Annotated in this window: 51 protein-coding genes and 1 rRNA gene (1 of these 52 only partly in view); 19 read left to right on the forward strand and 33 right to left on the reverse strand. The window is 72.1% G+C overall.

Annotated elements, in window-relative coordinates:
- Nucleotides 1-10: 10 nt before the first annotated feature.
- The 10 genes from ACFUJY_RS00005 to ACFUJY_RS00050 all read right to left on the reverse strand — a co-directional run bounded on the left by ACFUJY_RS00005 (nucleotide 11) and on the right by ACFUJY_RS00050 (nucleotide 10744).
- A 16S ribosomal RNA gene (locus ACFUJY_RS00005) occupies nucleotides 11-1536 on the reverse strand.
- 710 nt (nucleotides 1537-2246) lie between these two features.
- A complete protein-coding gene (proC, locus tag ACFUJY_RS00010; RefSeq protein ID WP_383292144.1) occupies nucleotides 2247-3056 on the reverse strand; it encodes a pyrroline-5-carboxylate reductase in 810 nt (269 codons plus the stop codon).
- 74 nt (nucleotides 3057-3130) lie between these two features.
- Entirely contained in the window at nucleotides 3131-3889 is a 759-nt protein-coding gene (locus ACFUJY_RS00015) for an ABC transporter permease (RefSeq protein ID WP_383292147.1), read from the reverse strand.
- Entirely contained in the window at nucleotides 3886-4653 is a 768-nt protein-coding gene (locus tag ACFUJY_RS00020; protein ID WP_383292150.1) for an ABC transporter ATP-binding protein, read from the reverse strand. Before ACFUJY_RS00020 ends, ACFUJY_RS00015 begins: the two co-directional genes overlap by 4 nt.
- A gap of 55 nt (nucleotides 4654-4708) precedes the next feature.
- A complete protein-coding gene (locus ACFUJY_RS00025) occupies nucleotides 4709-5491 on the reverse strand; it encodes a class I SAM-dependent methyltransferase (protein WP_383292152.1) in 783 nt (260 codons plus the stop codon).
- Nucleotides 5492-5523: 32 nt separating this feature from the next.
- Nucleotides 5524-6060, reverse strand: coding sequence for a hypothetical protein (locus tag ACFUJY_RS00030; protein ID WP_383292154.1), 537 nt, complete (start codon nucleotides 6058-6060; stop codon nucleotides 5524-5526).
- 70 nt (nucleotides 6061-6130) lie between these two features.
- A complete protein-coding gene (gene ilvD / locus ACFUJY_RS00035; RefSeq protein WP_383292156.1) occupies nucleotides 6131-7984 on the reverse strand; it encodes a dihydroxy-acid dehydratase in 1854 nt (617 codons plus the stop codon).
- A 177-nt stretch (nucleotides 7985-8161) separates the two neighbouring features.
- Complete coding sequence (locus tag ACFUJY_RS00040; protein ID WP_383292158.1) at nucleotides 8162-8806, reverse strand: TetR family transcriptional regulator; 645 nt, start codon at nucleotides 8804-8806, stop codon at nucleotides 8162-8164.
- Entirely contained in the window at nucleotides 8803-9615 is an 813-nt protein-coding gene (locus tag ACFUJY_RS00045; RefSeq protein ID WP_383293813.1) for a sugar phosphate isomerase/epimerase family protein, read from the reverse strand. The genes ACFUJY_RS00040 and ACFUJY_RS00045 overlap by 4 nt, the downstream gene beginning before the upstream one ends.
- Nucleotides 9616-9793: 178 nt before the next feature.
- Nucleotides 9794-10744: a Ppx/GppA family phosphatase gene (locus ACFUJY_RS00050; protein ID WP_383292161.1), complete on the reverse strand. Its 951-nt coding sequence runs from the start codon at nucleotides 10742-10744 to the stop codon at nucleotides 9794-9796.
- Nucleotides 10745-10887: 143 nt separating this feature from the next.
- Here ACFUJY_RS00050 and ACFUJY_RS00055 point away from each other — a divergent pair, with 143 nt between their 5' ends.
- Nucleotides 10888-11661: a hypothetical protein gene (locus ACFUJY_RS00055; protein ID WP_383293815.1), complete on the forward strand. Its 774-nt coding sequence runs from the start codon at nucleotides 10888-10890 to the stop codon at nucleotides 11659-11661.
- 37 nt (nucleotides 11662-11698) lie between these two features.
- Here ACFUJY_RS00055 and ACFUJY_RS00060 read toward each other — a convergent pair whose 3' ends face one another.
- Nucleotides 11699-13579: a hypothetical protein gene (locus ACFUJY_RS00060; protein ID WP_383292163.1), complete on the reverse strand. Its 1881-nt coding sequence runs from the start codon at nucleotides 13577-13579 to the stop codon at nucleotides 11699-11701.
- 134 nt (nucleotides 13580-13713) lie between these two features.
- On the opposite strand from ACFUJY_RS00060, the gene radA reads away from it, so the two are divergent.
- Together radA and disA are read left to right on the forward strand one after the other, a co-directional pair.
- On the forward strand, nucleotides 13714-15126 hold the full coding sequence (gene radA, locus ACFUJY_RS00065; RefSeq protein ID WP_383292166.1) for a DNA repair protein RadA: 1413 nt from the start codon (nucleotides 13714-13716) through the stop codon (nucleotides 15124-15126).
- Between the two features lie 142 nt (nucleotides 15127-15268).
- The gene (gene disA / locus ACFUJY_RS00070; RefSeq protein ID WP_026171409.1) at nucleotides 15269-16393 is read left to right on the forward strand and encodes a DNA integrity scanning diadenylate cyclase DisA; all 1125 of its coding nucleotides are present in this window, start codon (nucleotides 15269-15271) and stop codon (nucleotides 16391-16393) included.
- A 58-nt stretch (nucleotides 16394-16451) separates the two neighbouring features.
- Here disA and ACFUJY_RS00075 read toward each other — a convergent pair whose 3' ends face one another.
- Nucleotides 16452-17210: a hypothetical protein gene (locus ACFUJY_RS00075; RefSeq protein WP_383293818.1), complete on the reverse strand. Its 759-nt coding sequence runs from the start codon at nucleotides 17208-17210 to the stop codon at nucleotides 16452-16454.
- Nucleotides 17211-17543: 333 nt separating this feature from the next.
- Between ACFUJY_RS00075 and ACFUJY_RS00080 the strand changes: the two genes are divergently transcribed.
- The 5 genes from ACFUJY_RS00080 to cseC all read left to right on the forward strand — a co-directional run bounded on the left by ACFUJY_RS00080 (nucleotide 17544) and on the right by cseC (nucleotide 22080).
- Nucleotides 17544-18446, forward strand: coding sequence for an A/G-specific adenine glycosylase (locus ACFUJY_RS00080; protein WP_383292169.1), 903 nt, complete (start codon nucleotides 17544-17546; stop codon nucleotides 18444-18446).
- A 305-nt stretch (nucleotides 18447-18751) separates the two neighbouring features.
- Nucleotides 18752-19300 carry a SigE family RNA polymerase sigma factor gene (locus ACFUJY_RS00085; RefSeq protein ID WP_111330130.1) on the forward strand — a complete coding sequence of 183 codons (549 nt, stop codon included), beginning with the start codon at nucleotides 18752-18754 and terminating at the stop codon, nucleotides 19298-19300.
- Entirely contained in the window at nucleotides 19288-20013 is a 726-nt protein-coding gene (locus ACFUJY_RS00090; RefSeq protein WP_383292172.1) for a hypothetical protein, read from the forward strand. The genes ACFUJY_RS00085 and ACFUJY_RS00090 overlap by 13 nt, the downstream gene beginning before the upstream one ends.
- A 10-nt stretch (nucleotides 20014-20023) precedes the next feature.
- Complete coding sequence (gene cseB, locus ACFUJY_RS00095) at nucleotides 20024-20728, forward strand: two-component system response regulator CseB (protein WP_383292175.1); 705 nt, start codon at nucleotides 20024-20026, stop codon at nucleotides 20726-20728.
- Nucleotides 20725-22080, forward strand: coding sequence for a two-component system sensor histidine kinase CseC (cseC, locus tag ACFUJY_RS00100; RefSeq protein ID WP_383292178.1), 1356 nt, complete (start codon nucleotides 20725-20727; stop codon nucleotides 22078-22080). Before cseB ends, cseC begins: the two co-directional genes overlap by 4 nt.
- Before the next feature lie 87 nt (nucleotides 22081-22167).
- On the opposite strand, the gene ACFUJY_RS00105 is transcribed toward cseC, so the two are convergent.
- Nucleotides 22168-23751 carry an MDR family MFS transporter gene (locus tag ACFUJY_RS00105; protein WP_383292181.1) on the reverse strand — a complete coding sequence of 528 codons (1584 nt, stop codon included), beginning with the start codon at nucleotides 23749-23751 and terminating at the stop codon, nucleotides 22168-22170.
- Nucleotides 23752-23876: 125 nt separating this feature from the next.
- On the opposite strand from ACFUJY_RS00105, the gene ACFUJY_RS00110 reads away from it, so the two are divergent.
- Nucleotides 23877-24461, forward strand: a complete 585-nt coding sequence (locus tag ACFUJY_RS00110; protein WP_383292184.1) for a TetR/AcrR family transcriptional regulator — start codon at nucleotides 23877-23879, stop codon at nucleotides 24459-24461.
- A gap of 45 nt (nucleotides 24462-24506) precedes the next feature.
- Here ACFUJY_RS00110 and ACFUJY_RS00115 read toward each other — a convergent pair whose 3' ends face one another.
- From ACFUJY_RS00115 to ACFUJY_RS00125, 3 genes are all read right to left on the reverse strand, one after another.
- Nucleotides 24507-25232, reverse strand: a complete 726-nt coding sequence (locus tag ACFUJY_RS00115; protein WP_383292187.1) for a M23 family metallopeptidase — start codon at nucleotides 25230-25232, stop codon at nucleotides 24507-24509.
- A 416-nt stretch (nucleotides 25233-25648) separates the two neighbouring features.
- Nucleotides 25649-26872 (reverse strand): PQQ-binding-like beta-propeller repeat protein, encoded by a 1224-nt coding sequence (locus ACFUJY_RS00120; RefSeq protein WP_383292190.1) that lies wholly within the window; start codon nucleotides 26870-26872, stop codon nucleotides 25649-25651.
- Nucleotides 26873-27140: 268 nt separating this feature from the next.
- Nucleotides 27141-29666 (reverse strand): ATP-dependent Clp protease ATP-binding subunit, encoded by a 2526-nt coding sequence (locus tag ACFUJY_RS00125; protein ID WP_018102274.1) that lies wholly within the window; start codon nucleotides 29664-29666, stop codon nucleotides 27141-27143.
- Nucleotides 29667-30107: 441 nt separating this feature from the next.
- On the opposite strand from ACFUJY_RS00125, the gene ACFUJY_RS00130 reads away from it, so the two are divergent.
- Nucleotides 30108-30728 carry an SCO3374 family protein gene (locus ACFUJY_RS00130; protein WP_383292193.1) on the forward strand — a complete coding sequence of 207 codons (621 nt, stop codon included), beginning with the start codon at nucleotides 30108-30110 and terminating at the stop codon, nucleotides 30726-30728.
- Here ACFUJY_RS00130 and ACFUJY_RS00135 read toward each other — a convergent pair.
- The 10 genes from ACFUJY_RS00135 to ACFUJY_RS00180 all read right to left on the reverse strand — a co-directional run bounded on the left by ACFUJY_RS00135 (nucleotide 30707) and on the right by ACFUJY_RS00180 (nucleotide 39002).
- Nucleotides 30707-31042, reverse strand: coding sequence for an Lsr2 family protein (locus tag ACFUJY_RS00135; RefSeq protein WP_018102272.1), 336 nt, complete (start codon nucleotides 31040-31042; stop codon nucleotides 30707-30709). The genes ACFUJY_RS00130 and ACFUJY_RS00135 overlap by 22 nt on opposite strands.
- A gap of 156 nt (nucleotides 31043-31198) precedes the next feature.
- Nucleotides 31199-31756, reverse strand: a complete 558-nt coding sequence (locus tag ACFUJY_RS00140; protein WP_383292197.1) for an amino-acid N-acetyltransferase — start codon at nucleotides 31754-31756, stop codon at nucleotides 31199-31201.
- A gap of 9 nt (nucleotides 31757-31765) precedes the next feature.
- The gene (locus ACFUJY_RS00145; RefSeq protein WP_383292199.1) at nucleotides 31766-32218 is read right to left on the reverse strand and encodes a BlaI/MecI/CopY family transcriptional regulator; all 453 of its coding nucleotides are present in this window, start codon (nucleotides 32216-32218) and stop codon (nucleotides 31766-31768) included.
- 122 nt (nucleotides 32219-32340) lie between these two features.
- Nucleotides 32341-32520 carry a hypothetical protein gene (locus ACFUJY_RS00150; RefSeq protein ID WP_383292202.1) on the reverse strand — a complete coding sequence of 60 codons (180 nt, stop codon included), beginning with the start codon at nucleotides 32518-32520 and terminating at the stop codon, nucleotides 32341-32343.
- Between the two features lie 43 nt (nucleotides 32521-32563).
- On the reverse strand, nucleotides 32564-33136 hold the full coding sequence (locus tag ACFUJY_RS00155) for a hypothetical protein (protein ID WP_383293821.1): 573 nt from the start codon (nucleotides 33134-33136) through the stop codon (nucleotides 32564-32566).
- A 302-nt stretch (nucleotides 33137-33438) separates the two neighbouring features.
- Nucleotides 33439-34236, reverse strand: a complete 798-nt coding sequence (locus ACFUJY_RS00160) for a type III pantothenate kinase (RefSeq protein ID WP_383292204.1) — start codon at nucleotides 34234-34236, stop codon at nucleotides 33439-33441.
- Entirely contained in the window at nucleotides 34236-35267 is a 1032-nt protein-coding gene (nadC, locus tag ACFUJY_RS00165) for a carboxylating nicotinate-nucleotide diphosphorylase (protein WP_383292207.1), read from the reverse strand. The genes ACFUJY_RS00160 and nadC overlap by 1 nt, the downstream gene beginning before the upstream one ends.
- A 2-nt stretch (nucleotides 35268-35269) precedes the next feature.
- Nucleotides 35270-37000 (reverse strand): L-aspartate oxidase, encoded by a 1731-nt coding sequence (locus ACFUJY_RS00170; protein ID WP_383292210.1) that lies wholly within the window; start codon nucleotides 36998-37000, stop codon nucleotides 35270-35272.
- A complete protein-coding gene (gene panC, locus ACFUJY_RS00175; RefSeq protein WP_383292213.1) occupies nucleotides 36997-38013 on the reverse strand; it encodes a pantoate--beta-alanine ligase in 1017 nt (338 codons plus the stop codon). Before panC ends, ACFUJY_RS00170 begins: the two co-directional genes overlap by 4 nt.
- Nucleotides 38013-39002: a Rossmann-like and DUF2520 domain-containing protein gene (locus ACFUJY_RS00180; RefSeq protein WP_383292216.1), complete on the reverse strand. Its 990-nt coding sequence runs from the start codon at nucleotides 39000-39002 to the stop codon at nucleotides 38013-38015. Before ACFUJY_RS00180 ends, panC begins: the two co-directional genes overlap by 1 nt.
- 166 nt (nucleotides 39003-39168) lie before the next feature.
- Here ACFUJY_RS00180 and ACFUJY_RS00185 point away from each other — a divergent pair, with 166 nt between their 5' ends.
- Both ACFUJY_RS00185 and ACFUJY_RS00190 read left to right on the forward strand, forming a co-directional pair.
- Complete coding sequence (locus tag ACFUJY_RS00185) at nucleotides 39169-40359, forward strand: threonine aldolase family protein (RefSeq protein ID WP_383292218.1); 1191 nt, start codon at nucleotides 39169-39171, stop codon at nucleotides 40357-40359.
- An 82-nt stretch (nucleotides 40360-40441) separates the two neighbouring features.
- Nucleotides 40442-41569, forward strand: a complete 1128-nt coding sequence (locus ACFUJY_RS00190; protein ID WP_383292221.1) for a DUF5937 family protein — start codon at nucleotides 40442-40444, stop codon at nucleotides 41567-41569.
- Between the two features lie 19 nt (nucleotides 41570-41588).
- Here the strand turns inward: ACFUJY_RS00190 and ACFUJY_RS00195 are convergent, their stop codons facing one another.
- Both ACFUJY_RS00195 and ACFUJY_RS00200 read right to left on the reverse strand, forming a co-directional pair.
- Complete coding sequence (locus ACFUJY_RS00195; RefSeq protein ID WP_383292224.1) at nucleotides 41589-42263, reverse strand: response regulator; 675 nt, start codon at nucleotides 42261-42263, stop codon at nucleotides 41589-41591.
- Nucleotides 42264-42288: 25 nt separating this feature from the next.
- Nucleotides 42289-43506: a sensor histidine kinase gene (locus ACFUJY_RS00200; protein WP_383292227.1), complete on the reverse strand. Its 1218-nt coding sequence runs from the start codon at nucleotides 43504-43506 to the stop codon at nucleotides 42289-42291.
- A 94-nt stretch (nucleotides 43507-43600) separates the two neighbouring features.
- Between ACFUJY_RS00200 and ACFUJY_RS00205 the strand changes: the two genes are divergently transcribed.
- Both ACFUJY_RS00205 and ACFUJY_RS00210 read left to right on the forward strand, forming a co-directional pair.
- Nucleotides 43601-44572, forward strand: coding sequence for an SAM-dependent methyltransferase (locus ACFUJY_RS00205; RefSeq protein WP_383292230.1), 972 nt, complete (start codon nucleotides 43601-43603; stop codon nucleotides 44570-44572).
- A gap of 73 nt (nucleotides 44573-44645) precedes the next feature.
- Nucleotides 44646-45788 carry an NADH-quinone oxidoreductase subunit D gene (locus tag ACFUJY_RS00210; protein ID WP_383292232.1) on the forward strand — a complete coding sequence of 381 codons (1143 nt, stop codon included), beginning with the start codon at nucleotides 44646-44648 and terminating at the stop codon, nucleotides 45786-45788.
- Nucleotides 45789-45809: 21 nt separating this feature from the next.
- On the opposite strand, the gene ACFUJY_RS00215 is transcribed toward ACFUJY_RS00210, so the two are convergent.
- The 4 genes from ACFUJY_RS00215 to ACFUJY_RS00230 all read right to left on the reverse strand — a co-directional run bounded on the left by ACFUJY_RS00215 (nucleotide 45810) and on the right by ACFUJY_RS00230 (nucleotide 49341).
- Nucleotides 45810-46790: a hypothetical protein gene (locus ACFUJY_RS00215; protein WP_383292235.1), complete on the reverse strand. Its 981-nt coding sequence runs from the start codon at nucleotides 46788-46790 to the stop codon at nucleotides 45810-45812.
- Nucleotides 46791-46895: 105 nt separating this feature from the next.
- Nucleotides 46896-47876, reverse strand: coding sequence for an ABC transporter substrate-binding protein (locus tag ACFUJY_RS00220; protein WP_383292237.1), 981 nt, complete (start codon nucleotides 47874-47876; stop codon nucleotides 46896-46898).
- Between the two features lie 84 nt (nucleotides 47877-47960).
- The gene (locus tag ACFUJY_RS00225) at nucleotides 47961-48635 is read right to left on the reverse strand and encodes an ABC transporter permease (protein ID WP_383292240.1); all 675 of its coding nucleotides are present in this window, start codon (nucleotides 48633-48635) and stop codon (nucleotides 47961-47963) included.
- 1 nt (nucleotide 48636) lies between these two features.
- Nucleotides 48637-49341 (reverse strand): ABC transporter permease, encoded by a 705-nt coding sequence (locus ACFUJY_RS00230; RefSeq protein ID WP_383292243.1) that lies wholly within the window; start codon nucleotides 49339-49341, stop codon nucleotides 48637-48639.
- A 131-nt stretch (nucleotides 49342-49472) separates the two neighbouring features.
- Here ACFUJY_RS00230 and ACFUJY_RS00235 point away from each other — a divergent pair, with 131 nt between their 5' ends.
- Nucleotides 49473-50660, forward strand: coding sequence for a betaine/proline/choline family ABC transporter ATP-binding protein (locus ACFUJY_RS00235; protein ID WP_383292245.1), 1188 nt, complete (start codon nucleotides 49473-49475; stop codon nucleotides 50658-50660).
- 9 nt (nucleotides 50661-50669) lie between these two features.
- Here ACFUJY_RS00235 and ACFUJY_RS00240 read toward each other — a convergent pair whose 3' ends face one another.
- Entirely contained in the window at nucleotides 50670-51791 is a 1122-nt protein-coding gene (locus ACFUJY_RS00240) for an alpha/beta hydrolase (protein ID WP_383292248.1), read from the reverse strand.
- 140 nt (nucleotides 51792-51931) lie between these two features.
- On the opposite strand from ACFUJY_RS00240, the gene ACFUJY_RS00245 reads away from it, so the two are divergent.
- The 4 genes from ACFUJY_RS00245 to folB all read left to right on the forward strand — a co-directional run.
- Nucleotides 51932-53761 carry a phosphatidylglycerol lysyltransferase domain-containing protein gene (locus ACFUJY_RS00245; protein ID WP_383292250.1) on the forward strand — a complete coding sequence of 610 codons (1830 nt, stop codon included), beginning with the start codon at nucleotides 51932-51934 and terminating at the stop codon, nucleotides 53759-53761.
- A 262-nt stretch (nucleotides 53762-54023) separates the two neighbouring features.
- Nucleotides 54024-54821 (forward strand): dihydropteroate synthase, encoded by a 798-nt coding sequence (folP, locus tag ACFUJY_RS00250; RefSeq protein ID WP_383293824.1) that lies wholly within the window; start codon nucleotides 54024-54026, stop codon nucleotides 54819-54821.
- Entirely contained in the window at nucleotides 54818-55321 is a 504-nt protein-coding gene (locus ACFUJY_RS00255) for a nuclear transport factor 2 family protein (protein WP_383292253.1), read from the forward strand. The genes folP and ACFUJY_RS00255 overlap by 4 nt, the downstream gene beginning before the upstream one ends.
- A gap of 211 nt (nucleotides 55322-55532) precedes the next feature.
- Nucleotides 55533-55857, forward strand: the 5' portion of a protein-coding gene (gene folB, locus ACFUJY_RS00260) for a dihydroneopterin aldolase (protein WP_073966343.1). Its footprint extends 35 nt past the window's final position; the window shows 325 of its 360 coding nt (coding positions 1-325); its start codon is at nucleotides 55533-55535; its stop codon lies off the right edge, out of view.

Here is a 55857-nt window from a genome sequence, read left to right on the forward strand (position 1 = left end):
TGCTCCTTAGAAAGGAGGTGATCCAGCCGCACCTTCCGGTACGGCTACCTTGTTACGACTTCGTCCCAATCGCCAGTCCCACCTTCGACAGCTCCCTCCCACAAGGGGTTGGGCCACCGGCTTCGGGTGTTACCGACTTTCGTGACGTGACGGGCGGTGTGTACAAGGCCCGGGAACGTATTCACCGCAGCAATGCTGATCTGCGATTACTAGCAACTCCGACTTCATGGGGTCGAGTTGCAGACCCCAATCCGAACTGAGACCGGCTTTTTGAGATTCGCTCCGCCTCGCGGCATCGCAGCTCATTGTACCGGCCATTGTAGCACGTGTGCAGCCCAAGACATAAGGGGCATGATGACTTGACGTCGTCCCCACCTTCCTCCGAGTTGACCCCGGCAGTCTCCTGTGAGTCCCCATCACCCCGAAGGGCATGCTGGCAACACAGAACAAGGGTTGCGCTCGTTGCGGGACTTAACCCAACATCTCACGACACGAGCTGACGACAGCCATGCACCACCTGTACACCGACCACAAGGGGGGCACCATCTCTGATGCTTTCCGGTGTATGTCAAGCCTTGGTAAGGTTCTTCGCGTTGCGTCGAATTAAGCCACATGCTCCGCTGCTTGTGCGGGCCCCCGTCAATTCCTTTGAGTTTTAGCCTTGCGGCCGTACTCCCCAGGCGGGGAACTTAATGCGTTAGCTGCGGCACCGACGACGTGGAATGTCGCCAACACCTAGTTCCCAACGTTTACGGCGTGGACTACCAGGGTATCTAATCCTGTTCGCTCCCCACGCTTTCGCTCCTCAGCGTCAGTAATGGCCCAGAGATCCGCCTTCGCCACCGGTGTTCCTCCTGATATCTGCGCATTTCACCGCTACACCAGGAATTCCGATCTCCCCTACCACACTCTAGCCTGCCCGTATCGACTGCAGACCCGGGGTTAAGCCCCGGGCTTTCACAACCGACGTGACAAGCCGCCTACGAGCTCTTTACGCCCAATAATTCCGGACAACGCTTGCGCCCTACGTATTACCGCGGCTGCTGGCACGTAGTTAGCCGGCGCTTCTTCTGCAGGTACCGTCACTTTCGCTTCTTCCCTGCTGAAAGAGGTTTACAACCCGAAGGCCGTCATCCCTCACGCGGCGTCGCTGCATCAGGCTTTCGCCCATTGTGCAATATTCCCCACTGCTGCCTCCCGTAGGAGTCTGGGCCGTGTCTCAGTCCCAGTGTGGCCGGTCGCCCTCTCAGGCCGGCTACCCGTCGTCGCCTTGGTAGGCCATTACCCCACCAACTAGCTGATAGGCCGCGGGCTCATCCTTCACCGCCGGAGCTTTCAACCCTCTCCCAGGAGGCAGAGAGTGTTATCCGGTATTAGACCCCGTTTCCAGGGCTTGTCCCAGAGTGAAGGGCAGATTGCCCACGTGTTACTCACCCGTTCGCCACTAATCCACCCCGAAGGGCTTCATCGTTCGACTTGCATGTGTTAAGCACGCCGCCAGCGTTCGTCCTGAGCCAGGATCAAACTCTCCGTGAATGTTTTCCCGTAATCGGGAGACACATCACGAGAGCGGAACGATCAAGTCGGAATATGACCCGTCGTCCACTGCGTCCTCGCTGTGTTTTGCCTACCAAGTCAGTGACCTGGCAGGACTTTCAAAGGAACCTCCAACCTGCCGAAGCAGGCCGGGGTATCAACATATCTGGCGTTGACTTTTGGCACGCTGTTGAGTTCTCAAGGAACGGACGCTTCCTTTGTACTCACCCGCAGAACATTTTCTGGGGCTTTCCTCCGGGCGCTTCCCTTCGGTCTTGCGTTTCCGACTCTATCAGACTCTTTCGTGTCCGATTCCCGGTCGAAGCGGGTCAAGCAGTTTTCGCTTTCCAGTTCTTCGCTTTCGCGTTTCCCTTTCCGGCGAGTCCGACTCTATCAGATCCTTTCGGGCCTGATTCCCAGTCAGCGGGGCTTGTCCTCCGGGCTGTTGGGCCCTTCCGACGAGTGAGACATTAGCGGAATCCTGGGCCCCGACGCTAATCGGGGTCGCGCTCCTTCGAACGCGGATTCCTCATTTCGCATAAGCGCACGGCGAGACATGCGACAACCGTCGCGTGCTCGTTGTGGTTACTGCGGAATGGCTGTCCGGGGACCAACCGGAGTCGGCGCTCACGTCGGACAACTCGGAGCACACTACGGATCGGGAGAGGCCGTGTCAACCCCCGGCCCGGCCGGGGGTGACGGGGCGCTGGTCAGCCGTTGCCGGAGGCCAGCTCGCGGCTGCGGTCGCGGGCCGCTTCGAGTGCCGCGATGAGAGCCGCGCGTACGCCGTGGTTCTCCAGTTCGCGGATGGCGCTGATGGTGGTGCCGGCCGGGCTGGTGACGGCCTCGCGGAGCTTGACCGGGTGCTCGCCGCTGTCCCGGAGCATCACGGCGGCGCCGATCGCGGCCTGGACGATGAGGTCGTGGGCCTGGGCGCGCGGCAGGCCGAGCAGGATGCCGGCGTCCGTCATCGCCTCCACCAGGAAGTAGAAGTACGCCGGGCCCGAGCCGGAGAGGGCGGTGGCCGCGTCCTGCTGGGACTCCGGGACGCGCAGGGTCTTGCCGACCCCCTTGAAGATGGCGTCCGTCGAGGCGAGGTGCTCCCCCGTCGCGTGGCTGCCCCCCGAGATGACGGACATGCCCTCGTCCACCAGGACGGGCGTGTTCGGCATGACGCGGACGACCGGGGTGCCGGCGCTGAGGCGGTCCTCGATGTACGCGGTCGTGATGCCGGCCGCCGCGCTGATGACCAGACGGTCCGCGGCGAGGTGCGGGGCCAGCTCGTCCAGGAGGCGGCCCATGTCCTGCGGCTTGACCGCGAGGATCAGGATGTCCGCCCGCTTCGCGGCCTCCGCGTTGGTGACCGCGTCCACGCCGTACCGGTCGCGCAGTTCGGCGGCCCGGTCCGAGCGGCGGGTGGTGACCAGCAGGTTCGACGGGCGCCAGCCGGCCCGGATCATGCCGCTGAGCAGGGCCTCGCCGATCTTGCCGGTGCCGAGGACTGCAACTGTCTGGGTCATGCCGTTCACCCTCCGGGCGGTGCTCGATGTGCGCGGTGCTCAGTGCTCGTCGGCGCCATCTTCGCACCGCCCCGTCAGGCGGTGCGGCGGCGGAGGGTGGCCGCACCGAGGGCCAGGACCAGCAGCGCGCAGCCCGCCACGACGAGGACGTCCCGCACGAAGTCCCCGGTGACCTCGGAGTGGTGGAGGACCTCGTTCATCCCGTCCACGGCGTACGACATCGGCAGCACGTCCGAGACGGCTTCGAGGAACGGCGCCATGCGGTCACGGGGGACGAAGAGACCGCAGAGGAGCAGCTGCGGGAAGATCACCGCGGGCATGAACTGCACCGCCTGGAACTCGGAGGCCGCGAACGCCGAGACGAACAGCCCGAGTGCCGTGCCGAGCAGCGCGTCGAGCACGGCGACCAGGAGCAGCAGCCACGGCGACCCCAGGACGTCCAGGCCGAGGGCCCACACCGACAGGCCGGTGGCCAGGAGCGACTGGAGGACGGCGACGGCACCGAAGGCGAGCGCGTAACCCGCGATGAGGTCGCCCTTGCCGAGCGGCATCGAGAGCAGGCGCTCCAGGGTGCCGGAGGTGCGTTCGCGCAGGGTGGCGATCGAGGTCACCAGGAACATCGTGATCAGCGGGAAGATTCCCAGCAGCGAGGCGCCGATCGAGTCGAAGGTCCGCGGGCTGCCGTCGAAGACGTACCGCAGCAGCGTGATCAGGAGGACCGGGACCAGCAGGAGCAGCGCGACCGTACGGGGGTCGTGGGCGAGCTGGCGCAGGACGCGGGCGGCGGTGGCGAGGGTGCGGGCCGGGCTCAGGGGGGCGGTCGTGCTGCTCATCGGGGGTTCTCCTTGCGCTGGGCGGCCGCGTCGACCAGGTGGAGGAAGGCCGCCTCGACGGTGTCGGTGCCGGCGGCCGTCCGCAGGGCGTCCGGGGTGTCGTCGGCGAGGATCTCGCCCTCGCGCATGAGGAGGAGGCGGTGGCAGCGCTCGGCCTCGTCCATGACGTGGGAGGAGATGAGGAGCGCGGTGCCGCGTTCGGCGGCGAGGGTGTGGAAGAGCTGCCACAGGTCGCGGCGCAGAACCGGGTCGAGGCCGACGGTCGGTTCGTCCAGGACGAGCAGGTCGGGGGTGCCGAGGAGGGCGACGGCGAGCGAGACGCGGGTGCGCTGGCCGCCGGAGAGGTTGCCGGCCAGGGCGTCCTCGTGGCTGGTCAGGTCGACCTCGGTGAGCGCCCGGGTGACCGTTTCGTGGCGGGCGTCGCGGTGGGCGCGGCCCGGTCGGAGGACCGCGGCGAAGTAGTCCAGGTTCTGGCGGACGGTCAGGTCGGTGTAGACGGAGGGCGCCTGGGTGACGTACCCGACGCGGGGGCGGAGGGAGGGGTGGCCGGCGGGGCTGCCGAGGACCTGGAGGGTGCCGGTGACCTTGGCCTGGGTGCCGACGACGGCGCGCATGAGGGTGGACTTGCCGCAGCCGGAGGGACCGAGGAGGCCGGTGATCCTGCCGGGTCCGACGGTGAAGTCGAGGCCCTTGAGGACCGTGCGGCTGCCTCGTCGGACGGTGAGGCCACGGGCCTCGACGGCGACGCCCGAAGAATTCATCATGTGATGAATATTGGCTCCGCGGGGGCGCCGCCGTCAAGGGACGGGGCCGGCCGGCTCAGCGCACGGCCGCGTGCAGTTCCACGACGTACGCCTCTTCCACCGTCCCGTCGGGGAACTCCGTCCGGAGCCGGGCCCGCTCCTCGGCGAGGAAGGTCCGGGCCGCGTCGTCGTCGGCGATCAGGAACACGGAGTGGCTGCCGAGGTTGTCGAGGTGGGTGGCGAGGGAGACGCGCCGGGTCCACGGGACGCGGCGGTACGTGAAGACGAGGTCCGGGGGCAGGTCGCGGTCCTGGACGGCCGAGCGCCGGGGACCCAGTTCCTCCGGACCGACGCCGAAGAACCGGACGAGCCGCTCCTCCTGGGCGGCGAGCCACGGGACGGAGCTGTCGGTGACGTTCCACCAGAGGGCCAGCGTGCCGCCCGGCCGCAGGACGCGCCGGACCTCGGCGGCGGAGCGGGCGTGATCGGTCCAGTGCCACGACTGGGCGTACGTGATCAGGTCGGCCGAGCCGGCCGCGAACGGGAGCCGGTTGCCGTCGCCCCGCACGAGCGGGACGTCCGGGAGGGCCCGGCGCAGCTCGGCGGCCATGCCGGGCCCGGGCTCGACGGCGACGACGCGGGCGCCGCGGTCGAGGAGGCGGCGGGTCGAGATGCCGGTGCCCGCGCCCACGTCCAGGGTGCGGGCTCCGCGCAGGAGGCGGCCGGCGATGTCCTCGACGGCGTCGAACAGCGTGTCCGGGTAGCTGGGGCGGGCGGCCGCGTACTGGGCGGCGGCGCGGTCGAAGGACAGGGCGCGCGAGGGACCCCGGGCCGGATGCGGTAAGTGTGTCGTGGCCATGCGGTCATCGTGCCCGCGCCCGGCCGGGGGCGTCAGCCTCGGCGGCCCTTCTTCTTCCGGGCGGCCGGGTTGCCGGTGCGGGAGGCGCGGCGCTTCGCGTACCGGGCGACGGCCTCCTCGTACTCCGTACGCCTCAGCTTCTCGCCGGGCGCCTCGGTGAACGTACGGAAGAAGTACGCGAGCAGCGAGCCGACGAAGCCGATGGCCTTCAGGCCGCGCAGGCTCTCCTCGCGGGCCGGGTCGGCCGGGCGGCGGCCGAAGCCCTCCCAGGTCTTGCGGAAGGCGATCGCGCTGCAGATGGCGAACATCGCGATCACCAGCACGCCGACGAAGCCGCCGACGTCGGCGATCTCCAGTCCCTGGTAGGCGAAACGGAGGACGAGGCAGGCCGCGGCCGTCGCGAGGAGCGAGCCGACGGCGGCTCCGACGCGGCGCAGACCGTAGTGGCCGTCGTGGGCGACCCACGTGGTCCCGAAGAAGCGGAGGGGCTCGGGCTGCGGGCCCTGCGGGGTCGCGGGCTCGGACGGGCCGGGGGCCGCGCCTTCGGGGGTCTCGCTGTTCTCGCTCACGGAGTCGATTATCCCGCAGGTGCGGGGGCGGCCGGGGGGCCGTGTGTGCGGCCCCCCGGCACGGCCGGGATCAGCCCAGCTTCGAGACGTCGCGGACGGCGCCCCGGTCGGCGCTCGTCGCCATGGCGGCATAGGCGCGCAGCGCGGCCGAGACCTTGCGGTCGCGGTTCTTCGGGGCGTAGACGCCGTTCAGGGCCTCGCGCCGGGCGGCCAGTTCGGCCTCGGGGACCAGGAGGTCGATCGAGCGGTTCGGGATGTCGATCCGGATGCGGTCGCCGTCCTCGACCAGCGCGATCGCACCGCCGGAGGCCGCCTCGGGCGAGGCGTGGCCGATGGACAGGCCCGACGTGCCGCCGGAGAAGCGGCCGTCCGTGATCAGGGCGCAGGTCTTGCCGAGGCCGCGGCCCTTCAGGTACGAGGTCGGGTACAGCATCTCCTGCATGCCCGGGCCGCCCTTGGGGCCCTCGTAGCGGATGACGACGACATCGCCCTCGTTGACCTGCTGGGTGAGGATCTTCTGGACGGCCTCCTCCTGCGACTCGCAGACGACCGCCGGGCCCTCGAAGGTCCAGATGGACTCGTCGACGCCCGCCGTCTTCACGACGCAGCCGTCCACGGCCAGGTTGCCGCGCAGGACCGCGAGGCCGCCGTCCTCGGAGTAGGCGTGCTCCACGGAGCGGATGCAGCCGCCCTCGGCGTCCTGGTCCAGGCTGTCCCAGCGCTCGGACTGGGAGAACGCCTCCGCCGAGCGCACGCAGCCGGGAGCGGCGTGCCACAGCTCGACCGCCTCCGGCGCCGGGGAGCCGCCGCGCACGTCCCAGGTCTTCAGCCAGTCGTCCAGCGACGGGCTGTGCACGGAGTGCACGTCCTCGTTGAGGAGGCCCGCGCGGTGCAGTTCGCCGAGGAGGGCGGGGATGCCGCCGGCGCGGTGCACGTCCTCCATGTAGTACGTGCGGTCCTTGGCGACGTTCGGGGCGACCTTGGCCAGGCACGGGACGCGGCGCGACAGGGCGTCCATCTCGGTCAGGCCGTAGGCGACGCCCGCCTCCTGGGCGGCGGCCAGGAGGTGCAGGATCGTGTTGGTGGAGCCGCCCATCGCGATGTCGAGCGCCATGGCGTTGCCGAAGGCGGCGGCCGTGGCGATGTTGCGGGGCAGGACCGAGTCGTCGTCCTGCTCGTAGTAGCGACGGGTCAGGTCCAGCACCGTGCGGGCGGCGTTCTCGTAGAGCGCCTTGCGGGCGGTGTGGGTGGCCAGGACCGATCCGTTGCCGGGGAGGGAGAGGCCGATGGCCTCGGTCAGGCAGTTCATCGAGTTGGCGGTGAACATCCCGGAACAGGAACCGCAGGTGGGACAGGCGTTCTCCTCGATGCGGAGGATGTCCTCGTCGGAGATCTTGTCGTTGACGGCCTCCGACATCGCGTCGACCAGGTCGAGCGTGCGCACCGTGCCGTCGACCAGCGTGGCGCGGCCGGACTCCATCGGGCCGCCGGAGACGAAGACGGTCGGGATGTTCAGGCGCAGGGCCGCGTTGAGCATGCCCGGGGTGATCTTGTCGCAGTTGGAGATGCAGATCAGGGCGTCGGCGCAGTGCGCCTCGACCATGTACTCCACGCTGTCCGCGATGAGGTCGCGGGAGGGGAGGCTGTAGAGCATGCCGCCGTGGCCCATGGCGATGCCGTCGTCCACGGCGATCGTGTTGAACTCGCGCGGGATGCCTCCGGCGGCGGTGACCGCCTCGCTGACGATCCGGCCGACGGGGGCCAGGTGCGTGTGGCCCGGCACGAACTCCGTGAAGCTGTTGGCGACGGCGATGATCGGCTTCCGGCCGATGTCCGCGCCGGGTACCCCGGAGGCGCGCATAAGGGCGCGGGCGCCCGCCATGTTGCGGCCGTGGGTGACTGTGCGGGACCTCAGCGTGGGCATCGTCTTTTCGCTCCTTCTGCGTTGAAGACTGTTCTTGAGCGTACGCCGTCGGTGCCAGGATGTGGACCGGGTGTCCGCTATGCGGAAGGGTTGGGGGCGGGGCGGGGGCGCCTGCGGCGGGCCTGTTCCCCTACCCGCCCCTTCCCGGAACCGGGGCTCCGCCCCGGACCCCGCTGCTCAATCGCCGCAGGGGCTTGATTGCGGGGCTGGCTCCGCCAGATACCGCTGGAGCGTCGGGGCCACCATCGCCACGATCTTCTCCGGCGGCGCGGACGCCAACGGCTCGGCCTGCAGCACGTACCGCAGTATCGCGATCCCCACCATGTGCGACGCCGCCAGCTCCGCCCGGAACGTCGCGTCCGGGATGTCCAGGCCCGCCGCCACGCGTTCCAGCAGGCGGCGCAGTACGAAGCCGCGGAGGACCTTCGCCGCGGCCTCGTGGGTGAGGGCGGAGCGGAGGACCGCGAGGAGGGGGGCCCGGGTCGCCGGGTTCTCCCAGATCGCGATGAAGGCGCGGGCCAGACGTTCGCCCACGTCCTCGGTGTCCCCTTCCAGGACGGCCGGGACGAGCAGCGCGGGCTCGAAGGACAGCTCGATCGCGGCGGCGAAGACCTCGTCCTTCGTACCGAAGTAGTGGTGGACCAGCGCGGAGTCGACGCCGGCCGCACGGGCGATGCCCCGCACTGAGGTCTTGTCGTACCCGCGCTCGGCGAACTCCGTGCGGGCGGCCTCCAGGATGCGGGTGCGCGCGTCCGGGCCGGTGTCCTTCGCGGCGCGGGCGGGGCGGCCCCGGCGCCGGGGGCCGGGCGCGTCCGGGGTCATGGGCGGGGGGCGCGCTCGGTGGACGCGGCGAGGTGGAGCCGGGTGAAGGCGAGCGCCTCGGCGAGGTCGGCCTCGCGTTCGGCGGTGGACATCGCGCGCCGGGTGTTGACCTCGATGACCACGTGCCCGTCGAAGCCGGAACCGGCCAGCCGCTCCAGCAGCTCCGCGCAGGGCTGGTCGCCCCGGCCGGGCACCAGGTGCTCGTCCTTGTTGGAACCCTTGCCGTCGGCCAGGTGGACGTGGGCCAGCCGGTCGCCCATCCGGTCCACCATGGCCAGGCCGTCCGTGCGGGCGGTGGCGGTGTGCGACAGGTCCACCGTGAAGTGGCGGTAGTCGTCGTTGGTGACGTCCCAGTCGGGGGCGTACGCGAGCATCTCGCGGTCCCGGTAGCGCCACGGGTACATGTTCTCGACGGCGAACCGGACGTCCGTCTCGTCGGCCATCCGCCAGATCCCGGTGACGAAGTCACGGGCGTAGTTGCGCTGCCACCGGAACGGGGGGTGGACGACGACCGTTGACGCACCCAGCTTCTCGGCGGCGGCGCGGGCCCGCTGGAGCTTGACCCACGGATCGGTCGACCAGACCCGCTGGGTGATCAGCAGGCAGGGCGCGTGCACGGCGAGTATCGGCACCTGGTGGTAGTCGGAGAGCCGGCGCAGCGCCTCGATGTCCTGGCTGACCGGGTCGGTCCAGACCATGACCTCGACGCCGTCGTAGCCGAGGCGCGCGGCGATCTCGAAGGCCGTCGCCGTCGACTCCGGATAGACCGAGGCCGTCGACAGGGCGACCTTCGCATCCGGGACGCGCACCGCTGGTTCTGCCACGCAGACAGCGTACGGGCAGTGCCGCGCCCCGCCGAGGGAGAGCGGCGGAAAGTGAGAAGGGCCGCACCACCGGCCCGCACCGCCCCGCGCCACCCGCCCGCGTCACCCCCTCGCCACCGGCCGCACGCCGCCGCGCCGGGCCGCCGCGCCGGTCACCGCCCGCTCAGTCCGGCGCAGCCTCTTCCTTCGACGGCAGGTGGTCCAGGCGGCGCAGGATCACGCCCTCGCGCAGCGCCCACGGGCAGATCTCCAGCTCCTCCACGTCGAGCAGGTCCATCGCGCCCTCCGCGACCAGCGCCCCGGCCAGCAGCTGGGCGGCCCGGCCCTCGGACACGCCCGGCAGGGTCCCGCGCTCCTCGGCGGTCATCGCGGCCAGCTTCGGCACCCACTCCTCCAGCGCCTTGCGGCTGAGGGTGCGCGGCACGTACTGGCCCTCGGCGGAGCGGGCCGCACCCGCGATCCTGGCCAGCTGCTTGAACGTCTTGGAGGTGGCTACCACGTGGTCCGGGCGGCCGATGCGGGTGAAGTCGCCGACGCTGCGGGCGATGCGCGCCCGGACGTGTCGGCGCAGCGCCTTGACCTCCGCCGGGTCCGGCGGGTCGCACGGCAGCCAGCCCGCGGTGATGCGCCCGGCGCCCAGCGGCAGCGAGACCGCGGCGGCCGGTTCCTCGTCCATGCCGTACGCGATCTCCAGCGAGCCGCCGCCGATGTCGAGGACCAGCAGCTTGCCCGCCGACCAGCCGTACCAGCGGCGGGCGGCCAGGAAGGTGAGCCGGGCCTCCTCCGTACCGCTGAGGACCGTGAGGCCGACGCCCGTCTCGTCGCGCACCCGCTCCAGGACCTGGTCGGCGTTGCTCGCGTCGCGCACCGCCGAGGTGGCGAAGGCGAGGACGTCCTCGCAGCCCTTGTCCTCGGCGGCTTCGAGCGCGCCCGCGATCGTCCCGACCAGCCGCTCCACGCCGAGCGGGCCGATCGCGCCATCCTCGTCGAGGAGTTCGGCGAGGCGCAGCTCGGCCTTGTGCGAGTGCGCGGGCAGCGGGCGGGCACCGGGGTGGGCGTCCACCACCAGCAGATGAACCGTGTTCGACCCCACGTCGAGGACTCCGAGTCTCATACGGGGCACGCTACTGCGGGCGGCACACATACTCTGGGCGCGTGCCAAAGACGAAAAAGGCGAAGCCGGGCAAAGCCACGAAGAAGCAGCGCGCCATCGAGGCGGAGACCCCGCAGGACATCAAGCACGTCGAGAAGGTGGAGATGCACACGCCGGTGGCGGAGCCCGACCCCTCCGACGAGACGGAGCTCGACTTCGCGCGGGCCTGGGTGGAGTTCCCCGACCCCGCCGACGACGAGCAGGTCTTCCGCTGCGACCTGACCTGGCTGACGTCCAGGTGGACGTGCATCTTCGGCAGTGGCTGCCAGGGCATCCAGGCGGGCCGCGCGGACGACGGCTGCTGCACGCTGGGCGCCCATTTCTCGGACGAGGACGACGAGAAGCGGGTGGCCGGTCATGTCGCGCGCCTCACTCCGGAGCTGTGGCAGTTCCACGACGTGGGCACGGAGACGGGCTGGACCCAGACCGACGAGGACGGGGACCGCCAGACGCGCCGCTGGCAGGGCTCGTGCATCTTCCAGAACCGGCCGGGCTTCCCCGCCGGGGCGGGCTGCTCGCTGCACATCCTGGCGCTGCGGGAGGGCCGGGAGCCGCTGGAGACCAAGCCGGACGTGTGCTGGCAGCTGCCGGTACGGCGTACGTACGAGTGGATCGACCGGCCGGACGACACGCGGGTGCTCCAGGTGTCGATCGGTGAGTACGACCGGCGCGGCTGGGGCCCGGGCGGCCACGACCTGCACTGGTGGTGCACGTCGGCGACCTCGGCGCACGGAGGCGGCGAGCCGGTGTACGTGTCGTACCGGCCGGAGCTCATCGAGCTGATGGGCAAGGAGGCGTACGACACGCTGACGGAGCTCTGCGAGCAGCGGCTCGCCTCGCTGCTGCCGATGGCCCCGCACCCGGCGGACCCGGCGTAGGGCCTGTCCGACCATCCCCGTCGTCCGCCCGGCACCGTCAGTCCGCGCGGGGCGGGGTGCTCGGGCCCTTCGGCGGGGCGGGCGGTCCGGAGGAGCCGGTCGGGTCCGGGGTCGGGCTCGGTGCCGGGTCCGTCGGTGTGGGCGTGGGGTCGGTCGGGTCCGGCGTCGGGGTGGCGGGGTCCGGAGTGGGGTCCGGGGTGGTGGACGCCGGCGGGGCCGGACGGGGGTGGAGTCCGCGCGGTACGGCGCCGGGGCTGGACGTTTTCGCCCCGTAGCCGTGCAGGGCGACGACCGCGCCCGTGGGGGCGACGGTGAGGTGGGCGGTCCAGGGGCCGGCGGGCTGCCGGGCGTGGTCCACCAGGGCGCGGATCGTGACACTGCCGCCGGCCGGGAGCCTGCCGGAGGTGCGGCTCAGGCGCACCCAGGACCGGTCGGTGGCGGCGGACCAGGAGACCGGGCCGGCCTTCGACGCGGTGAGGGTGATCAGGGTGGCGGAGCCGGCGGTGCGGGTCCGGACGGTGAGCCGGTCCTCGCCGTGCGCGGCGGGGTCGTGCGAGGGGCCGGCGCCCTTGCTGATGATCTCGGCGGAGACCTCCGGCAGGGCGTCCTTGCCGGTGAAACGGGAGCCGCCGTCCGGGCGGGCGTTGCCGGCGTTCTCGTAGGGGGCGTAGGGGGCCTCGGCGCCACCGGTCTCGTTGTCGGCGGCGCTGACGGCCGAGCCGTCGCGGCCCTCGCCGGTCAGCGGCGCCCCCCGGTACGCGGACCACAGGGCGATGACCGGGGCGGCGACGACGGTGGCGACGACGGTCGTCGTCATGACCCGCGAGCGCAGCCGGTCGCGGCGCGCCGCGTGGTCCTTGGGGTCCATGGGGAAGCCGGTGCGGTCGAAGCGTGGAGTGGCGGACCGATTCTTCTGGTGCTTCTGCGCGTGCAGCATGGCCACGTACGCGGAGGGGCGCGGCGCCTCCACCACCGGCAGCACGGCGGCCGGGGTCACCGTCTTGCCGGGCCACGGCCCCTCGGCCCCGGCGCGCTCGGCGGCGCGGCGGCAGCGCGGGCAGTCGTCCACGTGCCGGACGAGCTCGCGGCGGAGCGTGGGCGAGAGGAGGGCGCGGTGGTCGCCGGTGAGCCGGCCGGCCGTGGGGCAGTTGCCCGTCTTCACGACGGCGAGGGCGGCCCGGGTGCGCTCGACCTCGCAGGCGGCGCCGGCCAGCAGTTCGCGGGCGGCCGTGGGGGCGAGGCCGAGGACGGCGGCGACGGCGTGCGGGGTCAGCCCGTGCCGGACGGCCAGCTCCAGCGCCTCGCGCTGCTCCGGCGTGGTGCCCGCGGCCTCGGGCCAGGCCAGCCGGGCCAGCTCCCGGCGGTGCGCCTCGGCGGCGGGGGCGCTCTCCGGCGCGACGGCGGGGGTCTCCGGGGAGGCGGGGGTCTCGGGCGGTCTCGGGCTCTGCGGCGGGGCGGGTGCGGGCGCGGCGGTGTGCGCGGGCGGCGGCGGGGCCGTGCGCGCCGCGCGGCGGGCGGGGCGGGGGGCCGGGGTGTGGCGGTCCTCGTCGGCGGCCCTGCGGTGCGGGGGGCGGGCCGGGTCGGAGCGGCGGTGGGCGCGGCGGCCCTGCTTCTGCTCGGTGAGCCGGCGCAGACAGGTCCACCGGGCCAGGGCGTACAGCCAGGTTTTACGTTCCTCCTCGTCGGCCGGGCAGCGGGAGCCCTGCCGTTCGGCCAGGGCGAGGACGCCGCCCAGCGCCTCGGTGGCGGCGTCGTGGTCGCAGAGCACGGAGAGGCAGTAGGTGAAGAGGCCGTCGAGATGCGGCTCGTAACGGGCGGGCGGCTTCTTCGGCGCGGCGGGCGAGGAGTGGGGCGCGCGATGCTGCCCCCGGTGCGCGCCGGGAGTGTTCGTCGGAGTCTCCAGCCTGCTGCTCGTCACCTTGCGACCGTAGGCGCGGCCGGCTCGCCCCTCGTACTCCTTGAGCAGATTTAACCCTTACGGGTGAACGTATCGCGCGATAAGGGACAGGCGTTCCCGGCCGCGTTGTCAGACCCCACCGATACGGTGGCGCCATGGCTGCCCGTACGAAATCCGCGAAGGACCGGCCGTCCTACCGCTGCACCGAATGCGGCTGGACCACCGCGAAGTGGCTCGGCCGTTGCCCCGAGTGCCAGGCGTGGGGGACGGTCGAGGAGTTCGGCGGCGCGCCCGCCGTCCGGACCACGGCGGCGGGGCGGGTCTCCACCGCCGCGCTGCCCATCGGCCAGGTGGACAGCCGGCAGGCCACCGCCCGGCCGACCGGGGTCGGCGAGCTGGACCGGGTGCTGGGCGGCGGTCTGGTGCCCGGGGCCGTCGTGCTGCTCGCGGGCGAGCCGGGCGTGGGCAAGTCCACGCTGCTGCTCGACGTGGCGGCCAAGGCGGCGACGGACGAGCACCGGACTTTGTATGTGACGGGCGAGGAGTCCGCGTCGCAGGTGCGGATGCGGGCCGACCGCATCCATGCGATCAGCGACCATCTGTATCTGGCGGCGGAGACCGATCTGTCCGCGGTGCTCGCCCATCTCGACGCGGTCAAGCCGTCGCTGCTGATCCTGGACTCGGTGCAGACCGTGGCCTCGCCGGAGATCGAGGGCGCGCCGGGCGGGATGGCGCAGGTCCGCGAGGTGGCCGGGGCGCTGATCCGGGCCTCCAAGGAGCGCGGGATGTCGACGCTGCTCGTGGGCCACGTCACCAAGGAGGGCGCGATCGCCGGGCCCAGGCTGCTGGAACACCTGGTGGACGTGGTGCTGTCGTTCGAGGGCGACCGCCATGCCCGGCTGCGTCTGGTGCGCGGCGTCAAGAACCGGTACGGGGCGACCGACGAGGTCGGCTGCTTCGAGCTGCACGACGAGGGGATCACGGGTCTCGCCGATCCGTCCGGCCTCTTCCTGACCCGGCGCGACGAGCCGGTGCCGGGCACCTGCCTGACCGTGACGCTGGAGGGTAAGCGGCCGCTGGTCGCGGAGGTGCAGGCGCTGACGGTGGATTCGCAGATCCCGTCCCCCCGGCGAACCACTTCGGGTCTGGAGACCTCCCGGGTGTCCATGATGCTCGCGGTCCTGGAGCAGCGCGGCCGGATCAGCTCGCTGGGCAAGCGGGACATCTACAGCGCGACGGTGGGCGGCGTGAAGCTGTCCGAGCCGGCCGCCGACCTGGCGATCGCGCTGGCGCTGGCGAGCGCGGCGAGCGACACACCGCTGCCGAAGAACCTGGTGGCGATCGGCGAGGTGGGGCTCGCGGGCGAGGTCAGGCGGGTGACGGGGGTGCAGCGCAGGCTGGCCGAGGCGCACCGCCTGGGGTTCACGCACGCCCTGGTTCCGACCGATCCGGGCAAGGTCCCGGCCGGTATGAAGGTGACGGAGGTGGCCGACATGGGCGACGCGCTCAGGGCGCTCCCGCGCCGGACCCGCGCACAGGCCCCCCGGGAGGACGACGCACGCCGGTAGACTTTGCCCTGGTCTCGCCCGTCCGTACGAACGGCATGAGGGACACGGGGTGCGTCAGACACCCCCTGGGTCCTTCGATCGGACGGCCTGTTCCGACCGACAGGCCACGAGGGCACCGCAAACCTGTGACCGGAGGAGTGCAGTGGCAGCCAGCGACCGGGCAGCATCGCCCGGAAAGTCCGGCCAAACCACGGGCAACGAGGCGCTGATGCGCGCCTCGCTGAGCGCCGTAGCGCCCGGAATGGCCCTGCGGGACGGCCTGGAGCGCATTCTCCGCGGCAACACCGGTGGTCTGATCGTGCTCGGCATGGACAAGACCGTCGAGTCGATGTGCACGGGCGGCTTCGTGCTGGACGTGGAGTTCACCGCGACCCGGCTGCGGGAGCTGGCCAAGCTGGACGGCGCGCTGATCCTCGACAAAGACATGACCAAGATCCTGCGCGCCGGAGTGCAGCTGGTCCCGGACGCGTCGATCCCCACCGAGGAGACCGGCACCCGGCACCGCACGGCGGACCGGGTCTCCAAGCAGTGCAATTTCCCGGTCGTCTCGGTCTCCCAGTCGATGCGCCTGATCGCGCTGTACGTGAACGGGGAGCGGCGGGTCCTGGAGGAGTCGGCGGCGATCCTGTCCCGCGCCAACCAGGCCCTGGCCACGCTGGAGCGGTACAAGCTGCGGCTGGACGAGGTCGCCGGGACGCTCTCCGCGCTGGAGATCGAGGACCTGGTGACCGTCCGGGACGTGACGGCGGTGGCCCAGCGCCTGGAGATGGTCCGCCGGATCGCGACGGAGATCGCGGAGTACGTGGTGGAGCTCGGCACCGACGGCCGGCTGCTCTCGCTCCAGCTGGACGAGCTGATCGCGGGCGTGGAGCCGGAGCGCGAGCTGGTCGTGCGGGACTACGTGCCGGAGCCGACGGCGAAGCGTTCGCGCACGGTGGCGGAGGCGCTGACCGAGCTGGACTCGCTGACCCACACGGAGCTGCTCGAACTCCCGGTCGTGGCGCGGGCGCTGGGCTACAGCGGCTCGCCCGAGACGCTGGACTCGGCGGTGTCGCCGCGCGGTTTCCGGCTGCTGGCGAAGGTGCCGCGGCTGCCGGGCGCGATCATCGACCGGCTCGTGGAGCACTTCGGCGGTCTGCAGAAGCTGCTCGCGGCGAGCGTGGACGACCTCCAGACGGTGGACGGGGTCGGCGAGGCCCGGGCGCGCAGCGTGCGCGAGGGCCTGTCCCGGCTGGCCGAGTCGTCCATCCTCGAACGGTACGTGTAGGGCGGTACGCGCAGGGCCCCGGCGCTCCCCCGGAAGACCGCCCGGAACGCCCCGCCGCTCAGTCCTTCGCGAGGACGAACGAGGCGCGCTGCACGGGCTCGCCCGGCGCCTTGGCCTCCACGAGGTACGTGCCCGGCTCGGCCTTGCCCGCGGGCGGCGTCGCGCACTTGGGGGCGCTCTTCGCCCGGTTCCACTCCACGGTGTGCACGACGGTCTTCCCGGCGGGCACCTCGATCAGGACGGCCTTCGGGTCGCGCGGGCAGTCCTTGGACGACCACACCTCGTCGTCGTCCCCGCCCGCCTCGGTGATGGTGAGCACCGCGCTCTTCGGTCCGAAGTCGGCCTTGCAGGCGGTGGACGAGGTGTTCGTGACGAACAGCCGGAACTCGGGCTTCTCGTCCGGGGCGTAGCTGAGTTCGGTCTTGAGGGCGATCCGGATCGCGCCCGCGGTGCAGTCGGGGAGCGAGGAGCCGGCCGGGACCGGACGCGCTGCCTCCGCCCCGTCCGCTCCACCGGCGCCGACGGAACCGGAAGCGGAACCCGAACCGGTCTCCTGGCCACCGCCGTTGGCGTCCGAGCCGCCGCCCGAACCGGCGGAACCGCCGCCCGAACCGCCGCCCGTGCCACCGCTGCTGCCGCCGGAGCCGTTCGACTCGCCGCCACCGCCGGGCTGTTCGGTGATCGCGGGGCCGGAACCGGAGGGGCCGGGTGTGATCGAGCCCGCGGGGCTGGAGCCGGGCGCCTTGGCGTCGTCGTGGTGATCCCCGTCGCCGCCGCGGGAGGTGACGGCCCATGCGATCAGCAGCGCGAGCAGCACGACCAGGGCCGCCGCGACCGCCCTCCGTCGCCAGTAGATGCTGGAGGGTAGCGGACCGATCGGATTGCGCAGAGATCCCACGGCCCAAACTGTACGAGAGATCCGGCCCAACTCCCGCCCCACCCGCCGCCTTGATCCCCAAGTTTTCCGGATCATCATCCTGCGAGGGCCAGTTCGAGCACCGGGAGCAGCCGATGTGACCGTCTGCGAGGAAACGTTTACGCAGGGCGAGTGCGCCGAGGCGGGCGGAGAACGGCCCATGGGCCAGTTGCCGCAACGGCTCGCGGGGCGTGGGGCCTCTTACCGGAACGCCGTGTCAGGATCGATGGTGCGATGACTGCCACGACTGCGACACAGACGCCCCCCGCCTCCCTCCACGCCCCCGTGATCGGGTGGTTCGACCAGCACGCCCGCGATCTGCCCTGGCGCCGCCCCGAAGCGGGGGCCTGGGGCGTGATGGTGAGCGAGTTCATGCTGCAGCAGACCCCCGTCAACCGGGTCCTCCCGGTGTACGAGCAGTGGCTCGCCCGCTGGCCGCGCCCCGCCGACCTCGCGGCCGAGCCGCCCGGCGAGGCGGTCCGCGCCTGGGGCCGGCTCGGCTACCCGCGCCGGGCGCTGCGCCTCCACGGGGCCGCCCAGGCGATAACGGAACGCCATGGCGGTGACGTACCGAGTGAGCACGCCCAGCTCCTCGCCCTGCCCGGCATCGGCGAGTACACGGCGGCGGCCGTGGCCTCGTTCGCGTACCGGCAGCGTCACGCCGTCCTCGACACCAACGTCCGCCGGGTCTTCGCACGGGCCGCGAACGGCATCCAGTACCCGCCGAACGCGACGACCGCCGCCGAGCGCAGGCTCGCCCGGGAGCTGCTGCCCGACGAGGACGAGCAGGCGGCTCGCTGGGCGGCGGCCACGATGGAGCTGGGCGCCCTCGTCTGCACCGCGAAGAACGAGGACTGCTCGCGCTGTCCGATCGCGGAGCAGTGCGCCTGGCGGCTGGCCGGGAAGCCCGCGCACCAGGGGCCGCCGCGCCGGGGCCAGACCTACGCCGGCACGGACCGGCAGGTGCGCGGCAGGCTCCTCGCCGTGCTGCGCGAGGCGGTCGGCCCGGTCCCGCAGGCGGCGCTCGACGCGGTGTGGGACGAGCCGGTGCAGCGGGCCCGCGCCCTGGACGGGCTGGTCGCCGACGGGCTGGTCGAGCCGTTGGCCGACCGGCGGTACCGGCTGCCGCTGACCTGACCGGCCCGGTCGTCCCACCCGCGTAACAGCGTCCGCCCGCCTTCGTAACAAAGGCCCTGAGGCCCGCCCGCTCCGTGACAATGACGGGGCGGACGGGCCCTTCGCGCGTCCGGCGCGGGGTCGTTTGTCCGGTCTCCTCCCCGCGCTGTTACACAACCGATGGACAGCCGTGCGTCCGCGTACGGCTGCCCCGCACAGCCTCGTGACAACCGCTCCGTAGCGTCTGCGACGTCAGCCGGAACCGACCACCGGCGGGCAGCGGTACGAGCGGTTCACGGGGACCCACGGGGATGGAGGCGGTTGTGATGGCGCAGGGCGAGGTGCTCGGCTTCGAGGAGTACGTACGGACCCGGCAGGAGGCGCTGCTGCGCAGTGCGCGCCGGCTCGTCCCGGACCCCGTGGATGCCCAGGACCTGCTCCAGACCGCGCTGGCCCGCACGTACGGCCGCTGGGACCGCATCGAGGACAAGTCCCTCGCCGACGCCTATCTGCGCCGCGTCATGATCAACACCCGCACCGAGTGGTGGCGGGCGCGCAAGCTGGACGAGGTGCCCACCGAACAGCTGCCCGACGCCAGCATCGAGGACGGCACCGAGCAGCGCGCCGACCGGGCCCTGCTGATGGACATCCTGGGCGTGCTGGCTCCCAAGCAGCGCAGTGTCGTCGTCCTGCGACACTGGGAGCAGATGAGCACGGAGGAGACCGCGGCGGCGCTCGGCATGTCGGCCGGTACGGTGAAGAGCACGCTGCACCGTGCGCTGGCGCGGCTGCGCCAGGAGCTGGAGAACAGGGAAGCGGCGAGCCGGGAGACCCGGCTCGCCGAGGAGCGGGGGCGGGAGCGGTGCGCGGCCTGACAGGCAGCGGTGACGACGGCACGGTCACCGGCACAACGGGCGGGGGAACGGCCGGCGCCGACAGGCGCCCGCTGACCGGCTGGGCGGCGAGCAGCGCGGCCCTGGCCGGCCTCGCCGTCTTCGGGCTGTTCGCCGTCAGCTGCTCGACCGGCGGCACCGGCACCCGGGACGAGGGCCCGGCGGGCGCCGAACCGGTCGTCCAGGTCACCCCGAGCACGACGGCCGCCGCCACGGCGAAGCCCGCGCCCCGGGTGGACGCCGTGGCGCTGCTCAAGGCGGACCCGAAGGTGAGCGGGCGGGTCCGGATGGACCTGAAGGCGTGCAGCGGCGACGAGTATCCGGTGGACACCTCGTACGGCAGGATCACCGGCGGCCCGTCCGCCGACGTCGTGGTGAACGTGATGACCTGCGGCGACTCCGTGGGGGTCGGCACCTACGTCTACCGGCCGCGCGCCGACGGCACGTACGACAACGTCTTCACCGTCGAGCAGCCCGCCGTCTACGGCACCATCGACCGCGGGGACCTGGTGGTGACGACCCAGGTGTACGAGAAGAAGGACTCGGTCGCCTACCCCTCGGGCGACGAGGTGATCACGTACCACTGGGCGAACGGCCGGTTCACCGAGCAGGACCGGGTGCGCAACGACTTCAACCGTGCCGTGGGCGCGGGCGACGGAAACCTTCCCGAGCCCACGGAACCGCCGAGGAACTGAGAGCTTTCCGATGGCCGAGACCCATGTGCTGTTCGTCGAGGACGACGACGTCATCCGAGAGGCCACCCAGCTCGCGCTGGAACGGGTGGGCTTCGCGGTCACCGCGGTGCCCGACGGGCTGACCGGCCTGGAGGCGTTCCGGGCGGACCGGCCCGACATCGCGCTGCTCGACGTCATGGTCCCCGGCCTGGACGGGGTCAGCCTGTGCCGCCGCATCCGGGACGAGTCGACGGTCCCCGTGATCATGCTGTCGGCGCGGGCCGACTCGATCGACGTGGTCCTCGGTCTGGAGGCCGGCGCGGACGACTACGTCACCAAGCCGTTCGACGGGGCGGTGCTGGTGGCCCGGATCAGGGCGGTGCTGCGCCGCTTCGGCCACGCGTCCGGCGACCGGGCCGGTGGCGGGCAGCCGGAGCCCGAGGCCGTGGGCGGGGTGCTGGTCTTCGGGGACCTGGAGGTCGACACCGAGGGCATGGAGGTCCGCAGGGGCGGTGCCCAGGTGGCGCTGACCCCGACCGAGATGCGGCTGCTCCTGGAATTCTCCTCGGCGCCCGGCACCGTGCTCTCCCGCGACAAGCTGCTCGAACGGGTCTGGGACTACGGCTGGGGCGGGGACACCCGGGTCGTGGACGTCCATGTGCAGCGGCTGCGCACGAAGATCGGCCAGGACCGGATCGAGACGGTCCGCGGCTTCGGCTACAAGCTCCGGGCATGAGGCGGCCGTCCCTGCGGACGGGCGTCCGCTGGAAGATCAGCATCGCGATCGCGGCGGTCGGCGCGCTGATCGCCGTCGCGCTGAGCCTGGTGGTGCACAACGCGGCCCGTGTCTCGATGCTGGAGAACGCCCGCGAGGTCCAGCTGGAGCGGCTGACCTACGCGCAGCTGCTGTACGAGGCGAAGAAGACCAAGAAGGCCGATCCCCGGTTCGGGGCGAAGCTCAACGATCCGACGATGCCGCAGAGCCTGCGCGAGGAGGTCCGGCGCAACCGCCGCGCCACGCATGTGGACGACTCCGGCGGGGTGCCCGACGTCTGGGCGGCGGTCCCGGTGGGCAACGGGAACGTGCTGTCGCTGCACACCCGGTTCGCGGACCGCTCGACCACGATCATGGGCGACCTGGACCGGGCGCTGATCATCGGTTCGGTCTCGGTGGTCCTCGGCGGCTCCGCGCTGGGGGTGCTGATCGGCGGCCAGCTCTCGCGCCGGCTGCGCAAGGCGGCCGCGGCCGCCGGGAAGGTGGCCCAGGGCAACACGGACGTCCGAGTGAGGGACGCGGTCGGCGGTGTGGTGCGCGACGAGACGGACGAGCTGGCCGGTGCGGTGGACGCGCTGACCGACGCGCTGAACGCGCGGATCGAGGCGGAGCGCCGGGTCACCGCGGACATCGCGCACGAGCTGCGGACGCCGGTGACCGGGCTGCTCACGGCGGCCGAGCTGCTGCCGCCGGGCCGCCCCACGGAGCTGGTGCGCGACCGGGCCCAGGCGATGCGCACGCTGGTCGAGGACGTGCTGGAGGTGGCCCGGCTGGACAGCGCGTCGGAGCGGGCCGAGCTCCAGGAGATCGCGCTCGGCGAGTTCGTCAGCCGGCGGGTGGCCCTGCTGGACCCGGAGGTCCGGGTGCAGGTGGTCCACGACTCCTGGGTCAACACGGACCCGCGCCGCCTGGAGCGCATCCTCGGCAACCTGCTGGGCAACGCGGCCAAGCACGGGGCGACCCCGGTGGAGGTCACGGTCGAGGGCCGGGTGGTCCGGGTCCGCGACCACGGGCCCGGGTTCCCGGCGGCGCTGCTGCGGGAGGGGCCGAGCCGGTTCCGTACCGGGTCGGCCGACCGGGCCGGGCGCGGGCACGGACTGGGGCTGACGATCGCGGCGGGCCAGGCCCGGGTGCTCGGGGCCCGGCTGACCTTCCGGAACGCGGCGCCGGAGGGTGCGGCGGAGGGCAGCGGCGGGGCGGTCGCGGTGCTGTGGCTGCCCGAGCACGCGCCGACGGCCACGGGCAGTTATCCGATGCTGCAGTTCGCGGAGCAGCGGGGCCCGGCGGAGACGGAGGCCGGGCAGGGGCGTTGACGGCCGGGGCGTGCCGGGGCCGTCGGGACAACGGGCGAGGGCCCCGGGACGGGTGTCCCGGGGCCCTGCGCGTACGTCCGTGTCCGGTCAGATCTCCGCGACCGCCGGGGCGGGCTTGGTCTCGGGGCCGGCGCCCCGCAGCGGGACCTCCTTGACGAACAGGGAGGCGACGACCGCGACCAGGCCGACGGACGCGCCGACCAGGAACGCGATGTGGGTGCCCGACGACACCGCGAACTCGTACGCCTCGCGTGCCCGCACCGGCAGCTTGGCCAGGCTCGCCGCGTCCAGCTGGGCGGAGTGCGCGGTGGCCGCGCCGCCGCCTCGCGAGGCCATCTCGTCCTGGACCCGGCCGGTGAACAGCGCGCCCATGATGGCGACGCCGAAGGAGCTGCCGAGCGTGCGGAAGAGGGTGGTCGAGGAGGACGCGACGCCCATGTCCTTCAGCTCGACGCTGTTCTGCGCGACGAGCATCGTGATCTGCATCAGGAAGCCCATGCCGGCGCCGAGCACCGCCATGTACAGCCCGGAGGTGAGGCGGCTGGTGCCGGTGTCCATCTGGGCGAGCAGGAAGAGGCCGACGACCATGAGGATCGAGCCCACGACGGGGAAGACCTTGTACTTGCCGGTGCTGGTGGTGACCCGGCCCGCGATGAGCGAGACGACCATCATGGACAGCAGCATCGGCAGGAGCAGCAGCCCCGAGTTGGTGGCGGAGGCGTGCTGCACGGACTGCTGGTAGAGCGGCAGGAACAGCACCGCGCCGAACATCACGAACCCGGCCATGAAGCCGACCACGGACATGAGCGTGAAGTTGCGGTTGCGGAATATGTGGAGCGGGATGATCGGCTCGGCGGCCTTCGTCTCGACGAAGAGGAAGCCGGCCAGCGAGGCGACGCCGATCGCGATGAGCTCCATGATGACCGCGGAGTTCCAGTCGTACTCGGAACCGCCCCAGGTGGTGACCAGCACGATCGCGGTGATGCCGACGGTGAGCAGCGCGGCGCCCAGGTAGTCGACGTTCCGCTTGGTCCGCTCCCGCTTGGGCAGGTGCAGGACCGCGGTGATCATGACCAGCGCGACGGCACCGAGCGGCAGGTTGATGTAGAAGCTCCAGCGCCAGCCGAGGTGGTCGGTGATGGTGCCGCCGACCAGGGGCCCGCCGATCATGGCGATGGCCATCACGCCGGCCATCATGCCCTGGTACTTGCCGCGCTCGCGGGGCGGCACGAGGTCGCCGATGATCGCCATGACGCCGACCATCAGACCGCCGGCGCCGAGCCCCTGGACGGCCCGGAAGCCGATCAGCTGGCCCATGTCCTGGGCCATGCCGCTGAGGACCGAGCCGATCAGGAAGATCACGATGGACGTGAGGAAGATGCCCTTGCGCCCGTACATGTCGCCGAGCTTGCCCCAGATGGGCGTGGACGCGGCGGTGGCCAGGGTGTAGGCCGTGACGACCCACGAGAGGTGTTCGAGGCCGCCGAGGTCACCGACGATGGTCGGCATCGCGGTGCCGACGATCAGGTTGTCGAGCATCGCCAGCAGCATGGCGATCATCAGGGCGAGCACCACCACCCGGACGCTGCGCTGCGGCGGAGCCGATGGCTCCGCCTTCGTGGCCGGTGGGCCGCCCGCCTTCCCGTCCGCCGTCTTGATCAGGTCCGCCATCTTCCCCAACTCCCCAGTCAACCGTGCCACCGGACCCTTACTTGCCGCCCGGCTAGTTGCTTACACTGGAGGAAGGTAGACCCGTAACTAGCCGGGCGTCAAGTAAGTTGATTTGGGAGAGCACCATGGGCAGCACGCCGCAGCCGCGCCGGAGCAACACTCGCCAGCGCATCCAGGACGTCGCCCTGGAGCTCTTCGCCGAGCAGGGGTACGAGAAGACCTCGCTCCGGGAGATCGCCGAGAAGCTGGACGTCACCAAGGCGGCGCTCTACTACCACTTCAAGACGAAGGAAGACATCCTCGTCAGCATCTTCGAGGACCTGAACCGCCCGGTGGAGGAGCTGATCACCTGGGGCGAGACCCAGCCGCGCACCCTGGAGACCAAGAAGGAGCTGCTCCGCCGCTACAGCGACGCGCTGGCCCACGCGGCCCCGCTCTTCCGCTTCATGCAGGAGAACCAGGCGACGGTCCGCGACCTGAGCATCGGCGAGACGATCAAGACCCGGGTCCTGGGCCTGATGGACCTGATCAAGGAACCGGGCGCACCGCTCACCGACCAGGTGCGGTGCTTCAGCGCGCTCATCACCCTGCACGCCGGGATGATCGCCCTGAAGGACGTCGAAGGCGACCCCGAGGAGAAGCGCAAGGCCGCTCTCGAAGTCGCCGTCGAACTGGTCACCCGGGCCCACGACCCGGAAACCCCCCGGTGACCCTGCTCGGGAGCAGGGGCCGGGGGGCCGGGAGCACGGGCCGGATCAGACGTTGATGCCGTGCTTGTGCAGGAAGTTGACCGGGTTGACCGCCGAACCGTAGTTCGGGGTGGTCCGGATCTCGAAGTGCAGGTGCGGGCCGCTGGAGTTGCCGGTGTTGCCGGACAGGGCGATCTTCTCGCCCTTCTTCACGTGCTCGCCGATGTGCACGTCGATCTTGGACAGGTGCGCGTACTGCGAGTACGTGCCGTTGCCGTGCGAGATCACGATGGCGTTGCCGTACGCGGGACCGTCGCCGCCGCCGTTCGGGCCGGCCTTGACGATCGTGCCGCTGTGGGCGGCCTCGACCTTGGTGCCGATCGGCACGGCGAAGTCCTGGCCGGAGTGCTTGTGGGCCCAGCGGCTGCCGTCGTTGCCGAAGCTTGCGCTCAGCTCGTAGTGGTCGACCGGGGCCTCCCACGGAAGCTTGGCGATGGCCTTCTTCTTGGCGGCGGCCTTCTTCTTCGCGGCCGCCTTCTTCTTCGCCGCGTCGGCCTTCTTCTCGGCCTCGTGCTTGGCCGCGGCCTTGCCCTGCGCGGTCGCCTGCTTGGCGACCGAGTCGGCGGTGGCCGAGGAGACCAGGGCGGGGGCCTGGGGGGCGTCCGCAGTGCCGGCCGCGAACGCAGCACCCGCACCGAGAACCATCGACGTCCCCAGACCGGCTGCCACCACGGCGCCACGCATACGGGACACGGACGGGCGGCGGGACTGGAACGTAACGCGCTTCGACATAAGCGGAAATCCTCCGGAGATGACTGGACCCGGCGGTGTGCCGGGCTGGCCATACCTTGGTAACCCGCACCCCCGCCGGTGCTCAAACACCCCATCTACGATCAAAAGCCGTAGAAAGCACCCCGGGAATTCGAACCGATGACCCCGCCCGACGCCCTCCGGAAGGCCCGCGAAAGTCCTCTCCGGAACAGGTTTAGGCCCAGTTCTAAACCGCCCCGACCGGACATACGCCCCCCGAGCGGGCATCCGGCCCCGAGTGGGCGGAGGGCCCGTCCGCCGCAGGGCCGAAAGGCCCCCGACGGATCGGGCCCGTTGCTCCTAAGGCGGCTAGTAGGGCCGAAACGGCCTGTGCGCCTTGTCACCGGCGGTGGGACCGAAGGCCGTCCGTTTCGGGACCTTCGGCCCGCGGTCGCGCGCTATCCCACGGGCAGCCCGGTCACCTTCTCGGCGTGCAGCGCGACCAGCTGCTTGCCGCCCGAGGCCAGGTACCAGCGGTCGATGTCGCCGGAGCCGTCGTTGTACGTCCACAGCAGCTTGCCGTCGGCCGGGTCGAAGGCGTGGATGCCGCCGTTCTTGTCGAACTGGGTGGCCCCGTAGAGGACGTCGCCCACCTTGGCGAACTGCCAGGGGGCCGCGATCTCCAGGCTCTCCTCGTTGTGCCAGTGGCGCTTCCCGGTCGCCGGATCGACCGCCCACAGGGCGTGGACGGTGTCCGAGACGTAGAGGACGCCGTCCAGAACGGCCGGGTCGTTGAACCGGCTGTACTTCTCGGTCGCGAAGGACCAGCGCTCGGCGCCCGTCTCCAGGTCGAAGGCGCGCATCTTCTCGCGGGTCGCGATGATGACCAGTCCCCCGTGGACCTCGAAGCCGCGGTTGCTGGTGCGGCCGATCTTCTTCGTCCAGACCTGGTGACCGGTCGCGGTGTCGCGGACCGTGAGGTTCTCGCGGAAGTCCGTGTAGACGAGGCGCTTGCCGGAGACCCGCGCGGTGAGACCGTTCGCCTCGGTGCCGTGGTCGCGCTGCTCGCGCCAGACGACCTTGCCCGAGGAGGTGTCGATGGCGGCGATCACGTTGTCGGGGGTCCGGAAGTTCTTGTCCAGAATCCCGGCGACGACGTACACGTGGTCGGCGTCGGCGGCGATGACCCGGGGCTGGGAGTACTCCTTGTCCCCGAGCCGGCTGCGCCAGGTGTCCTTGCCGGTCCTGGGGTCGATCCCGATGACGTTGCCGTCGTACCGGGCGCTGGCCAGGTAGAGGGTGCCGTCGCCGATGAGCATGTTCGCGCCCGGGGTGGTCACCTCGGCGCGGGACCAGAGCTCCTTGCCGGTGGACAGGTCGCGGGCCACCAGCGGGTCGCCGGAGACGAGCACCACGTCGTCGACCACGGCGACCGCGGATATCCAGGCCAGACCGTCGTACGTGGTGGCGTGCTGCCAGGCCGGCTTCGGCTTCCCGCCCGGCTCGGGGGCGGCGCCCCCGGACTCCCCGGACCCGCCCGGCTTCCCCGGACCGGAGCCGCCGCCCTCGACCGGCTCCTCGACCGGGCCGCAGGCCGCGGTCCCGGCGCCCAGCAGGGCCAGCCCCGCCCCGACTCCGGCCAGCCTGATCATCCGCCTGCGCGACACATCGCCTCTGCCCATGGCGTGCCCGTCCCCCTCGTTCGTTACGTGATTCCGGGCTCCCGTTTGCAAACGAGAAGCCCTCTCGGGCAGGCCGCCCGAAGCGGGGCCAGACTAACCAGCGATTTTCGGTCGATGCGCGGAGCGAACGCGACCGGAACGTTCCTGTGACGCCGCTGTCACCGTGTCCGCGACGCGGAAAAAGGGGCGGCCCCGGCCGGTCGAAACCGGTCCGGGGCCGCCCCTACGACGCTCGGGCGCTACTGCCGGGAGAGGCAGCAGGCGCCTGTCACGCCTCCTTCGTCATGTTCGGGCCGCCGCCCGCCGCCTGCTCGATCGGGGGGACGTCGGGCAGCGCCGACTTCTCCTCGCCGCGGAAGGTGAACTTCTCGTCGTCGCCCTCGCCCTCGCTGCCGACGACCACGATGTGGCCGGGGCGCAGCTCGCCGAAGAGGATCTTCTCCGAGAGGACGTCCTCGATCTCGCGCTGGATCGTCCGGCGCAGCGGCCGGGCGCCCATCACGGGGTCGTAGCCCTTCTTGGCGAGCAGCTTCTTGGCTTCCGTGCTGAGCTCGATGCCCATGTCACGGTCCTTGAGCCGCTCGTCCACCTTCGCGATCATCAGGTCGACGATCTCGATGATGTCTTCCTGGCTGAGCTGGTGGAAGACGACCGTGTCGTCCACACGGTTGAGGAACTCGGGCCGGAAGTGCTGCTTGAGCTCTTCGTTGACCTTGACCTTCATCCGCTCGTAGTTCGTCTTGACGTCGCCCTGGGCGGCGAAGCCCAGGTTGAAGCCCTTGGAGATGTCCCGGGTCCCGAGGTTGGTCGTCATGATGATGACCGTGTTCTTGAAGTCCACGACCCGGCCCTGCGAGTCGGTCAGGCGACCGTCCTCCAGGATCTGGAGCAGGGAGTTGAAGATGTCGGGGTGGGCCTTCTCGACCTCGTCGAACAGGACGACGGAGAACGGCTTGCGGCGCACCTTCTCGGTGAGCTGGCCGCCCTCCTCGTAGCCCACGTAGCCGGGGGGCGAACCGAAGAGGCGCGAGACCGTGTGCTTCTCGCTGAACTCCGACATGTCGAGGGAGATCAGCGCGTCCTCGTCGCCGAACAGGAACTCGGCGAGCGTCTTGGACAGCTCGGTCTTACCGACGCCGGACGGGCCGGCGAAGATGAACGAGCCACCGGGGCGCTTCGGGTCCTTCAGGCCGGCCCGCGTACGGCGGATCGCCTGCGAGAGCGCCTTGATGGCGTCCTTCTGCCCGATGACGCGCTTGTGCAGCTCGTCCTCCATGCGCAGCAGCCGGGAGGACTCCTCCTCGGTCAGCTTGAAGACCGGGATGCCGGTGGCGGTGGCCAGGACCTCGGCGATGAGCTCGCCGTCGACCTCGGCCACGACGTCCATGTCGCCGGCCTTCCACTCCTTCTCGCGCTTGGCCTTCGCCGCCAGCAGCTGCTTCTCCTTGTCGCGGAGGGAAGCCGCCTTCTCGAAGTCCTGGGAGTCGATGGCCGACTCCTTGTCGCGGCGGACGCCCGCGATCTTCTCGTCGAACTCGCGGAGGTCCGGCGGCGCGGTCATCCGGCGGATGCGCATCCGGGAACCGGCCTCGTCGATCAGGTCGATCGCCTTGTCCGGCAGGAAGCGGTCCGAGATGTACCGGTCGGCCAGCGTCGCGGCCTGGACCAGCGCCTCGTCCGTGATGGACACGCGGTGGTGGGCCTCGTAGCGGTCGCGCAGACCCTTGAGGATCTCGATCGTGTGCGGCAGCGACGGCTCCGCGACCTGGATCGGCTGGAAGCGGCGCTCCAGCGCGGCGTCCTTCTCCAGGTGCTTGCGGTACTCGTCCAGCGTGGTCGCACCGATGGTCTGCAGCTCGCCTCGCGCCAGCATGGGCTTGAGGATGCTCGCGGCGTCGATCGCGCCCTCGGCGGCGCCCGCACCCACCAGGGTGTGGAGCTCGTCGATGAACAGGATGATGTCGCCGCGGGTGCGGATCTCCTTGAGGACCTTCTTCAGGCGCTCCTCGAAGTCACCGCGGTAGCGGGAGCCGGCGACCAGGGCGCCGAGGTCGAGGGTGTAGAGGTGCTTGTCCTTCAGGGTCTCGGGCACCTCGCCCTTGACGATGGCCTGGGCCAGGCCCTCGACGACCGCCGTCTTGCCGACGCCGGGCTCGCCGATGAGCACCGGGTTGTTCTTCGTACGGCGGGAGAGCACCTGCATGACCCGCTCGATCTCCTTCTCGCGCCCGATGACCGGGTCGAGCTTGGATTCGCGGGCGGCCTGCGTGAGGTTGCGGCCGAACTGGTCGAGCACCAGCGAGGTGGAGGGCGTGCCCTCCGCGGGGCCACCGGCGGTGGCCGCCTCCTTGCCGCCGGAGTACCCGGACAGCAGCTGGATGACCTGCTGGCGCACCCGGTTCAGGTCGGCGCCGAGCTTCACGAGGACCTGGGCGGCGACGCCCTCGCCCTCGCGGATCAGGCCGAGCAGGATGTGCTCCGTGCCGATGTAGTTGTGGCCGAGCTGGAGGGCCTCGCGGAGCGACAGCTCCAGGACCTTCTTGGCTCGGGGCGTGAAGGGGATGTGGCCGGACGGGGCCTGCTGGCCCTGGCCGATGATCTCCTCCACCTGCTGGCGGACCGCCTCGAGCGAAATCCCGAGGCTCTCCAGGGCCTTAGCGGCGACACCCTCACCCTCGTGGATCAGGCCCAGGAGGATGTGCTCGGTGCCGATGTAGTTGTGGTTGAGCATCCGGGCTTCTTCCTGAGCCAGGACGACAACCCGCCGCGCGCGGTCGGTGAACCTCTCGAACATCGTTAATCGCTCCTCAGAGCGGTCAGGCAGTAAGGGGTCGGTCCCCTCCCTGTCCTTCCGCAGCTTAGTCCCGCAAGCGGGGACCGCTCATTTCAACTGCCGACACACGGCCTTGCTTCCTGGCGGATGCCCCGCCCCGAACGCCGACAACTGCTCCAACCCGATGGTGCGAGACGATGTTCCCGCAGGCCAGGCCAATACCCCAGTCACCAGTACGCCGATGGCGAACGTGAGACGTGCATGGCTTGCGTGTCGCCCCTCCCCACTAGGGATGTCTTACCCGCAATTACAGACAGTCCATGCGGCGTACGCGGGTTCCCTCCGCTACGGGCGAACATCTTCGTACTCCTGAATGCGCCCGTACGCCCCCAACCCGGACACCCTATGCGTTCGCGCGTGCGCGATCCGTAACCTGGGGGGCCGGTCGGGGGTTGTTCCGTCATGACCCTCACCGTGCCGCCGCCCCGCGTCCCGCCCTCCGTCGAACTGGGCGGTGCACCCCGGGGCGAGCCGCAGGACGCCTGGGCCGGGTGGTACGAGCGGGAGATGGGCTGGACCACGGCGGGCGGTTCGCCGGTGCGGCTGCTGACCGGGCTGCGGTTCGACGTGCTCGTCGTGCCCGCCGTCGCCGGGCACGCGGCGCTGCGCCGGGTGGGCCCTACGGGGCCGGTGGCGCTCATGGGGCTGCGGATGAGCCTGCTGGTGGCGCCGGGGAGCGCGGAGGAGCTGCCGGGGCTGCTCGACTGGCTGGAGTGGGGCGGGGTCGCGCTGGCGCTGACCGGTCTGGGCGCGGGCGGCCGGATCACCGCTCCGCCGCCGCCGGGACGTCCGGTGGAGCCGGGGGCCGCCTCCTGGCTGCGGCCCCCCAGGCCGTCACGGGAACAGGACGAAGCGCCGGTTCTCCCGGCTTTCTCCGGCTTCGGGAGCAGGCGTGACGACGCTCCCGACCTCGTCCGGCTCGTGGACGCCGTGGCGACGGAATGCCACCGGGCCCGGCTGGCGCGTGCCCGGGCCGGCTTGTTCCACGATGAGCCCGTGGCTCAGCCGTTGGCCTTCTCGTAAGCCTCACGGATCTCGGCGGGGACACGGCCGCGGTCATTCACATTGTGGCCGTTCTCGCGGGCCCACTTACGGATCTCGGCGGTGTCCTTGTTGCCACCGGAGACGGCGCGGCCCTTGCCACGTCCCGACGCCGCACGGCCACCGGTACGCCGGCCGTTCTTCGCGTAGGGCTCGAGAAGGGAACGCAGCTTGTCCGCGTTGCTGGTGGTGAGGTCGATCTCGTACGTCTTGCCATCCAGCGCGAACGTCACCGTCTCGTCCGCCTCGCCACCGTCGAGGTCGTCAACAAGAAGGACCTGAACCTTCTGTGCCACCGGATTTCCTTTCATCGAAAATGGAGTACGCGGAAAGGAAACCGCTTTTCCCCGGAAAACACAAACCCCCCGGAGAGGTTCAGCAGCTCAAGGAGACGGGAAACATGCGCGATTCGGACATAGGGGCGTGCCCTCCTCTTCCCGCTCTTCGCGCGGTCACAGGTGCAGAAGCATCCGGCTGTTGCCCAAGGTGTTCGGCTTCACTCGTTCGAGACCGAGGAACTCCGCGACTCCCTCGTCATAGGAACGCAGCAGCTCGCTGTAGACATCTCCGTCGACGGGCGTCTCCCCGATCTCCACGAAGCCGTGCTTCGCGAAGAAGTCGACTTCGAAGGTGAGACAGAAAACCCGGCGGACGCCCAGCCAGCGGGCGGTCCGCAGCAGCTTGTCGAGGACCTGGTGGCCCACTCCGGCGCCCTTGAGGCCGTGGTCGACGGCGAGCGTGCGGACTTCGGCGAGGTCTTCCCACATGACGTGCAGCGCGCCGCAGCCGACGACCGAGGCGTCCTCGTCCCGTTCGGCGATCCAGAACTCCTGGATGTCCTCGTAAAGCGTCACCGTGGCTTTGTCGAGGAGGATGCCTTCCCGCACGTAGCCGTCGAGGAGACGGCGGACGGCGGGTACATCGCTCGTCCGTGCGCGCCGGACGGTGATGGCCACGTTTATAACCGACGGTTCGGTCCGGGAATCGGTTTGCGGAAGCTCTGAGGACATACGCAGACGCTATCGCCCGGCCTGCGGCTCCGCGCCATCGGCCGCTTCACCGGCTTCGCCGTCCCCCGCGTCGCCCTCGGTGGCCGCGGCGTCCTCGGGAAGAGCGGGCAGAACGATCCGCATCGCGTCCCGCAGAGCCTCGCGCTGCTCGGCCGACATCATCCCGAAGAACGCGACCAGCGCGGCGGCCGGGTTGTCGCTGAGCGACCAGGCTTCGTTCATCAGGGCGGCGGCGTATGCGGCGCGGGTGGAGACGGCCGTATATCGATATGCGCGGCCCTCCACTTCGCGGCGGACCCAGCCCTTCTGATGGAGATTGTCCATTACCGTCATGACGGTGGTGTAGGCGATGGACCGCTCCTGCTGAAGGTCCTCCAGGACTTCCCGCACAGTGACCGGACGGTTCCATTCCCAGACCCGTGTCATCACGGCGTCTTCGAGCTCTCCCAATTGACGGGGCACAGCGTCACCTTAGTGCCAGATGTCTGGAATGCGTAGCTATTTGCACGGCAAAAGGGCGTACGACTCCTCGGGAGTCGTACGCCCTTTCGCATACGGAAGCGCCGGGCGCGGGCCCGGAGGGGTCAGGCCCCTTCGGTGCGCGGGGTCTGCTGAACCGACTCGGCGCGGCTGACCGCCGCGTCCACGGCCGCGTCCTCCTTGGCCTTGTTGGGGCCGCCCTGGCTCTTGACGATCGTCACGACCAGGCCGATGAAGAAGGCGGCCATCACCACGGGGGGCACGAGCGCGGAAACGTAGTCCATGCCCTCCAGAGTAGCGAGCCGCCTCCGGCCGCCCGGAGAGGCCCTACCCCGCGCGGCGCTCCGGCGGCCGGGGTACCGGACGGCGCGGCGGGAACACCTCGGAGGGCTTCGGCGCCGGGCGCTCCGACGGCGGCACGGGGCGGGCCGGGACAGGAGGGGCCTTCGGCTCGTCCGGCCCGGCGGCGCGCCCGCCCGGCAGCGCGAGCAGCCGGCTGCGGGGAGCCGGGGCGGTCGCGGGGACGGCCCGTCCGGCGAGCCGGGCGCGTACGGAGCGTTCCGCGATCATCTGGCAGCGCTCCAGGAGGGCGGCGGCGAGCGGTCCGCCGCGCAGGGCGCGCAGCGCGGCCAGGTCCTCCGGGAGCGGGTCGTATCCGGCGGCCAGGGCGTCCTGGAGAAGTTCCAGATAGCCGGTGAGGGAGCCGGGGAGGGCGTCGCGGTAGCGGGAGAGGTCGGCGAGGAGGAAGGCGCGCAGCCGTCCGGCCTCGGCGACGGCCTCGTCCACGCTGCCCGCCAGCCGCAGGCAGTCCTGGACATCCTCGTCGGGCAGGGGCGCGGGGTGCAGCGCGAAGGCGAGGGCGCGTCGGAGCACTCGCAGCTCGTCCGCGCTGAAGGCCATACCGCCGCGTGATCCGTAGGGCGTGGGCATGACGCGACAATACGTGCTAAAGGGACAAAATCGGCTTAACTGGTCGTCGGTGGCGCGGCGGCTCCGCAGTGCCGTCGCACCCGGAGCCGCCGGTCAGGCGCCTGTTGCCAGGGGGTGTCTCGTCGATCAGGGTCGGTCAGGCCGCAGCGTCCGGTGCGGTGCATCGCAAGGCGCTGGAACGTCCTCATGGCGGAGCCATTCGGGCGTTTCGGCAACGCGGCGAGGTGCCGTGCCGGGCGTCGCGGACCCGGCCCTGATCGGCAAGACACCCCCTAGAGCCGCGACACGTTGCGCTCGTACACCAGGCGGAGCCCGATGAGGGTCAGCCAGGGCTCGTGCTCGTCGATGACGGAGGACTCGCCCAGCACCATCGGAGCAAGGCCGCCCGTCGCGATCACGGTGACGTCGTCCGGGTCGGCCGCCAGCTCCTTCTTCATCCGCTCCACGACCCCGTCGACCTGGCCGGCGAAACCGTAGATGATGCCCGCCTGCATGGCCTCGACGGTGTTCTTGCCGATGACGCTGCGCGGCCGGGCCAGCTCGATCTTGCGGAGCTGCGCGCCCTTGACGCCCAGCGCCTCGACGGAGATCTCGATGCCGGGCGCGATGACACCGCCGGTGTACTCGCCCCGGGCCGAGACCGCGTCGAAGGTGGTGGCCGTGCCGAAGTCGACCACGATCGCCGGACCGCCGTACAGGTCGACGGCGGCGACCGCGTTGATGATGCGGTCCGCGCCGACCTCCTTGGGGTTGTCCATCAGGATCGGCACCCCGGTCTTGATGCCCGGCTCCACGAGCACGGCGGGGACGTCGCCGTAGTAGCGGCGGGTCACCTCGCGCAGCTCGTGCAGCACGGCCGGGACCGTGGAGCAGATCGCGATGCCCTCGATACCGTCGCCCAGCTCCATGCCGAGCAGCGGGTGCATGCCCATGAGCCCCTGGAGCAGCACGGCGAGCTCGTCGGCGGTGCGGCGGGAGTCCGTGGAGATCCGCCAGTGCTCGACGATCTCCTCGCCGTCGAACAGGCCGAGGACGGTGTGGGTGTTCCCGACGTCGATGGTGAGCAGCATCAGACGCCGGCCCCGTCGGTGTCGCGGAAGTCCAGGCCGATGTCCAGGATCGGCGAGGAGTGGGTCAGCGCGCCCACGGCCAGGTAGTCGACCCCGGCCTCCGCGTAGGCGCGGGCCGAGTCGAGGGTGAGCCGGCCGGAGGACTCCAGGAAGGCGCGCCCGCCGGTCAGGGCGACCGCGTCGGCGGTCTCGGCCGGGGTGAAGTTGTCCAGCAGGATCAGGTCGGCGCCCGCGTCCAGCACCTCGGCGAGCTGGGCCGGCGTGTCCACCTCGACCTCGATCGGGAGGTCCGGGAACTCCTCCCTGACCCGCTTGAACGCCTCGGCGATCCCGCCCGCCGCGACGACGTGGTTGTCCTTGACGAGCGCGGCGTCGGACAGCGAGAACCGGTGGTTGACGCCGCCGCCGCAGCGCACGGCGTACTTCTCCAGGGCGCGCAGCCCCGGCGTCGTCTTGCGGGTGTCGCGGACCTCGGCCTTCGTGCCCTCCAGCACGTCGGCCCAGGCGCGGGTGGCGGTGGCGATGCCGGAGAGCCGGCAGAGCAGGTTGAGGGCGCTGCGCTCGCCGGTGAGGAGGTCGCGGGTGCGGGTGGTGACGGTCAGCAGCTTCTGGCCGGGGGCGACGCGGTCGCCGTCCTCGACGTGCCGCTCGACCTCGAACTCGGAGGTGCAGACGATCGACAGGACCGCCTCCGCCACGCGCAGCCCGGCCACCACACCGGCCTCGCGGGCGGTGAAGTCACCGGTGGCCATGGCGTCCTCGGCGACGGTGGCGACGGTCGTGACGTCCACCCCGCCGTCCAGGTCCTCGGCGATGGCGAGGTGCGCGACGTCCTCGACCTGGATCGGGTCCAGGCCGGAGTCGGCGAGGAGCCGGGCGAGCGCGGGGTCGAGCCCGCACTCCTCGTACTCCTCGCCGCCGCCGCAGCCGCAGCCGTCCCCGCAGCCGCCCGCGGCGGGGGCGGGCGCGCCGACCCGGATCAGCGGTACGTCCACGGGAGTGGGGCGCGGATTCTCTTCGGGCGTGCTCACGGTTACGGCTCCTCGGGAGTGGGGTGGGTGGTGCTCGTCGCTGCGCAGTCTGCTGCCCCGGACGCGTCCACGGGCCCGAACGCCTCGGTATCCGTCCGACGGAGGACGAGTCCGTCCTCGGGGTCGAGCCGTACGACGAGGTGGCGGCGCCACTCGGCGTCGTCGCGCTCGGGCCGGTCCTCGCGCCAGTGGCAGCCCCGGGTCTCCTCGCGGGCGCGGGCTGCGGCGACCAGGACCCGGGCGACGAGCAGCAGGTTGGTGGCCTCCCACGCCTCGACGCCGGGCACCGCGGGCTTGGTCTCCGCCGCCCCGGTCCCGCGGGTGGCGCGGCGCAGCTCCTCCAGCGCGTCCGCCGCGGCGGCCAGGCTCTCGGCGGAGCGCAGCACCCCGGCGCCCCGGGTCATGGCCCGCTGGACCGTGAGCCGGGTCTCGGGGGCCTGGAGCGGGACGGGCGTCCCCGCGGGCCCGACCGCCGCACCGGAACGGGGGCGGTCGGCGACGATGTCGGCGGCGATGCGCTCGGCGAAGACGAGTCCTTCGAGCAGCGAGTTCGACGCCAGCCGGTTCGCGCCGTGCACCCCGGTGCAGGCGACCTCGCCGCAGGCGTACAGGCCGGGGACGGTCGTACGGCCCCGCAGGTCGGTGCGGACGCCGCCGGACGCGTAGTGCGCGGCGGGGGCCACGGGGATGGGCTCGGTGACCGGGTCGATGCCGTGGGACCGGCAGGCGGCCAGGATGGTCGGGAAGCGCCGCTCCCACATCTCGGCGCCGAAGTGGCGGCCGTCGAGGTACATGTGGTCGGTGCCCTTGAGCTGCATCTGGCGCGTGATGCCCTTGGCGACGACGTCGCGCGGGGCCAGCTCCGCCAGTTCGTGCTGCCCGAGCATGAAGCGCGTACCGGAGGCGTCCACGAGGTGGGCGCCCTCGCCGCGTACCGCTTCGGAGACCAGCGGCTGCTGGCCCTCGGAACCGGCGCCGAGGAACAGGACGGTGGGGTGGAACTGGACGAACTCCAGGTCCGAGACCTCCGCGCCGGCCCGCAGCGCGAGCGCCACGCCGTCGGCGGTGGAGACCGAGGGGTTGGTGGTGGCGGAGAAGACCTGGCCCATGCCGCCGGTGGCCAGGACCACGGCCGGGGCGTTGACCGCGCCGACGCCGTCGTGCTGGCCCTCGCCCATCACGTGCAGGGTGACCCCGGCGGTACGGCCCTCGGCGTCGGTGAGGAGGTCGAGCACGAGGGCGTTCTCGACGGTGTGCAGGGCGGCCGCGCGGACCGCCTCCACCAGGGCGCGGGAGACCTCGGCGCCGGTCGCGTCGCCGCCCGCGTGGACGATGCGGCGGCGGTGGTGACCGCCCTCGCGGGTGAGGGCCACGGAGCCGTCGTCGGCGGTGTCGAAGCGGGCGCCGGTCTCCATCAGCCGGCGCACCGCCCCCGGGCCGTCGGTGACCAGGGCCCGCACCGCGGACTCGTCGCAGAGGCCGACGCCCGCGACCAGGGTGTCGTCCAGGTGCTGTTCGGGGGTGTCGCCCTCGCCGAGGGCCGCGGCGATGCCGCCCTGGGCCCAGCGGGTGGAGCCGGCGTCGAGACGGGCCTTGGTCACCACGACGGTGGCGAGGCCCGCCGCGGCGCAGCGCAGGGCGGTGGTGAGCCCGGCGACGCCGGAGCCGACGACCACGACGTCGGCGTCGATGGACCAGCCGGGTGCGGGGGCGGTCAGCCGTATTCCGGTCACGGGGTCGCTCCGAAGGTGAGGGGGATGTTGTCGATGAGGCGGGTGGCGCCGACCCGGGCGGCGACGGCGAGAACCGCCTCACCGGCCGCGCGGTCGTCGGGGATCTCGGTGAAGTCGGCCGGGTCCACGAGCGCCACGTAATCCAGGGCGAGCGGCGGGCTCGCGGCCTCCGCCTCCTCCAGGACCGTGCGGGCGGCGGCGCGCACGGCGGCCGGTCCGGCGTCCGGGCGGGCCCGGGCGACCGCCTGGGCGTCGGCCGCGAGGCGGGCCTCGCCGAGCCGGTTGAGCCCCGCGGCCCGGTCCTCGGTGGCGCCGGTGGCCTGCGCGCGGGCGTGCAGGGCGGTTTGCGCGGCGAGGCGGTCGCGGGCCGCGAAGAGGGCGCGGGACAGGGCGAGCGCGGTGCGGCGCTCGTGCGTGTCGAGGAAGCGGTTGCGGCTGGACAGCGCGAGGCCGTCCGGCTCCCGGACCGTCTCCACACCGGTGATCTCCACCGGGAAGTTCAGGTCGCGGACCATGCGCCGGATCAGCGCCAGCTGCTGGGCGTCCTTCTGCCCGAAGAACGCGGTGTCCGGCCGGGTGAGGTGGAGCAGCTTGGCGACGACGGTGAGCATGCCGTCGAAGTGGCCGGGGCGGGACGCCCCCTCCAGGCGCTCGCCCATCGGGCCCGCCGAGATCCGGACCTGGGGCTCGCCGCCCGGGTAGACCTCGTCCACGGAGGGCGCGAAGACCACGTCGGCGCCGGCCGCGCCGGCCACCGCGAGGTCGGCGTCGAGCGTGCGCGGGTAGCGGTCGAGGTCGGCGGCCTCGCCGAACTGGAGCGGGTTGACGAAGACGGTGACGACGACCTGCCCGGCGGGGCCCGCGTGGGCGCGGGCGGCGCGGATGAGCGAGGCGTGGCCCTCGTGCAGGGCGCCCATGGTCATGACGACGGCCCGCCGCCCCCCGGGGGCGTACGCGTGCAGCTCGGCGGCCGTGTTCAGCAGGACCGGGGCGGTGGACGTGGTGGCGGTCATCAGGACTCCTCCGGTCCGGTGCCGGTGTCGTCGGAAGGGGGCGGGCCGCCGTCCGGGCCGGGGCGCCGCGCGCCCGCGCCGCCGTCCGCCAGCGCGTCCAGCAGGTCCTCGGCCAGCTCCGGCTTGAGCAGGCCGTGGGCGAGGGCGCGGTCCGCCGTGGCGCGGGCCATCGCCACGTAACCGGCGACCGTCTGCGGGGCGTGGGCGCGCAGCTCGCCGAGGTGCGCGGCGACCGTGCCGGCGTCGCCGCGGGCGACCGGGCCGGTGAGCGCCGCGTCGCCGGAGCGCAGGGCGTTGTCCAGGGCGGCGCCGAGCAGGGGGCCGAGCATCCGGTCGGGGGCGGTGACCCCGGCGGTGCGCAGCAGCTCCATCGACTGGGCGACCAGGGTGACCAGGTGGTTCGCGCCGAGGGCGAGGGCCGCGTGGTAGAGCGGACGGGACTCCTCCGCGATCCATTCCGGCTCGCCGCCCATCTCGATGACCAGCGCCTCCGCGGCGAGCCGCAGCTCGTCGGGCGCGGTGGCCCCGAAGGAGCAGCCGGCCAGCCGCTGGACGTCCACGGAGGTGCCGGTGAACGTCATCGCGGGGTGCAGGGCGAGCGGCAGGGCGCCGGCCCGGCGCGCGGGGTCCAGCACCTTCGTCCCGTACCGGCCCGAGGTGTGGACGAGGAGCTGCCCCGGGCGGACCGCACCGGTCTCGGCCAGGCCCTCGACGAGCCCCGGGAGGGCGTCGTCGGGGACGGTCAGCAGGACGAGCTCGGCGCGCGCGAGGACGTCGCCGGGTGTCACGAGGGGCACGCCCGGGAGGAGGTCGGCGGCGCGCCGCCGGGAGGCGTCGGAGACCCCGGAGACGGCGACCGGGCGGTGTCCGGCGAGGGCGAGGGACGCGGCCAGGGCGGGGCCGACACGGCCCGCCCCCACCACGCCGACGGTGAGCCGGGCGGGGCGGTCCCTCGCGTCGAGGGGGTCCTTGGGAGCTGTTGCGTTCACACTGCGGGCCTTCCGTTCCAGTCCGCGGGGGGTACCGGACGATTCCCTTGCATGCTACGCCAGCGACCGCCCCGCCCTCCCGGCTGTCCACAGGCTGTGGATACCGCTCCGGGAGGGCCCCGGAAACGCGGTGGGCAGGTCCGGCGTTCTGCGTGATGATCGTCCCATGGCAGACATGAACACGCAGGTGACGGACGAGACGGCGGAGCCGGGGAGCGAGGAGGCGTGGCGGCTGCGCCGGATCGCCGCGTGGCGGCGGGCCGACCGGGCGCTGTCCCGCGCCCCGCAGGACCGCACGCTCGGCGAGCAGCTTGCCGCCCTGGCGGCGGACGCCGGGACGGTCACCGACCTGGGGCTCCCGGCGGACATCTACGGGGACGGTGTCGTCGGCGAGCTGGAGCAGCGGGTCGCCGCCCTGCTGGGCACGGAGGCCGCCGTGTTCTTCCCGACCGGGACGATGGCGCAGCAGGTCGCGCTGCGCTGCTGGGCCGCCCGCACCGGCAACCCGGTGGTCGCCCTGCACCCGCTCGCCCACCCGGAGGTGCACGAGAACGGCGCCTTCGGGGCGGTGAGCGGGCTGCGCACCGTCCACCCGACGACCGCTCCGAGGCTGCCGGCCGCCGACGAGGTCCGCGACTTCCCGGAGCCGTTCGGCACGCTGATGCTGGAGCTGCCGCTGCGGGACGCCGGTTTCGTGCTGCCCACCTGGGAGGAGCTGGAGGCCGTGGTGGCCGCCGCGCGCGACCGCGACGCCGTCGTCCACTTCGACGGGGCCCGGCTGTGGGAGTGCGCGACGCACTTCGGGCGCGGGCTGCCGGAGATCGCCGCGCTCGCGGACAGCGTGTACGTGTCGTTCTACAAGTCGCTGGGCGGGATCTCCGGGGCCGTGCTCGCCGGTTCCGCCTCGCTCGTCGAGGAGGCCCGCCTCTGGCGGCACCGGTACGGCGGTCAGCTCTTCCAGCAGTTCCCGGCGGCGGTCGCGGCCCTGGCCGGGCTCGACCGGGAGCTGCCGAGGCTGCCGTCGTACGCGGCGCACGCGAAGGTGGTGGCCGGGGCGCTGGCCGAGGGTTTCGAGGCGGGCGGCGCGGGCTGGTTCCGGGTGCACCCGGAGGTGCCGCACACGCACCAGTTCCAGGTGTGGCTGCCGTACGGGGCGGAGGCGCTGACCCGGGCTTCGGTGCGGCAGGCGGAGGAGACGGGGACGGTGCTCTTCCGCCGCTGGTTCACGCCGGACACGGGGGCGCCGGGGGTCGCGTTGACCGAGGTCACGGTGACGGAGGCCGGGCTGGAGTGGAGCGCGCAGGACGTACGGGACGCGGTGGCCGCGTTCCTGGAGCGGCTGGCCGGGGAGAGCTGAGGCGGGCGGGGCCCCGGCCCGGCAGGCCGGGAGAGCTGAGGCGGGCGGGGCCCTGGCCCGGCTGTCGCACCCACCCGGCACCATGGACCGGGTGAGCGTCACCATCGACATCGCGGGGCTCGACCCCGACCGCATCGTCTTCCGGACCTCCCCGCTGGTCGAGCTGGGCGTCGCCCTGCACGCCCTCGCCGAGCCGGGACACCACCCGGGCCTGCACGGCTGGGCGACGGCCACCGCCACGGCCCTGGAGCCCGACCTCGCCGACCGGCTGCACGAGGCGGAGTTCCTGTGGCGGAACACCTTCTCGGACGTCTTCATGCCGTTCGCCGGGGTCGTCGGGGGCGACGGCACACCGGGCGACAGCCTCGCCGCCGACCTGGACATCCTGGACCGGCTGGACGACGACCGGTTCGTCTCCGCCGCCCTGGAGTTCACCTGCGCCGCGTTCTACGGCACCGGCGCGGCCTCTCCGCTGCGCAACGCCGAGGCCCGCGCCCGGGCGCTGGACATGGCGGCGGCACGCGGCCCGCGCCAGGTCGAGTTCACCAAACGGCTGCTGGCCGACCCCGCTCCCGTACGCCGCTGGCTGCGCCGCCTGTTCGAGGACTGCGAGCAGGCGTTCTTCGCGGACACCTGGGAGCGGGTGCGGGTCCAGCTGGTGGCCGACGCGCGGCACAAGACGGACCTGCTGCGGCGCAAGGGGCTCGCCGAGGCGGTACGGGCGGTCTCGCCCGCGCTCACGCTCGACGCGGACGGCGGCCGGATCAGCGTCGACAAGCTGACCGAGGGGGCGACCGACGCGACGGACCCCGCCGTCGGCCCCGGACTCACGCTGATCCCGACCAGCTTCGGCTGGCCGCACCTCATGGTGCTGCACGCCCCGGGCTGGCGGCCGGTCATCCACTACCCGGTGCACCGGCCGGAACTGCCCGCGCCCGCCTCGGTGGAGCTGCTCCAGCTGCGGATGGAGGCGCTGGCGCACCCGATGCGGATGCGGCTGTGCCGGAACATCGCACGCTCCCCGTACACCACCGGTGAGCTCGCCGACACGAACGGGATCACCGCGCCCGAGGTCTCGCGCCATCTCGCGGTGCTCAAGAAGGCCGGTCTGGTCACCACCCGGCGCCGGGGCCGGTACGTGCTGCACCAGCTGGACCTCACCGTGGTGGCCCGGCTCGGCAGCGACTTCCTGGAGGGAATCCTCCGCTAGGGAATGGCCGGACAGGCCCTTAAGGCGCCCCACCGCCGGCGCGGACCAGCCCCGTCTCGTACGCGAGCACCACGACCTGCACCCGGTCGCGCAGGGACAGCTTGGTCAGGATGCGGCCGACGTGCGTCTTCACGGTCGCCTCGGAGAGCACCAGCCGCCCCGCGATCTCCCCGTTCGACAGGCCCTGCGCGACGAGCAGCATGACCTCGCGCTCGCGCTCGGTGAGCTTGGCGATGTCCTTGTGCTGCGGTTCCGGGGTGCCGCTGGGCAGCATCGGCGAGAACCGGTCGAGCAGCCGGCGGGTGGTGGACGGGGCGACGACGGCGTCCCCGCTGTGCACGGAGCGGATCGCGGCGAGCAGCTCGCCCGGCGGCACGTCCTTCAGCATGAAGCCGCTGGCCCCGGCCTTCAGCCCGGAGAACGCGTACTCGTCCAGGTCGAACGTCGTCAGGATCAGCACCTTCGGCGGGTCGGGCTGCGCGCAGATGCGGCGGGTGGCCTCGACGCCGTCCAGCTTCGGCATGCGGACGTCCATCAGCACCACGTCCACGGCGGTGGCGCGCAGGATGTCGATCGCCTCCGCGCCGTCCCCGGCCTCGGCGACCACCTCCATGTCGGGCTGGGCGGCGAGCACCATCCGGAATCCGGTGCGCAGCAGCACCTGGTCGTCGACGAGCATCACGCGGATCGCCATGGGGGCCTGTTCTCTCCTCGTTCGTTCAGCGGTCGGCGGCCTTGAGCGGCAGCAGCGCGCTGATCCGGAATCCTCCGCCGGGGCGCGGCCCGGCGTCCAGTGTGCCGCCGACCATGCCGACCCGCTCCCGCATGCCGATCATGCCGTGGCCGGCGCCGTCGGCGCCCCCGTCCTCGTACAGCTCGTGCGCGGCGCCGCGCCCGTCGTCCTCGACCAGCAGGCCGAGCCCGTCGTCGAAGTAGACCAGCCGCACGCTGGCCCCGGCGTGCGGGCCGCCGTGCTTGCGGGTGTTGGTCAGGGCCTCCTGCACGATGCGGTACGCGGTCAGCTCGACGCCGCTGGGCAGCGGGCGGGCGGTCCCCTCGACCTTGAAGTCCACCGCCAGGCCGGCCTTGCGGACCTGCTCGACCAGCTCCTCGATCTGCTCGACGTCGGGCTGCGGGACGTACTCCCCGCTCTCCTGCGCGTCGCCCGTCCGCAGCACCCCGAGCAGCCGCCGCATCTCCGCGAGCGCCTGGCGGCCGGTGCCGGAGATGGTCTCCAGCGCCTTCCGGGCCTGGTCGGGCGCCGCGTCCATGACGTAGGCGGCGCCGTCCGCCTGCACCACCATCACCGAGACGTTGTGCGCGACGACATCGTGCAGTTCGCGGGCGATACGGGCCCGCTCGGCGGCCACCGCGACCTTCGACTGGGCCTCGCGCTCCCGCTCCAGGCGGGCCGCCCGCTCCTCCAGCTGGTCGAAGTAGGCCCGCCGGGTGCGCATCGAGTCGCCCAGCACCCAGGCCAGCACGAACGGCACCGTCAGCACGGCGACGACGAACAGCGTCTGCGCCCAGTTGCGCGGTGTGTCCTCCTCGTTCGGCCAGCGGAGCTGGGACATCGTGGCGGCGGTCAGGCTGCACACCAGGGCCAGCCGGGAGGCCCAGCGCTCACCGACGGTGGCCACGGTGAAGGTGATGACGAGCATCGCGAAGTTGGCGACGTTCGGCCGGACGCCGCAGACCAGCTGGACGACGCCCATCGCGATGGCGAGCAGCAGCATCTTCTCCGGCGCGCGGCGGCGCAGCGCGACGACGAGGCAGAGCCCGAGGACGACCGGCACGACCGCGATCCGTTCGAGGCGCCCGCCGTGCCCGACGTCGCCCACCACGATGGTCATGCCGGAGAGCCCGAGGAGGAAGACAGCCCAGAAGCTGTCGACGCCCGTCGGGTGTCTGCGGATGAAATCGTAGAGGCGCTGCACGTAACCCAGCGTAAAGAAGGCCGAGGGCCGCCGGGTCAACCGGAGGGCCGATCCGGGTCCCCGGACCGTACTCCCCAAGGTGGAGACTGGGCGCGTGACGGATGAGTGGCGCGGGTGGCAGGAGGCGGCGGAGACCGCCCTCTACGGCGACGAGGGTTTCTACCGGCGCCCCGAGGGCCCCGCGGGCCACTTCCGTACGTCCGTGCACGCGTCCCCGCTGTTCGCCACCGCCGTCGCCCGGCTCCTGGTCCGCACGGCGGCGGACCTCGGCACCGCGCACGTGGACCTGGTCGACATGGGCGCCGGGCGCGGGGAGCTCGTCACCGGGGTCCTCGCCGCGCTCCCGGCCGAGGGCGGGGCGGGCCTCGCGGTGCGTGCGTACGCCGTGGAGCGCGCCGCCCGCCCCGAGGGCCTGGACCCCCGGGTGGAGTGGTGCGCGGCACCGCCGCCCGGGGCGCGCGGGCTGCTCTTCGCCAACGAGTGGCTGGACAACGTGCCGCTCCCCGTCGCGGAGACGGACGCCGAGGGCGTCGAACGGTACGTCGAGGTCCGCGCCTCCGACGGCGCGGAGCTGCTGGGCGGACCGGTGACCGGGGCGGACGCGGAGTGGCTGCGCCGCTGGTGGCCGTCGGCCGGCCCGGGCAGCCGGGCGGAGATCGGCCGCCCGCGCGACGAGGCGTGGGCGGCGGCGGTCTCGTCCCTGTCCGCCGGACTCGCGGTGGCGGTGGACTACGCGCACGTACGCGGGGAACGCCCGCCCTTCGGCACGCTCACCGGTTTCCGCGCGGGCCGCGAGGTCCGGCCGGTGCCGGACGGGAGCTGCGACCTGACGGCGCACGTGGCCCTGGACGCGTGCGCGGCGACGGCGGGCCCGCCCGCGCGCCTGCGCACCCAGCGCGAGGCCCTGGCGGCCCTGGGCATCACGGGCGGACGCCCGCCCCTGTCCCTGGCGTCGGCCGACCCGTCCGCGTACCTCCGCGCCCTCTCGACGGCGGGCGAGGCGGCGGAACTGACGGCGAAGGGCGGCCTGGGCGACTTCGGGTGGCTGGAACACAGGAAGTGCTGAGCCCCTCCGGCGATTGAGGAGCGGGGTCCGGGGCAGCGCCCCGAGCAACGGCGCGGCAGGCGATACTGACCCCATGACGGAGACGACCATCGGCATCGGCGGCGCAGCCGAAAGCACCGACATGGTGCTCAACATCGGCCCCCAGCACCCCTCCACCCACGGCGTGCTCCGCCTCCGCATCGTCCTGGACGGCGAGCGCATCCAGCACGCCGAACCGGTCGTCGGCTACATGCACCGCGGCGCGGAGAAGCTGTTCGAGGCCCGCGACTACCGCCAGATCATCATGCTCGCCAACCGCCACGACTGGCTCTCCGCGTTCTCCAACGAGCTGGGCGTCGTGATGGCCGTCGAGCGGATGCTCGGCATGGAGGTCCCGGAGCGCGCGGTCTGGACCCGCACCCTGCTCGCCGAGCTGAACCGGGTCCTCAACCACCTGATGTTCCTCGGCTCGTACCCGCTGGAACTCGGCGGCATCACCCCGGTGTTCCACGCGTTCCGGGAGCGCGAGGAGCTTCAGGCGGTGATGGAGGAGGTCTCCGGCGGCCGAATGCACTACATGTTCAACCGGGTCGGCGGCCTCAAGGAGGACCTGCCGGCGGGCTGGCTCGGCCGGGCCCGGGACGCCGTCGCCTCGGTCCGCTCCCGGATGGACGTGTACGACGGGCTGGTCCTCGGCAACGAGATCTTCCGGGCCCGCACCCGGGGCGTCGGCGTGCTGTCGGCCGGGGCGGTGCACGCGTACGGGGTGTCCGGACCGATCGCCCGCGCCTCGGGCGTGGACTTCGACCTGCGGCGCGACGAGCCGTATCTCGCGTACGGGGAGCTGTCGGAGACGCTGAAGGTCGTCACCCGGACCGAGGGCGACTGCCTGGCCCGGTTCGAATGCCTGCTGGAGCAGACGCACAACGCCCTGGACCTCGCCGACGCCTGCCTGGACCGGATGGCCGGGCTGGCGCCGGGGCCGGTCAACCAGCGGCTGCCGAAGGTCCTCAAGGCCCCCGAGGGCCACACGTACGCCTGGACCGAGAACCCGCTCGGCGTCAACGGCTACTACCTGGTGTCCAAGGGCGAGAAGACCCCGTACCGGCTGAAGCTGCGCTCGGCGTCGTTCAACAACATCCAGGCGCTCACCGAGCTGCTGCCGGGCACGCTGGTCGCCGACATGGTGGCGATCCTGGGCTCGCTGTTCTTCGTCGTCGGCGACATCGACAAGTAGCCGCCGCCGGGCACGGCCGCCTTACGAGATCGCGCTGCGCAGCTCCGCCACGTCCAGCTGCTCCGTCTCGTCGTGCGCGGTGAGATCGATGACCTTGCCGACGGCGCGGTCCTCCGGCGCGTCCGGGCGGTGCGCGGCCAGGACCTCCTGGCCCACCACGTCGGCCAGGTCCTCGTTCTGCACGGACTCGATGGCGGCGCGCTCGGCCGCGGCGGGCACGGCCTTCTGCGTACCGAAGAAGTCGAAGCCGCCCTGCGGCACCGGCTGGCGGCGGGACGCCGCGTACGGGACGACCGCGCTGGCGGCCGGGACCGGGCGCGGGGCGGGCGGCTGCGCGGCGGGCCGGGGGGCGGGCAGGGCGGCCCGCGGCTCCTCCGCCTCCCGGGCGCGCTCCGCGGTCTCCCGGTGCCGGGCCGCGTCCTCGGCGATCCGGCGGGCCTTCTGGAGCGCCGCGTTGCGCGGGAGGTCGGCCAGCGCGCGGGCGGCGCGGGCGTACGCGTCGGGGGTGGGGGTGGAGCGGGCGGGGGGCAGGGCGCGGGCGGGCGCGGAGGCCTCGATCGCGAGCTGCCGCCGGCTCTCCAGGACGCTGGCGCGCTCGGTCTCCGCGTTGGCGTACCGCCGGAGCAGCGCGGCGTGTTCGCCCCGCAGCCCGGCCAGTTCGACGCGCTTGCGGCGCAGCTTCGTCTCCAGGCGGGCGCGGATCTCCCGCGCCTCCTCCAGGTCCGCTTCGAGCTCCGCCGCGCGCTCCTCGGCCCGCCACTCGTCACTGGCGCGGGCGCGCGTCAGTTCGGCGACGCGACGGCCCGCCTCGCGGTCCCAGCCGCGCATGAGGACCGCGCCGGTGACGGCGGCCGCCGCCGTCGCCGCGACCAGGGCGCGCAGGACCATGGGTTCGGTCAGCAGCCAGGCTCCCGCGGCACAGGCGACCGACGCTCCGGCGACTGCCGAAGGCGGAAGGATTCTGTGCAGTGGTGGCGAATGGCGATGGCGTCCACGTGGCATGGCCCGAAATTTACCGTGTGCGCGGCGTACTTGGGGAGCCGCCCGGCAATCTGTGCCCGGCAAGTTACCCGGCGGCTCCCGCGGCCCGTTCTCCGGGCGCCTTCGCTACTTCTTGATCAATCCCTTCGACTGGAGATATTCGCGGGCCACGTCGGCCGGCTTGGCGCGCTCCGCGTCGACCTTGCGGTTCAGTTGTGCGAGGTCCTCGGTGGTGAGTGCGCCGGTGAGCTTGCCGAGCGCGTCGGCTATCTCCTGGTCGCCCGCGTCCTTCGCGTTCAGGACGGGCAGGACGTTGTCCGCGTTCTGGAGCTTCTTGTCGTCCTCCAGGAACACCAGGTCGTAGGTGTCGAGCACGGCGTCGGTGGTGGTGGTCAGGACGAGTTGGTCCTTGCCGTCCTTCACCGCCTGCTTGGACTGCGGGGTGCCGACGCCCTTGGGGTCGATTCCGGTGACGTCGATGCCGTACGTCTTCTCGAGTCCGGGGGCGCAGAAGGGGCGCACCTCGCACTCGTCGCCCGCCGCGACCTTGACGCCGATCTTCGCGGCGCCGAGATCGGAAAGCGTCTTCAGCTTGTGCTTGTCGGCGAATTCCTTGGTCACCGCGAACGCGTTCTGGTCGACGGCCTTCCCGGCCGGAAGGACCTTGAGTCCGCGCGGCTCGGCGAGCTTCTTCAGGGCGGCGACGGTGGCCGCGGCGTCGCCCGAGGCGACCGGCTTCGACTCGGCGGCCTTCGCCCCGTTCACCTTCGCGTTGAGGAATTCCGCGATCGTCGCCGCGTATTCCGGAACGACGTCGATCTCGCCCTTCTCCAGGGAGGGTTCGTAGAGTTCGCGGTTCTTCACGGTGGTGACCGAGGTGCTGTATCCGGCGTCCCGCAGGATCTGCGCGTACAGCTCGGCGAGCACCTTGGACTCGGTGAAGGCGGCGGCGCCGACGACGAGCGAGCCCTTCTTGCCGGAGTCCTGGCCGCCTCCGGCCGGGGCGCCCTTGTCCTCCTCCAGGCTGTCCCCGCCGCACGCGGCGAGCGAGCCCGCCAGCGCGAGGATGCCGATGACGGCGCCGGCCACGCGTGAGGTCCTGGTCATGTTCTTCTCCGTCCACGGCGGCGAGGCCGTATGCGACAAGTGGTGGATGTGCGACATGTGTGACGCGTCGGATGGGCCGGGCCCTCAGGCCGGCCGGCGGCGGCGCAGCGGGGACAGCAGGCGGTCGACGGCCACCAGGACCGCCTCCACGAGCAGGGCGAGCACGGCGACCAGCAGCGCCCCCGCCACCACCTGCGCGGTGTCGTACGTGTTGAACCCGGCGGTGATGATGCGGCCGAGGCCGCCCTGACCGACCATGGCCGCGATGGTCGCCGTCGCCACGACCTGGACGGCGGCCGACCGCAGCCCGGTCATGATCAGCGGGTACGCGAGGGGGAGCTCGACGCGCAGGAAGAGCTGGCCGCCCGACATGCCCATCCCCCGGGCCGCCTCCGCCACCGAGCGGTCCACCTCGGTCATCCCCACGTAGGCGTTGGTGAGCAGCGGCGGCACGGCGAACAGCACCAGGGCGATGATCGTCGGTAGGTACCCCGCGTTGCGCAGGGGCGAGACCATGAAGAGGGCCAGCACCGCGAAGACGGGCACCGCGCGCCCCACGTTGGCCAGGTTGACCGCGAGGGCGCCGCCCTTCCTGATGTGGCCCAGGTACAGCGCGAGGGGCAGGGCGACGGCGCAGGCCACGGCGAGCGCCACACCGCTGACGTACAGGTGCTCGCTCAGCCGGTGGGCGGCCCCGCTCTCCCCCGACCAGTTGGCACCGGTGGTGAGCCAGGTCCAGGCGTCCCCGAGAACTCCCATGTCAGACCGCCTCCGCCTTCACCGGGCCGGGTGCAGCGGCACGTATGCGCGTCCAGGGCGTCAGCAGCCGCTGGAGACCGAGCAGCAGCAGGTCCGCGACGACCGCGAGCAGCACGCAGAGCACCGAGGCGGCCAGCACCTGGGCCTTGAAGAAGCTCGGCAGCGCGTCCTCGATGAGATTGCCCAGGCCGCCCCGGCCGACGATCGAACCGACCGTGGTCAGCGCGATCGTGGACACCGTGGCGATCCGTATGCCCGCCATCAGCGCGGGCAGCGCGAGCGGCAGCTCCACCTCCCACAGCAGGCGGAGCGGCCCGTACCCCATGCCGTGCGCGGCCTCCTTCGCCTCCGCGGGCACCGCTTCCAGGCCCGCCAGGATGTTGCGTACGAGGATGGTCAGCGAATACAGCACGAGCCCGGTGACCACCAGGGCGGCGGAGAGCCCGAACAGGGGCAGCAGGAGCGAGAACATCGCGAGCGACGGCACGGTGTAGAGCACGGTCGTCAGCCCGAGGACCGGTCCGGCGAACCGGCGGCCCCTGCGTGCGAGGAGCGCCAGCGGGAAGGCGACGGCCACACCGATCGCGACCGAGACGGCGGTGATCCAGATGTGCTGGACGGTGGCGTCCGTCAACTCCTGGCTGCGGGAACGGAGATACTCCCCGCAGATCCAGTCGTTCGTCACCAGGCAGTTCTGTCCGGCCATCCGTCCCCCCACCTCCCGTTCGCCTTCTCGTACTGATGTCCGGCGAGCCTATCCTCGACCACTGACAATCGCTGGAGCCGTTGTGTTCCAGCAACATGTCCTTCACAGAACACCCGCGACAATGGGGAACCATGATCCGTTTCGAGCACGTCACCAAGCGGTATGCGGACGGCACCACCGCCGTCGACGGCCTTTCCTTCGAGGTCGCCGAGGGTGAACTGGTCACGCTCGTCGGACCGTCGGGCTGCGGCAAGACGACCACCATGAAGATGGTGAACCGGCTGATCGAACCGACCGAGGGCCGGATATTCCTCGACGGGGACGACATATCCGCCATCGACCCCGTCCGGCTGCGTCGCCGCATCGGCTATGTGATCCAGCAAGTGGGCCTCTTCCCGCACAAGACTGTCCTGGAGAACACCGCCACCGTTCCCCATCTGCTCGGCTGGAAACGCCAAAAGGCGCGCGTCCGCGCCGCCGAACTCCTCGACCTCGTCGGACTCGATCCTTCCGTTTATGGCGACCGCTATCCCGAACAGCTCTCCGGCGGCCAGCGCCAACGCGTCGGTGTGGCCCGGGCGCTGGCCGCCGACCCGCCCGTCCTGCTGATGGACGAGCCATTCGGCGCGGTCGACCCCGTGGTCCGCGAGCACCTCCAGAACGAATTCCTGAGACTTCAGGAACAGGTCCGCAAAACCGTCCTGTTCGTCACCCACGACATCGAGGAAGCGGTCCGCCTCGGCGACCGCATCGCCGTCTACGGGCAGGGCTCCATCGAGCAGTTCGACACCCCCGCCACCGTGCTCGGCGCCCCCGCCACCGGCTATGTCGCGGACTTCGTCGGCGCCGACCGGGGTCTCAAGCGGCTCTCGGTCACCCCCGTCGAGGAGAGCGACCTCGACCACCCGCCCGTCGTCCACCTGGACGACCCGCTGTCCGCCGCGACCGACCGGCTCCGCGCGGAGGGCGCCCGCTGGGCCGTCGTCCTGGACCGCGACGAGCACCTGCACGGCTGGATCGCCGCCGACGACGCGGGTACCGGCGCCAAGGGCACCGTCCGCGACCACGCCCGCCGAATGGATGCCTGGCTTCCCCTCGGCGCCCCGCTCAAGCAGGCGTTCGCCACCATGCTCCAGCACGACGCCGGCTGGATCGCCGTCATCGACGAGGCGGGCGAGGGCCGCTTCCTGGGCGTGCTCACCCCGGCCCGCCTGCACGAGGCGCTGCGCCGCTCGGTCGGCGCGGACGGCCGCGCGGTGCCGCGCGCGGAGATCGAGGTCGAGAGCGTCACCGGCGTCACGGAGGCCGCGAAGGGCTGAACCCGCCCGTCAGCTCTCGCTCAGCCGGCTGCTCAGCCACTCCAGCGCGGCCGGGATCTCCCGGCGCCACGTGTTGAAGTTGTGCCCGCCGCTGTCCAGCACGATCGAGGACACCTGGGCCGGCTGCCTCACCTTGGCCACGAACCTCCGGGTGTCGGCGTAGTTCGCCTCCCCGTGGCGGGAGCTCGTCACCAGGAACGAGGAGTCCGGCTGCGGCCCGTTGTCCAGCGCCCACAGCAGGTCGGCGCGGCGGCGCGCCGCCGCGTCGCCGTGGAAGAGGTCGCCCGTCGTCGGGTCCTCGGCCGCCTTGTAATAGGCGGAGAGCCCCGCGCTCGCGGCGTACCGGCCCGGGTGGTGCAGCCCGATCTTCAACGCACAGTAGCCGCCCGTCGAGTTGCCGATGATGCCCCAGTTCCGGGCCCGCTTTCCGACCCGGTACCCGGCCGACACCGCCCGGGGCACGTCGTCCGCGAAGAACGTCTCCGTCTTCGGACCGCCCTTGATGTCCACGCACTCGGTGTCCCGGGGCGGCGCCACCGTCGGACGCAGCATCACCAGGATCATCGGCTGCGCCCGCCCGGCCTTCACCCGTTCGAGGGTCGTACGCGGATAGCGCAGCCCCTTGATCAGGTTCTCCGCGGTGCCCGGGTAGCCGGTGAGCACCACCACCGCCGGGAACTTCCGCCGCGCGAACGCCGGCTGGAAGTACTCCGGCGGCAGATACACGTACGCCGCACTCTCGATGCCCGAGCGCTGCCCCGCGATCACGACCTTGTCGATCCGGCCGCCCACCTTCGGCAGCGCCCCGCCCGGCACGTCCGGCCGCTGCGAGCCCACCCGGACGATGTTCTTCGCGGACGGCGTCCCGGAGGTGTGGTCGGTGACCACGCCCAGCTCCTGCTGGCGGCCGAACAGATCGGACCAGGAGCCGTAGAACAGGAAGCTGTTGTTGGCCAGCAGGCCGACCGTGGCGAACACCGCGACCTGGGTCGCGAGCAGCATGCCCACCCGGCCGAGCACGGCGGGCGCACCGCGCCGGGCGAGCCTCGGCCAGCACCAGACGGTGACGGTGAACAGCACGACGGCCAGCGCGATCGCGAGGATCAGCACCGGCTTGCCGGTAAGGCCCATGACGGGTGAACTTTCTGTCAGGAAATTTCCGGGCAGCGGGTGAACCCGCCGCCCGGAAGGATCGTCCTAGAGGTCGCACATCGTCCGCAGGGCTCCGGCCGCCGGACTCCAGGAACACTCTCGCGGAACCACGGGAAGCGATGTCTGTCACGCTAGATGGGGATAAATCAGGATCGGTTCCGGTTCGCGCCCGCGCGTTCCCGCGCGGGCCCCGGCCGGAGTCCGTGCCCGCGCTCGTCGGCACCGCGTGCACCGCCGTCGGGCTGATCGACGTCGCCGCCGGAGTCTTCCCGCGCTTCCGGCACAGCCGCATGCACACCCTCGCCGAGGTGCTCCCCGGAGCCCTCGGCCCGTTCGCCGCCGCGCTCTCGCTCAGCGCCGGCGTCCTGCTGCTCCTCCTGGCCCACGGCCTGAAACGGCACAAGCGCCGCGCCTGGCGGGCCGCCGTCGTGCTGCTCCCGGCGGGCGCGCTGGCCCAGTTCGGCTACCGGCACTCGATCCTCGGCGCCCTGGTCTCGCTGGCCCTGTGCTACCTGCTCGTACGCCACCGGAGGGAGTTCGCCGCCCTGCCCGACCCGCGCAGCCGCTGGCGGGCCCTGGCCAACTTCGTCCTGCTCGGCGCCGGTTCGCTCGGCCTCGGCCTGGTCATCGTCAGCGCCCACCCCCGCCGCCTGGTCGGCAGCCCCAGCATCGTCGACCGCCTCCAGCACGTGCTGTACGGCCTGGTCGGCTTCGAGGGGCCCGTCGACTACTCCGGGGACACCTCCTGGACCGTCGGCTGCTCGCTCGGCGCCCTCGGCCTGCTGACCGCCGTCACCACCATCTACCTGGCCTTCCGCCCCGAACACCCGGCCGCCCGGCTCACCGAGGACGACGAGGCCCGGCTGCGCGCCCTGCTGGAACGGCACGGCGGACGCGACTCGCTCGGCCACTTCGCGCTCCGCCGCGACAAGGCCGTGGTCTTCTCGCCCAGCGGCAAGGCCGCCGTCTGCTACCGCGTGGTCTCCGGCGTGATGCTCGCCAGCGGCGACCCGATCGGTGACGTGGAGGCGTGGCCCGGCGCCATCGAACGCTTCATGGACGAGGCCCGGGCGCACTCCTGGGCCCCCGCCGTCATGGGGTGCAGCGAGACCGGCGGCGAGGTCTGGACCCGCGAGACCGGACTCACCGCCCTGGAACTGGGCGACGAGGCGGTGGTCGACGTCGCGGATTTCTCCCTCGCCGGGCGCGCGATGCGCAACGTACGCCAGATGGTGAAGCGCATTGAGCGCGGCGGCTACGAGACCCGCGTCCGGCGCGTGGCCGACATCGGCGAGGCCGAACTCGCCCGCATCCGCCGGGCCGCCGCCGACTGGCGCGGCACCGACACCGAACGCGGCTTCTCCATGGCGCTCGGCCGGATCGGTGACACCGCCGACCGGGACTGCTTCGTCGCCACCGCCCACAAGGCGGACGAGGCCGGCGCCGACTCGCCGTACGGCGACCTGAAGGCCGTGCTCCACTTCGTGCCCTGGGGCACCGACGGCATGTCCCTCGACCTGATGCGCCGCGACCGCTCCGCCGACCCCGGCATGAACGAACTCCTGATCGTCGCATCGCTCCAGGCCGCGCCCCGGCTCGGCGTCAGCCGCGTCTCGCTGAACTTCGCGATGTTCCGCTCCGCCCTGGCCCGGGGCGAGAAGCTGGGCGCGGGGCCCGTCCTGCGGGTCTGGCGGGGGCTGCTGATCTTCCTCTCGCGCTGGTTCCAGATCGAGTCGCTGTACAAGTTCAACGCCAAGTTCCGGCCGCGCTGGGAGCCCCGTTTCGTGGTCTACCGCACCGCCCGCGACCTGCCCCGCATCTCCTTCGCCGCGATGCAGGCCGAGGGCTTCGTCCACCTCGCGCTCCCCCGCCCCCTGCGCTCCGCCCCCCGCCGCCCCTGCGCCCACGTCCGGACCCCGGCGGGCGAGCAGGACGCCCGCACGGCGTAGCGCCGTCCCGTACGGGCATAGGGCCTGTCTCCAAACTGCCGTCTGCCGCGCGACGCCATGCACGCACTCTCGCCGCACCGGCCCCAGACCCCGGTACGTCCAGTACAGGGGCCTGGGGCCGGCACGCCGAGAGCACGCACCTGACGCCGCTCGACCGCCCTGCGGGCAACGACGGCAGTTTGAAGACAGGCCCTACGCTGGTCGTATGAGTACGTTGCGCGGGACGGTCCAGGGTCTGCCGGAGTGGGACCGCTGCGCGGTCATGGGGGTCGTCAACGTGACCCCCGACTCCTTCTCCGACGGGGGCCGCTGGTTCGACACCACGACCGCCGTCAAGCACGGCCTCGACCTCGTCGCCGAGGGCGCCGACCTCGTGGACGTCGGCGGCGAGTCCACCCGCCCCGGGGCCAGCCGGGTGGACGAGTCCGAGGAGCTGCGCCGGGTGATCCCGGTCGTCCGGGGCCTGGCGTCGGAAGGAGTCACGGTCTCCGTCGACACCATGCGCGCCCGCGTCGCCGAACAGGCGATCGCCGCCGGCGCGGTCCTGGTCAACGACGTCAGCGGCGGCCAGGCCGACCCGGACATGGTGCCCGTGGTCGCCGCCGCCGGCGCGCCGTTCGTCGTCATGCACTGGCGCGGCTTCAGCGAGTCGATGAACAGCCGGGCGGTGTACGGGGACGTGGTCGGCGAGGTCACCGACGAGCTGCGCGCCCGGATGGACGCGGTGGTGGCCGGCGGCATCGCCCCGGAGCGCCTCGTGATCGACCCCGGGCTCGGCTTCGCCAAGGACGCCCCGCACGACCTGGCACTGTTGGCCGGGCTCGACGCGCTGCGCGCCCTCGGCCGCCCGCTGCTGGTCGCCGCGTCCCGCAAGCGGTTCCTGGGCCACGTCCTGGCCCGCGAGGGCGCCGCCCCGCCGCCCGCCCGCGAGCGCGACGCCGCCACCGCCGCCGTCTCCGCCCTCTCCGCGCGGGCCGGGGCCTGGGCGGTCCGCGTCCACGAGGTGCGGGCCACCGCCGACGCCGTCCGGGTCGCCCGCGCCGTCGAGGGAGCCGCGTGACCGGGCCGGGCGACGACGTGACCGGGCGGGGCGACGAGCACGCGGACGCCGCCGCCGACGTGGCGGCCGTCGAGCAGGCCAACACCGCGTACTACGAGGCCGTGGAGCGCGGCGACCTGGACGCGCTGACCGCCGCCTGGCTGCCGGACGAGGAGCTGACGGTCTCCTGCGTCCACCCGGGCTGGCCGGTGCTCAGCGGGCGGCGCGAGGTGCTGCGCAGCTACGCGCTGATCATGGCGAACACGGAGTACATCCAGTTCTTCCTGACCGACGTCGGTGTCTCCATGACCGGCGACACCGCGCTGGTGACCTGCACCGAAAACATCCTCAGCGGCGGCCCGGCCGAGGACGGGGCCTCGCTCGGCCCGCTCGTCGGACAGCTCGTCGTCGCCACGAATGTGTTCCGGCACACGCCGGACGGCTGGAAACTCTGGTCGCACCACGGTTCGCCCGTACTGGCCGAAACCGGTGAGGAAGAGGACGAAGACCCCGCACTCTGAGCCGCCCCGGCCCTTTTTCGGGCACGAAGGCCCGCCCGGAGTGATTGGACCCGGCCACATCGGGGTATCAGCGGCTATCTGTTCCGTGCCCGCAGGCCCGGCCCCCACGGGGGAGACCTGTCGGTGCTCGCAGGTAGATTCGAAATCGGGCACCCGGCCGCCCGCACGCGGCCCCGTGCCCCTACGACCAACGACAGCAGGAGTGATTCGCGTGGATCGTGTCGCGCTGCGCGGCCTCAAGGCCCGCGGGCACCATGGCGTCTTTCCCCGGGAACGGGAAGAGGGACAGACGTTCATCGTGGACCTGGTGCTCGGCCTCGACACCCGCCCCGCGGCAGCCACCGACGACCTGACGAAGACCGTGCACTACGGCGTGGTCGCGGAGGAGGTCGTCGCGGTGGTCCAGGGCGAGCCGGTCGACCTGATCGAGACGCTCGCCGAGCGCATCGCCCAGCAGTGCCTCAAGCACGACGGCGTCGAGGAGGTGGAGGTCGTGGTGCACAAGCCGGACGCGCCCATCACCGTCCCGTTCGACG

Source organism: Streptomyces sp. NPDC057249, assembly GCF_042669245.1.
Classification (GTDB): domain Bacteria; phylum Actinomycetota; class Actinomycetes; order Streptomycetales; family Streptomycetaceae; genus Streptomyces.

What these genes read in the sequence shown, in the direction of transcription:
- proC (WP_383292144.1), bottom strand. Translation starts at nt 3,056, where the DNA reads ATGACCCAGACAGTTGCAGTCCTCGGCACCGGCAAGATCGGCGAGGCC.
- ACFUJY_RS00015 (WP_383292147.1), bottom strand. Translation starts at nt 3,889, where the DNA reads ATGAGCAGCACGACCGCCCCCCTGAGCCCGGCCCGCACCCTCGCCACC.
- ACFUJY_RS00020 (WP_383292150.1), bottom strand. Translation starts at nt 4,653, where the DNA reads ATGATGAATTCTTCGGGCGTCGCCGTCGAGGCCCGTGGCCTCACCGTC.
- ACFUJY_RS00025 (WP_383292152.1), bottom strand. Translation starts at nt 5,491, where the DNA reads ATGGCCACGACACACTTACCGCATCCGGCCCGGGGTCCCTCGCGCGCC.
- ilvD (WP_383292156.1), bottom strand. Translation starts at nt 7,984, where the DNA reads ATGCCCACGCTGAGGTCCCGCACAGTCACCCACGGCCGCAACATGGCG.
- ACFUJY_RS00040 (WP_383292158.1), bottom strand. Translation starts at nt 8,806, where the DNA reads ATGACCCCGGACGCGCCCGGCCCCCGGCGCCGGGGCCGCCCCGCCCGC.
- ACFUJY_RS00050 (WP_383292161.1), bottom strand. Translation starts at nt 10,744, where the DNA reads ATGAGACTCGGAGTCCTCGACGTGGGGTCGAACACGGTTCATCTGCTG.
- ACFUJY_RS00055 (WP_383293815.1), top strand. Translation starts at nt 10,888, where the DNA reads ATGCACACGCCGGTGGCGGAGCCCGACCCCTCCGACGAGACGGAGCTC.
- radA (WP_383292166.1), top strand. Translation starts at nt 13,714, where the DNA reads ATGGCTGCCCGTACGAAATCCGCGAAGGACCGGCCGTCCTACCGCTGC.
- ACFUJY_RS00080 (WP_383292169.1), top strand. Translation starts at nt 17,544, where the DNA reads ATGACTGCCACGACTGCGACACAGACGCCCCCCGCCTCCCTCCACGCC.
- ACFUJY_RS00085 (WP_111330130.1), top strand. Translation starts at nt 18,752, where the DNA reads ATGGCGCAGGGCGAGGTGCTCGGCTTCGAGGAGTACGTACGGACCCGG.
- cseB (WP_383292175.1), top strand. Translation starts at nt 20,024, where the DNA reads ATGGCCGAGACCCATGTGCTGTTCGTCGAGGACGACGACGTCATCCGA.
- cseC (WP_383292178.1), top strand. Translation starts at nt 20,725, where the DNA reads ATGAGGCGGCCGTCCCTGCGGACGGGCGTCCGCTGGAAGATCAGCATC.
- ACFUJY_RS00105 (WP_383292181.1), bottom strand. Translation starts at nt 23,751, where the DNA reads ATGGCGGACCTGATCAAGACGGCGGACGGGAAGGCGGGCGGCCCACCG.
- ACFUJY_RS00110 (WP_383292184.1), top strand. Translation starts at nt 23,877, where the DNA reads ATGGGCAGCACGCCGCAGCCGCGCCGGAGCAACACTCGCCAGCGCATC.
- ACFUJY_RS00115 (WP_383292187.1), bottom strand. Translation starts at nt 25,232, where the DNA reads ATGTCGAAGCGCGTTACGTTCCAGTCCCGCCGCCCGTCCGTGTCCCGT.
- ACFUJY_RS00120 (WP_383292190.1), bottom strand. Translation starts at nt 26,872, where the DNA reads ATGGGCAGAGGCGATGTGTCGCGCAGGCGGATGATCAGGCTGGCCGGA.
- ACFUJY_RS00125 (WP_018102274.1), bottom strand. Translation starts at nt 29,666, where the DNA reads ATGTTCGAGAGGTTCACCGACCGCGCGCGGCGGGTTGTCGTCCTGGCT.
- ACFUJY_RS00130 (WP_383292193.1), top strand. Translation starts at nt 30,108, where the DNA reads ATGACCCTCACCGTGCCGCCGCCCCGCGTCCCGCCCTCCGTCGAACTG.
- ACFUJY_RS00140 (WP_383292197.1), bottom strand. Translation starts at nt 31,756, where the DNA reads ATGTCCTCAGAGCTTCCGCAAACCGATTCCCGGACCGAACCGTCGGTT.
- ACFUJY_RS00150 (WP_383292202.1), bottom strand. Translation starts at nt 32,520, where the DNA reads ATGGACTACGTTTCCGCGCTCGTGCCCCCCGTGGTGATGGCCGCCTTC.
- ACFUJY_RS00155 (WP_383293821.1), bottom strand. Translation starts at nt 33,136, where the DNA reads ATGGCCTTCAGCGCGGACGAGCTGCGAGTGCTCCGACGCGCCCTCGCC.
- ACFUJY_RS00160 (WP_383292204.1), bottom strand. Translation starts at nt 34,236, where the DNA reads ATGCTGCTCACCATCGACGTCGGGAACACCCACACCGTCCTCGGCCTG.
- panC (WP_383292213.1), bottom strand. Translation starts at nt 38,013, where the DNA reads ATGACCGCCACCACGTCCACCGCCCCGGTCCTGCTGAACACGGCCGCC.
- ACFUJY_RS00185 (WP_383292218.1), top strand. Translation starts at nt 39,169, where the DNA reads ATGGCAGACATGAACACGCAGGTGACGGACGAGACGGCGGAGCCGGGG.
- ACFUJY_RS00190 (WP_383292221.1), top strand. Translation starts at nt 40,442, where the DNA reads ATGGACCGGGTGAGCGTCACCATCGACATCGCGGGGCTCGACCCCGAC.
- ACFUJY_RS00195 (WP_383292224.1), bottom strand. Translation starts at nt 42,263, where the DNA reads ATGGCGATCCGCGTGATGCTCGTCGACGACCAGGTGCTGCTGCGCACC.
- ACFUJY_RS00210 (WP_383292232.1), top strand. Translation starts at nt 44,646, where the DNA reads ATGACGGAGACGACCATCGGCATCGGCGGCGCAGCCGAAAGCACCGAC.
- ACFUJY_RS00215 (WP_383292235.1), bottom strand. Translation starts at nt 46,790, where the DNA reads ATGCCACGTGGACGCCATCGCCATTCGCCACCACTGCACAGAATCCTT.
- ACFUJY_RS00220 (WP_383292237.1), bottom strand. Translation starts at nt 47,876, where the DNA reads ATGACCAGGACCTCACGCGTGGCCGGCGCCGTCATCGGCATCCTCGCG.
- ACFUJY_RS00225 (WP_383292240.1), bottom strand. Translation starts at nt 48,635, where the DNA reads ATGGGAGTTCTCGGGGACGCCTGGACCTGGCTCACCACCGGTGCCAAC.
- ACFUJY_RS00230 (WP_383292243.1), bottom strand. Translation starts at nt 49,341, where the DNA reads ATGGCCGGACAGAACTGCCTGGTGACGAACGACTGGATCTGCGGGGAG.
- ACFUJY_RS00235 (WP_383292245.1), top strand. Translation starts at nt 49,473, where the DNA reads ATGATCCGTTTCGAGCACGTCACCAAGCGGTATGCGGACGGCACCACC.
- ACFUJY_RS00240 (WP_383292248.1), bottom strand. Translation starts at nt 51,791, where the DNA reads ATGGGCCTTACCGGCAAGCCGGTGCTGATCCTCGCGATCGCGCTGGCC.
- ACFUJY_RS00245 (WP_383292250.1), top strand. Translation starts at nt 51,932, where the DNA reads ATGTCTGTCACGCTAGATGGGGATAAATCAGGATCGGTTCCGGTTCGC.
- folP (WP_383293824.1), top strand. Translation starts at nt 54,024, where the DNA reads ATGGGGGTCGTCAACGTGACCCCCGACTCCTTCTCCGACGGGGGCCGC.